This window comes from Vibrio sp. Y29_XK_CS5, from assembly GCF_024181835.1.
GTDB classification, from domain to species: Bacteria; Pseudomonadota; Gammaproteobacteria; order Enterobacterales; family Vibrionaceae; genus Vibrio; species Vibrio harveyi.
Genome location: NZ_JAMZAM010000002.1, coordinates 791,928 through 841,639, shown reverse-complemented (window position 1 = coordinate 841,639; position 49,712 = coordinate 791,928). Strand labels below are relative to the sequence as shown.

Sequence of the window (49,712 nt, the reverse complement as noted above, 5' to 3'; positions counted from 1 at the left end):
CTTCATCTGTTGACACAGTGTCGTTTACTGCCACTGGTGCGTCGTTAACTGGATTAACCGTCACCGCAACCGTTGCATCGTCACTTAGCTGACCGTCTGAGATGGTGTAGCTAATCGTTGCGTCGCCATTGAAGTTTTCGGCAGGCGTGAAGACCAGTTTGCCGTCAACAATCGCCACCGTACCTTGCTCTGCAGGTACCGAAGCATTGGTAATGGTTAATTGGTCATTCTCTGGATCGCTGTCGTTCGCCAATACATCGATAGTAACCGCGGTATCTTCATCTGTTGTAACAGTGTCGTTTACTGCCACTGGTGCGTCGTTGATCGGGTTTACCGTTACAGTAACCGTGGCTTCATCAGTTAGTGCGCCATCCGTTACTACATAAGTAACCGTCGCTTCACCGTTAAAGTCTTCTGCAGGTGTGAATATCAACTTACCATCAATAATCTCTACTGTGCCTTGTTCTGCCGGAACAGTTGCCGATTCAATACTTAGTGAATCACTATCTGCGTCTTGGTCGTTAGCCAATACATCGATAGAAACCGAAGCGTCTTCATCGGTCAAAACGCTGTCATCTTCAGCAACCGGAGGACGAGGGTTGATTGCTGGCGATGTATTATCTGAATTTGCTGCGTTCAAAATAAGATCCGCGAGCGATAGGTTTTGAGTTTCAGACAAACCTAGTGCTGCGATACCCGTCGTTTCAAACAAAGTGCTAGCAAGTATTTCTGCCCCTGTACGCTCAACAGTCCCACTTTCTTGCAAACTGGAGCCGGCATTCTCACCCGCAGCTGGGGCAAACTCTTCATTCAGTAATGTCGGGTCTTGCCCGTCTCTAAGAGCGTCAATAATTTGAGCAACATCTTGAGTGATGTCTTGCTCGTCTTCTTCTGTTGCAACTTTAACTTGAAGTTTTTGTGGTTCATCTTCGATGACTGCAACAATCAGTTCGCCCGGTAATGGTCGCTCATTCTCGGCAAGAACCTTCAATTGCCCATTCAAATCTATTACGACTAACTGCTCACCAACTGGAACTAAGGAAGTACGATCCATATAAACCTCTGACATAAAAATACTGTCAACATTTTGACCAATGATACTTATTAGCTATATATTGCCCGAATATATTCCGCAATAACAGCGCATTAACACTTAATTTCAACTTTTGAGTCACATATTACTTATAAAAGTGTATATAGGACCTGTTTGGGACTAGATCACAAACATACAGGCACCAATTCTGTTTAAACCATTGAAAACATGATCTTTATCCAGAAAATAATTAGAACAACAGCTCATAAAGTGTAAAACTAATTATCCAACATTAATTATAGCAACTAGTCACATAGTTGATTGTTAATAGCATTGTGCGTTAGATTATTGACGCCTATAGAGTTGTCCCTATTTATAAGAACAATTTCTCGCCTTCAGACATGACTAAATCTAGGAGAAACAAAGTGAAGTGGACTCGTGCCAACGCCATATGCTTTGGTGTGCTTGCCGTTAGCCCTGCTTTCGGACAAACACTTGAGCAAGCGGTTGAAAATACACTTATTAGCAACCCAGACATCAAAAGTGCGTTTAATGAATTCGTAAGTAAGCGGTATGTGAATGAAGCCTCGAGCGGTGCTTATCTTCCTTCTGTCGACCTAGATGCAGGTGTCGGATATGAAGGGATAAATCCAGCAGAGAGTAATCGTAAGTCTACTGATTTAACGCGAAAAGAAGCGACAATTACGCTAACCCAGCTTATTTGGGATGGTTCAGCGACGCTTAACGACATTGACCGTACTGCAGCGGATGCTGAATCCGTTCGTTACCAATTATTAGCAGATGCTCAAGATAAAGCATTAGAGGTAGCTAAAGTCTACCTGGATGCCGTTAAAGCCTATGAAGTACTGACGCTTTCTGAAAATAACCTGAAAGTGCATAAGAAAATCTATCAAGATATCAAGAAACGTGTAGATTCAGGTATTGGTTCAACAGCGGACTTAACGCAAGTAGAAGCTCGTTTAGCTAAAGCACACGGTAACTTGGTAGCTGCTCAGAACAATTTGTTTGATACGCACACGATCTTCACACGTCTTGTAGGTCAAGCTCCGCAAGGACTTATCTTCCCTCGCGCAGATCAAAACTTCATTCCTTACACAGTAGATGATGCGATTGATTTGGCATTTAATTCTCACCCAGTGATTAAGATTTCAAAAGCGGATGTTGATTCGGCTAAGTTCCAGTACAAACAGTCTAAAGGTAACTACTACCCAACAGTTTCTGTAGAAGCTTCGCAAACATGGCGTGATGATGCAGCTGGTGTCGAAGGAAACAGTGATGAAACAACAGCGATGCTGCGTATGCGTTACAACCTATACAATGGTGGCAGTGACTCTGCAAATGCCGAAAGTTTCGCCTACCAGTTGAACAAAGCAAAAGACTTACGTGAACGCGCATATCGAAATGTAGAAGAAGGTTTACGCCTTTCTTGGAGCGCACTGGATCTGACACAACAACAGAAACAATTTTTGTCCGATCACGTAGATTCAGCTTCTGAGACAGTTATTGCGTACGAAAAACAATACCGTATTGGTAAACGTACCCTACTTGACTTATTGAACACAGAAAACGAATTGTTTGAAGCTCGCAAAGACTACTTGGATGCGAAGTACGCAGAACAATACGCCAAATACCGTGTGATGAATGCGACTGGTCAACTATTGAATGCGCTTCGCGTTGATGTTCCGACTGAGTGGAATCAGAAGGTGGAGTACTAATTATGCAAGCAGTAAAGATTCTTTTCTCGTTGGGTCTTATCGTCGCAGCAAACCAAGCATTTGCGGAAGACGAGTATGAATACATGCAAACACCAAATGCTCAGCAAATTGCAGACCTACAAGATGACGATGATGATGGTGTGATTAACGCAAGGGACCTTTGTCCTGATACGCCAGCAACGTCAGAGATCGACAATGATGGTTGCGGTGAGTACATAAAGTCGTCTGAACAAATGCAAGTCCGTGTATTGTTCGCCAACGACTCTGATGAAATTAACCCTGTATTCCATCGCCAGATTCGCCAATTGTCTGAGTTTCTCAAAGAATACCCGACAACCTCTATCGAGCTACATGGCTATGCGAGTAAGGTAGGCGGCGCTTCTCATAACTTAGACCTATCAAAACGTCGAGCAAATAAAGTGCGCTCTGCGTTATTAGGTTACGGTATCAAACCAGATCGCGTTCGAATTGTTGGCTATGGCGATACTCACCTTGCTCAACAAGGAACAGACGAAGTGAGCCACGCACTTAACCGTCGTGTAACGGCCTCTGTTGTAGGCTACAAAGGTGAAATTAAAAAAGAGTGGACAATATTTACCACCCTTCCAGAGAACACACTTTAAGGAGCTTCGGCTCCTTTTGTTTTTCAACCTTGTTAAACCGTATTATGCTTTTGGAATCGGCACTTTAGTGTTAACCTACTCGCGTCATAACAATGAGAGTTTTGAAATGAGCAAACTTACATCAGATATCCAAGCAAACCTTGACCTTTTCGTTGCTGAAACTAAAGAAAACCAACTAGTTTGGGGTTTACGCAATGAAGAAGGTTGGCTATCTTGCGATTCAACTGAATTCGAAAACAGCGAAGTCATGCCTTTCTGGTCATCTAAAGAAGATGCGCAGGCACACAACGTTGAAGAATGGGCAGATTTCGAAGTACTAGAAATCCCACTAGATATCTTTGTTGAAGATTGGCTACTAACTCTTGCAGAAGACGGCGTTCTTGTTGGCACAAACTGGAATGCACAGCTAGAAGGTAAAGAGGTTGAACCTCAAGATCTAGCGAAACTATACGTAGGCTAATTCCCTAGGACCTCAGCACCGTGCTGGGGTCTTCTTTTCTATTACTTACCTTTTCGATGTAAAGCTCGACCGAGCGCATAGTTTTCATCACCCCACTATCTATACCCTTCGGCTTTTGTCACAATGACTCACTCCCAATTGGTATATCATACTGAACAAACAACATAGCAATAACATAAGGTTACATCACTATGCGTACGCTGCTTACTTTGCTTGCGTCTCTCCTATTAGGCAGTCAAGCAAACGCAAGTGACACTCAAAGCATCACTCAATGGCATTCTGTTTATCTAGCTACAATGAAAACAAATTCCAAATCTGCGCTCCACATGCTTCAAGACAGATACCACACTGCCGACTCTAATAGTGAGAAGCTATACGTCAGTGGTTTGATTTACGAATACATGTCGAATATCAACCAGCCTTACTTTGGTAGCAGTCAGTTTCTGGAAAATCACTTTGCAAAGTTGGAATCAAAGTACATTCAAGCACTGTTAGAACGCAAACAGGGTGACTACGACGCTGCAGTAAACTTGTTCACCTCATTACTGCAAAGTGCTAAACAGCGCGCAGATATAGAAACAAAAGCGTTAATGAACTACCAGCTTTGCTACACCCTCAATCAACAGGGTCAGTACCACAAGGCTAACTTTTTCTGCTCATCGCTTAATAACCACTTAACTGACGACCACAAAGAGAGTATTCCTGCAGATCTTGCGCTGCGTGTAATCGCAAACAACTTCGACTTCCGTGGCGAATACGATATCGCACTTAGCTTGTACCGCCGACTCATTAATGAAATGCCAGCGCAAAGCGATCCCACAGGTGTTTACAACGATGTAGGTAATTTGCTGAGTGAACTAGGTCAATTCGAACAATCTGAACAGTACCTAATTCAAGCACTACTTGCTCGACAATTAGAAGCCACACCTCTTGAAGTTGCTCAAGTGGAACATAGCTTGGCATCCATGTATTACAAATCTAAAGATTACGAGAAGTCCATCAGTCACTATAAGAATGCGCTAACACTACTCGAAGAACTGAATTACCCATACGGCAAGGGACTAACTTATCTTGGGCTTGGTTCTGCCTACGTCGATTCTGGTGACTTAAAAAGCGCCGTTCCCCATATTAAAAACGCTTTAGAGTTGGGCAAAGAGTACGAAAACGAACGCTTACAAACTGAAAGTCACTTGGCGGCAGGCTTCGCTTACCTAAAACACCGCATGTTGAAAGAAGCACTAGAACACGCGAATGCCGCGTTAGAGTTGGCAAACAAGAACTCAACGACCGCGTTGCAATCAAAATCTCAATTGTTACTCTCGCAAATCTTCCAACAACAGAATGAGTATGAAACAGCTCTATCCCACTACCGCGAGTACGCAACGTTGGAGTTAGCAAACCGAGATGCCAACAATGTAAAAGCAATCGAAGCGCTAGACCTAACGAAAAGTGAATATGAATATGAGTTGCAACTCGTAAAAATTGACAACGAACGTAACTTAAAACTGCTTGAGCTTAAAAAGCTTGCCGAGCAACAGCGAGCGTACAACTTTGTAGTATTTGTGTTACTCGCTGTTTTGTTGGTCGCACTCTTTGCTCTACGAAAAATAAAGATGGAATCTCGTTTAGACAAGTTAACAGGCTCCCTGAATCGGAGTTCAATCATCGAGAAAATCCGTTCTCAATCGATCAGTGCGCCAGATGATATGCGCTACGTACTTGCACTAATCGACCTAGACAACTTTAAACTGATTAACGATAAATACGGGCATCCAGTAGGCGACTTAGTCCTAACTCAAGTCTGTAAGTCACTTCAATCTAAACTAAATAAAGGAGAATATTTGGGACGTATTGGAGGAGAAGAGTTTATCTTGTTACTAAAGAATGTGGATGAAATTGATGTGCCATTTCGTGTTCAAAGCCTTCACAAAACCATCTCAGAAAAGCAGATAAAAACAGACGACGGTCATTCGGTCAATGTCACAGCAAGCTTGGCCTATCTCTCTACATCAAAACCACTTAGTAATTATGATGAGCTGTATTCGATATTAGACCAAGCTTTGTATCAATCAAAAAGAAATGGGCATGATGCCGTGATTGATGCTTATAACGAGCCTATTGATCTTCCGCTTTCTGCTTTTGAATCAACGACTGCATAACAGTGTCTTTGTTATTAAGGTAATCATCTAAGCCCGCTTTGCGCAGATCGCAAGACGGGCAATCACCACAGCCATCACCAATGATGCCGTTGTAGCAAGTTAAAGTACTTTCACGGACCAGTTGCAACGCATCGTACTGATCTGCCAACGCCCATGTTTCCGCTTTATTTAGCCACATCAGCGGTGTTTTGATGTCGAACTGACGATCCATGCCTTTTACTAAAGCACTGTTCATCGCTTTCACAAAGTCATCACGACAATCAGGGTAACCACTAAAGTCGGTTTCACACACGCCAGTAATTACGGTTTCAGCACCAATTTGGTATGCATAAATGCCAGCTAGCGTTAGGAACAAAATATTACGGCCCGGAACGAATGAATTCGGCAAACCGTTCTCTTGAAGTTCATGAGAAACTGGAATGTCATCGCGAGTCAAAGAGCTGATTGCTAGTTCGTTCAGAAGACCTACATCCATGACTTTATGAGCAGCAACACCAAGATCTTTTGCTACTTTTTCCGCAACTTCGATCTCTAACTTATGACGTTGACCATAATCAAATGTGATTGCATGTACTTCATCAAACTCTTTTAACGCTTGAACCAGACATGTTGTAGAGTCCTGTCCACCACTGAAAACAACAACTGCTTTTTTCATCTTTTTCTCCGAGCTTAAGCAATACTTAAGTATTTATGAGTTTGAACTGACAAGCGCCAGTTACGTGCCACGCAAGTATCAATGCAAAGCTGTGTTGCTCTTGGCTTTTGGCTAATTGGTTGCAGAGCGATGATGGTTTTTGAGTCTATATCGGCCATCGTAAGCAAGTAATCAAGATGATCGATATCTTTTTGTGTGCCAACAGGATGCTTAATTTCATTTGCGCGCTCCAACGCACTTTTAAGTACAGGCAATTTACCTTTCATCGCAACTTTAGGTGACACGGTCACCCAAGTATTTTCTGAAGTAACGACTTCTGAAGTGCCGCTGGTTTCAATTTGGCACTGGCAACCCATATCTTCAAATGCTGCGGTTAAATCACGCAAATCATAAATGCAGGGTTCACCGCCAGTGATCACAATGTGCTGAGCATTGAAGCCTTGCTTTTTGTATTCTGCTACGATGTCTTGTGCTGAAGCGAAACACCATGTTGGGGAGTCCTCTGTTTTCACCAAGATATCGCCAATCTGGCGTTGGTCTTTCTCTTCTGCGTACCAAGTTTGCTTTGTATCGCACCAAGAGCATCCTACCGGACATTCTTGCAAACGCACGAAAACTGCTGGCACACCAGTGAAAACCCCTTCCCCTTGGATGGTTTCAAACATCTCATTTAGCTTATACAACGTAGAACTCACTCAACTCATAATACTTCGAGGCGAAGACCTTAATGGAGAGGCGCACTCAGGTCAATTTAAACCAAAAATAAATTGTTAAAATAGGTCTTTTTGTAGTTTCATACACGAGTTCCCAATTTTTAAGGTAAGTAAAGATGTACAAACTGATCGCCCTAGATATGGACGGTACGTTGCTAAACAGCGACAAAGTAATTTCAGAAGAGAACAAGCAAGCCATCACTAAGGCTCGTGAAGCAGGTGTGACCGTTGTACTTGCATCAGGTCGCCCTCTTGAGGGTATGCAAGACAAATTGGATGAGTTGAACATCAACTCTGATAAAGACTTTGTACTCTATTACAACGGTTCTATGGTGAAGAACATTGGCACCAATGAAATCATCCACCAGCAAATCATCGATGGTAAAGCAGCAAAAAAAATCGCTCGCAAAGCAAAAGAACTTGGGGCGTACGTTCATGCATTCAGTCAAGAACACGGTTTAATTACTGAAGAAAACAACCCATACACTGATATCGAGGCAAAAATTAATGGTCTTGATGTCACTGAAATGAACTTCGAGTCACTTTCTGATGATCACGCCATCATCAAAGCGATGATGGTTGCAGAGCCAAGCAAACTTACCGAAGTGATAGCAGCACTGCCGTCAGATCTAAGAGAAGAATTCACCGTAGTACAAAGCGCACCGTTCTTCTTAGAGTTTTTGAATCCATCAAGTAATAAAGGCATCGGTGTTTCAGCAATCGCAGAATACTTAGGCATCAAAGCTGAAGAAGTGATTTGTATGGGCGATGCCGAGAACGACCATCACATGCTTCAATATGCGGGTCTTGGTATTGCAATGGCAAACGCGATGGAAGAGACAAAAGAAATCGCAGACTACATCGCTGAGAGCAACGATGAACACGGCGTAGCAAAGTCTATTGAGAAATTCGTTTTGAACGCTTAACAAATCTGAAGTAAACGCCAATAAAAAACCTCGCTATTAAGCGAGGTTTTTTATTACTCTGCGTGCTTGTTTTTACAGGTTAGTTTTCTCGCTAACACAATAAATGTCAGCATCAATAGAGGGTAATGGAAGGTGCTAAACACCAAAGACCAAAATCCGCTAAATGAAACCGTTGTGCTCAAGTAAAGATACAATTGCTCAACCAGCAATAACGCCAGAATCACAAACAACATCTGTTGACGGTCAAAACGTATTTCTGACTCTTTGAAGGTCATCACCAGCGCTGACGCAGTAATCAGAATCGCTAACCAGCTAGTAAATACGGGCAACGGCCAAATGACAGAAATCACTGCGGTAATCGCAGTCATCGTAAACCAAACACTTTTTGAACTCAGTAACTTGTCTACGTCCACATCGGGGTTGCCTTCGAGTCGGAGCACATGCCATGCAACCAAAGACCCCAACAAAGCACCAATCAACATATCTAGGATAAATGCAGTACCAAGGAAGAACTTACAAGCCAGTACGGTCAAAGTCACAAGGGCAACAAGCAATGTGATTCGGTTTAGACCAAAGGTATTTGTTCTTTGGAACATAAACGTCATCACACAAAACCATACCGCTACAGGCAAACTTGGAAAACTAAAGCCAAAGCTTTGAGTTAACTCTGCCATTGGTACATATACATGCGGTCTTGGTAGTGAGAACCCCTGTTGAGCCACGAGAGTCATCAACGAAGTTGCGGTAACAGCAAAGAACAGCCGATATACAAAACGACTATCGAAACGCATCATCACGAATGGAAACAAGAACAACAAAAATGTTGGATTGCTCAAACTCGTAATTAGGTCTGCGATTTCACACGCCGTATTACGACTACTCGATGAAAACGAACCTACCCAACTCTGTAGATCCATCATCCAAGACAACTCCAGTTGACGGAAATTGGGCGCTGACTCAATTAACTGTTCAACATAAACGACAGGTTGTTCAGTCGCTCTAGTGTAAAACTCGCCTACATCTTTCCACTGCTCAGGATAACGGTACAAAGAGGCTGACATGTTACTCGGGCTCACTAGCATCGCAGAAGCGACTTCAACGCCATAATGAGGAGCAAACCAGATAGGTAACTCATTACCATCAATTTTATTGGTCATCGAAAACGCAATTACGTCTGAATCCGATACACAATCAAAGAAAACAGCAGTATCTGTTCTACCTAACTCTTCACCAACAGTAACAACCAAACCGGTTTCTTCCCACGTTTCTCTCTGCGCAGCAAGTTTAGGCGATTCACCTTGAATAATGGTGCCACCAGGAAGGGAAATTTTATTCGTTAATATCTCGTGGATTAATACTAATTTGTTATCTGCGCGAACAACACAAAGCGCCCCTTTCACATCTTCTGGAAGAGGATTCGCGGCAGACAAAGGAGAAACAAACAGTGAAATGGAATACAGGATGAGAAAAAACAACTGTCTCAGCACAAAATACAACCTTTAAAAGAGAGAAGAATCACACCGTCATGATGGCAGGATTACCAATATTTTTCGACATAAATTAAGTAACCAGTTGTACATTTAGCACACATGTCAAAAAACGCTTTGCGACACTCTTCAAAATAGTTCTGACAAAAATCAGACATAACTCGAAATATTGGCTGCGATTTTGCCAGTTATATTAAGTTAACGTCAGAGGAATTTACGTGGATTTTACGCCTTCTCAGAATTGAAACAAGAAAGAGAGCTTATTGTCGACAACAAATAAACTCTCTTTATGGTTCACTTATGCTTTTACAGCTTTAACCATGCATCTGTCCAAGCTGAGCCCACACCCGGCTCATAAGCACTTGGAGTTGAGCCACACCACAAACTGTTTGGCCAAGGCTTACATTGGTAACTTGCACCGTTATTCGTCACCACATCCCCTGCAGAATAATTCGTACCCGCTTGGTAAGCATCACCCGAAGTTGGCGGCGGTGTTGGCTCTGTTGGTGGATCTACAGGAGGATTGGTCCCAGAACAATCTGAGCTGCCTATTGACTGCCATACTCCCCATGGACCAGATTCTGAAGGGTTATCACCTTGCGTCCACCATTGGGCTTGCCATATTTGACCAGCCCACGACACGGTTTCTCCAGTGTTGTAAACCGCACTAACTTGCCATTCATTTTCACAACTACCAGATGGCGGTGTTGTTGAACTCACTGCCGATGCTATTACGACTGCTTGATATGAGGTGCTGGTTTTATCAATACCAAAGTTCAGCGTAACGCTCGCGTCACCTGCTTGAGAAGCGCCAAACTCAACGTCAACAACACATGAGCTTCTTGCACTAAGGGTCGATTGTGCACATTGGTCTCTGGTGATCATCGCAGATTTCGTGACACCAGAACTTTGCAGTTCCACACTTTCGACAGTAAACGCAACATTACCGATATTTTGAATACTGAAACTGTGTTGCTTCAGCTCGCCCACTTTAAAAGAACTCAAAGTCTGATTTGCGGTGTAACCAACAGAAACATTATCTGTCGGAGGCATTGTCGCACCTAAAACGCCATCAACAAAACTGCGCAACGCCGCAATGTCGCTATACACACCGTACTTACCCGGTCGGGCACAACCTATGCCCCAACTTACGATACCAAGTTGAGTCACAACGCCGTTATTATTCACAACGATGGGACCACCACTGTCTCCCTGACAAGAATCAATGCCACCTTGAGGTACTCCCGCACAAAACGAAACAGCCCCAACTGTTGTGTAGTTCCCATCAGCTTGACGGCACATTGCATCAGACACCAGAGGCACATCCACTTCTTGTAGAGCGGCTGGTGAACTGCCCCCCTCCGAAGTTCGGCCTAGTCCAGCGACAGTTAACCAATCACCGACGCCTGCATATTGCGAGACACTGCCTGATGCGATATCCACTTTCGTAACACCTTGAGGCTTTGAAGAGAGTTTTAACAGAGCGATATCATGAGACAAAGTAGAACGATTATAGGAAGGATGTACGTAGATTTGGCTGACATTAGAGCGAACACCATCAGTACCATTATAAATCACACCACCAATTTTGACGGCAATTTGATTAGGAGCATCGCCATCAACACAGTGAGCAGCCGTGAGAACATAGCCATCCCCAATATAGCTTGCTCCACAGAAAGAGCGGTTATTATTACGGCTGACGATTTGTGTGTAAAACTTCCAGTCATTTGGGGTTGCGGTAATGCCACCAACAATATCCGGTTGAATTTCGTCGTATTGCGTCTGCGTGACTTGATCTGCACTTGCCAACATTGGCAATAACGCCGTTGCAAGTAAGGTTTTTGATAGATTCAATGTTATTTTCCTCTTGTTTTATGAGGCACTATTCATGTGCCACTTACAAAACAAGCAAACAAAAACAACATCACCAATTTGGATGAGAATGAGTCGCCGCACATTGCGACGAGACTAATAGTAAATACTGACCATTAGACTCAACTTTTGCACCATCAGATTACATAAGTCACTAAGTTACCGTCTTAGCTACGCATTAATTAACGTTCAGATAACGACTTTCTTAACCAATGAATATGATGCCCAAAACCTTGGTTCTTATAGAGAGAAATCGCTGTCTGGTTAAAGTCCCAAACCTCAACAAACATCTGTTTCACTCCGTAATCAACGAATGTCGCCTCTATCTTTTTAATCAAAGCCTTCGCGGTACCTTGCTTACGATATTCGGGTAAGACGTATAGCTCATCAACGCTTCCCATCATGACAGGTTTACTAACCGTAGAAATAAGCTCGCAGAAATGCCCAGATACAAAGCCGACGATCTCACCCTCTACTCTAGCGACATACACCAAACATTCAGGATTATCGAGATAGCGAGCAATACTCTTTTCTTGTTCGATTTCTTCTGCGGTTTTAAACAGCTCTGGAGATTGGATGTGGTGCTCATCATGCAGTTCGAACATCAAATCATTGAGTTGTTCAAGATCGTCAAAAAGCGCTGGTTTGATTACAAAAGTAGACATAGGAAAAGAAGCCAAAAACATGAATCCATATAGTGTGTGTTTAAACATGCATTTAGGCAAGCAGGAATGCAAAAGCCTCTTGCCGACAAAGCAAGAGGCTTCGATATTTACGATTGGTCGCAGCTAATCTAAGATCGTGCTTAATTAAAATCGTACTTAACTAGCCACGTTTAAGCACTCGTTCGATTTCGCCTAAACTGGATGGATCATCAATGGTTGATGGCACCACGTATTGCTCACCATCGGCTATTTGACGAATGGTTCTTCGCAAAATTTTGCCTGAGCGTGTCTTTGGTAAACGATCGACAACCAGCGCATGTTTAAAGCAAGCCACAGCACCAATCTCGTTGCGCACTTTACCCACCAACTCCCCCTCTAGCGTTAGATCATCAATCTTCACACCATCTTTAAGAACCACGAAGCCAAGTGGTAGCTGTCCTTTTAACTCATCATGGATACCGACTACCGCGCATTCCGCAATCGCTGGGTGACCGCCCACGATTTCTTCCATTTCGCCAGTAGATAGACGGTGACCTGCAACGTTAATTACGTCATCAATTCGTCCCATGATAAACAGGTAGCCATCTTCATCTAGGTAACCGCCATCTCCCGATACGTAGTAACCCGGAAATTGACTTAGATAACCAGTTTCAAAGCGGTCGTGGTTGCGCCAGACAGTCGGTAGACAGCTTGGTGGTAATGGGCGCTTCAGAGCCACAAAACCTTGCTGATTTGCACCCACTGGCATTCCCATTTCGTTGAGAATCTCTACCTGATAGCCTGGAATTGGCTTGGTAGCAGAGCCTGCTTTTACCGGCATCACCTCAATACCAGTCGGATTGCCCGCGATAGCCCATCCAGTCTCGGTTTGCCACCAGTGGTCAATGACCGGCTTATCTGCTTTGCTTTCTACCCATTCTAGTGTTGGTGGGTCAAGACGTTCACCTGCCATGAAAATAGAATCAAGGTTCGACAAGTCGTATTGCTTAATGAACTCGCCTTCTGGGTCTTCTTTCTTAATTGCACGGAAAGCGGTTGGCGCGGAGAAAAGCACGTCTACTTTGTATTCGTCACAAACACGCCAGAATGCACCCGGGTCCGGTGTTCTCACTGGTTTGCCTTCAAATAGAATAGTGGTACAACCATGAATCAGCGGCGCGTACACAATATAGGAGTGACCAACAACCCAGCCCACATCCGATGCTGCCCAGAACACACCATCTTGAGGGATGTTATAAATTGACGTCATCGAATATTTCATCGCTACGGCATGGCCACCATTGTCACGCACCACGCCTTTTGGTTTCCCTGTTGTGCCAGAGGTATAGAGAATATAAAGAGGATCTGTCGCAAGCACAGGGACACACGCATGAGGCAAAGCTTGCGCGTATTCTTGCTGCCAATCTAAATCACGTTCAAGGTTAAGTTCGGCTTCGCACTGCGGGCGTTGAAGAACAAAGACTTTCTCAGGCTTCCAACGGCTGTCCATAATGGCTTTATCAACCATTGGTTTGTACGGGATCACCTTGTTAATTTCGATGCCACAAGACGCCGTCATGATGACTTTGGGTTCCGCATCTTCAATTCGAACGGCAAGCTCATTCGGGGCAAAACCGCCAAACACCACCGAGTGAATCGCACCCAATCGAGCACAAGCCAGCATCGCCATCGCCGCTTCTGGGATCATCGGCATGTAGACGACCACACGATCGCCTTTGGTTACGCCTTGATTAGAAAGCATGCCCGCGATTTTTGCCACTTGGTCGCGCAGAGCTTGATAGCTGTAAGTTTGTTTTTGACCCGTCACTGGCGAATCATAAATCAGTGCGGTTTTATCCCCCCTTCCTTGCTCGCAATGATAATCCAAGGCGAGCCATGATGTGTTCAATACGCCATCAGGAAACCAACGTTCAATCCCATGTTCGTCAGCTTGCAAGATGGTATTTGGCGCTTCAAACCAATCGATGTTTTCAGCTTGAGCACGCCAAAAGTTTTCCGGTTCATTTTGTGCCCAAAGGTATTCTTTTTGATATGCAGACATATTGCTTCCTCCAGTATGTCCTGACATTGCTTTTTAATACCAATCGCATTAATTAGATGTTCAGAAGATTGCGTAGGTAAAACTGCTTAGAACAAGGCAAAGATTGCAGCTAGCTAGTTGCTCTACCTACACCTTCTTTTACTAAGAAATAGGTTTAACGAAGTTATCAGCGGTTTTAACAAGCAAGAATCATCAAATAATTGATGTGGTTGGTATAAGTATCACTACCATGCAATTGTGTTATTCAAAGACATTGGAGGGAACACGCACACAGCCCTCCATCAGTATTCTCGCGCTGCGGCTCATAATGGCTTTCTCAACCACCCAACCTTGTTCTGTTTGTTTGGCTTTTGCCCCCACCTTAAGCATTCCTGATGGATGCCCAAACGTCACAGATTCTTTCTCTCCGCCACCAGCCGCTAGGTTCACCAAAGTACCCGGGACGCATGCCGCCGAGGCAATGGCGACCGCTGCGGTTCCCATCATGGCGTGGTGAAGTTTGCCCATAGATAAAGCTCGGACGAGAATATCGACCTCACCTGCCTCTACGGCTTTACCACTCGACGATAAATAGGATTTAGGCTGAGAAACAAACGCAACCTTAGGCGTGTGTTGACGTGTTTGAGCCTCTTCGAGCGAATTAATAAGACCCATTTTTAGCGCGCCATGAGCACGAATGGACTCAAACCTCGCAAGAGCAGATTCATCGTTATTGATGTCATCTTGAAGCTCGGTCCCTTGGTAGCCGAGCGCTTCTGCGTCTACGAAGATCGTCGGTATGCCTGCGTTAATAAAGGTGGCGTTGAACGTCCCAACATCTGGCACGACCAAATCGTCTACTAGATTGCCGCTTGGAAACATGCTGCCTTCACCATCAGCAGGGTCGACAAAATCAACTTGAATTTCTGCCGCTGGGAACGTCACACCATCGAGCTCAAACGCCCCTGTTTCTTGAACGAAACCATTTACGATTGGCACATGAATCAATATGGTTTTGCCAATATTCACCTGCCATACACGAACGGTAACGATGCCGTTTTCGGGAATATGTTCTTCGTCGATCAACCCTGCATGAATGGCGAAAGGTCCGACTGCAGCAGAAAGGTTGCCACAGTTACCACTCCAATCGACAAACGGCTTATCTATCGATACTTGCCCGAACAGGTAATCAACGTCGTGATCAGCTCGCTCACTGCGCGACACAATCACAGTTTTACTAGTGCTGGAAGTCGCGCCGCCCATGCCATCAATTTGTTTGGCATACGGATCCGGACTGCCAATCACACGAAGTAGCAGCTTGTCTCTTGCTTCGCCTACGACTTGCGCTGGCTGTGGCAAATCTTCAAGGTTGAAGAACACACCTTTGCTCGTACCGCCGCGCATGTAAGTCGCTGGGACTTTGATTTGGCTTTGCACCTTGCTATCCATATCTTGCTCCGTTATTGCGCTATCTATTGCGAGAGGAAATCTTGAGCAAAGCGCTGTAACACGCCGCCCGCTTTGTAAACGTGAACTTCATCTTCGGTGTCGAGTCGACAAGTCACTGGCACATCAACCTTGTCGCCATTTGCACGGGTAATCACCAATGCCAAATCAGCACCTGGAGTGATATCGCCGATAACGTCATACAACTCAGTGCCATCCAATTCGAGCGTCTTTCGGTTCACGCCATCTTTAAATTGCAGAGGAAGTACGCCCATGCCAACTAAATTGGTACGGTGGATACGCTCAAAACCTTCAGCGACAATAGCTTCTACACCCGCCAAGCGAACGCCTTTCGCCGCCCAATCTCGCGAAGATCCTTGACCATAATCCGCACCTGCGACCACGATAAGTGGCTGCTTGCGATTCATGTAAGTCTCAATCGCCTCCCACATGCGTGTCACTTTGCCTTCAGGTTCGACTCTCGCTAACGATCCTTGCACGACTTCGTCATTTTCCTTGACCATTTCGTTGAACAATTTCGGGTTAGCGAAAGTAGCGCGCTGCGCGGTTAAGTGATCACCTCGGTGAGTCGCGTATGAGTTAAAGTCTTCTTCTGGCACGCCCATCTTCGCGAGGTATTCGCCTGCAGCGCTGCTTGCCAAAATTGCGTTCGATGGTGACAAATGGTCGGTCGTAATGTTGTCGCCTAAAACGGCGAGAGGACGCATTGAAGACAGAGTTCGCTCACCCGCCAGTGCTCCCTCCCAGTAGGGAGGTCTTCGGATATACGTACTCATCGGACGCCAATCGTAGAGCGGATTCGGGTTACGAACCTCATCATTCAGTTTGAACATTTGAATGTAGACTTGATTAAATTGCTCTGGCTTAACGTACTCACCCACCACAGCATCAATTTCTTCATCCGTTGGCCACAAGTCATTGAGATAAATCGGCTTGCCGTCTTTGTCTGTGCCTAAAGAGTCACGTTCGATATCAAAACGAATCGTCCCAGCTAACGCGTAAGCAACGACCAAAGGTGGCGATGCTAAAAATGCTTGTTTTGCGTATGGATGAATTCGACCATCAAAGTTGCGGTTCCCAGAAAGTACCGCCGTTGAATACAGATCTCGGTCGATGATTTCTTGTTGGATTTTCGGGTCAAGTGCGCCGCTCATGCCGTTACAGGTTGTACACGCATAGGCGACGATACCAAAACCAAGCTTCTCCAATTCAGGGAGTAAGCCAGATTCTTCAAGGTAGAGTCGAGCAACTTTAGAACCCGGAGCAAATGAAGACTTCACCCAAGGTTTGCGCACCAATCCAAGCGCATTCGCTTTCTTAGCGACCAGACCCGCTGCGACAACGTTTCTTGGGTTACTGGTGTTGGTACAAGAAGTAATCGCCGCGATGATAACCGCGCCATCTGGAAGCTCGCCTTCTTTCTCTTGCCACTCACCAGAAACACCACGCTCAGCAAGCTCTGAGGTAGGTAAACGACGATGAGGATTAGATGGACCTGCCAAATTACGCCCGACTTGGGACAAATCGAACTCAAGTACGCGTTCGTAAACGGCAGTGTCTAAATCATCTGCCCACAGACCGGTTTGCTTGGCGTACTTCTCAACCAAGTCGACCTGTTGATCATCGCGACCTGTCAGTTTGAGGTAATTAATAGTCTGCTCATCAATGTAGAACATCCCAGCGGTTGCGCCGTATTCTGGCGTCATGTTTGAGATGGTTGCGCGGTCGCCAATGGTTAGGTCTCGCGCCCCTTCACCAAAGAATTCGAGATAAGATGAAACCACGCGTTCATTTCGCAGAAACTCGGTAATCGCTAGTACGATATCCGTGGCGGTAATACCCGGTTGACGCTTGCCAGTAAGCTTCACGCCAACAATGTCTGGTAGACGCATCATCGACGGGCGACCAAGCATAACCGTCTCCGCCTCTAAACCGCCGACACCAATCGCAATAACGCCAAGTGAATCAACGTGAGGAGTGTGACTATCCGTACCGACACAGGTATCGGGATAGGCAATGCCTTGCTTGGCTTGCACAACCGGAGACATCTTCTCCAAGTTGATTTGGTGCATGATGCCGTTACCCGCAGGAATAACACTGACGTTCTCAAACGCCGTTTTACACCATTCAATAAAATGGAATCGGTCTTCGTTTCTGCGCTCTTCTATCGCGCGGTTTTTCTCAAACGCCTCTGGGTCAAAGCCTGCGTGTTCAACTGCCAGTGAATGGTCAACGATCAATTGCGTTTCAACCACAGGGTTTACTTTCGCTGGGTCACCGCCTTGCTCGGCAATTGCATCACGCAGACCAGCGAGGTCGACTAATGCGGTTTGTCCAAGAATGTCATGACAGACCACACGCGCCGGATACCAAGGAAAATCGAGGTCACGCTTGCGTTCAATCAACTGTTTTAGGCTATCAGTGAGCGTATTCGGGTCGCAGCGGCGAACCAACTGCTCGGCTAAAACGCGTGAGGTGTATGGGAGCTTTTCATAGGCTCCAGGGGAAATATCGTTGACCGCTTCTCGGGTATCAAAATAATCGAGTTGGGTTCCCGGGAGCGGCTTACGATATTGAGTATTTATATTTGTGGTGATGCTCATGGGCTTGCTTCCGCTTTAGTGTACATCTTATGCCTGAACGCACCGCGATACTGTTTTTGAAATGGATTCGCGGTGAAAGAGACGCCCCTTGTGAATGCCATCAAGACAAAACTCACAAAGAGGCGTCACGCGCTAGCGTTGTTCGATTGGCACCCAGTCTTGATGATCCGGTCCGGTATAATCCGCACTTGGGCGAATGATTCGGTTGTTCGCGCGTTGTTCATACACGTGCGCCGCCCAACCTGTCAGTCGGCTCATCACAAAGATTGGCGTAAACAATTTGGTTGGAATATCCATGAAGTGGTAAGCCGAAGCATGGAAGAAGTCGGCATTACAGAACAGACCTTTCTCGCGCTTCATTACGGATTCCACACGCTCAGAAACCGCGTAAAGATGTGTGTCACCCACCTCTTTCGATAACGCTTCTGACCAACGCTTGATCAGTGCATTACGAGGGTCACTTTCACGATAAATCGCATGACCAAAGCCCATGATTTTGTCTTTGTTCTCTAGCATCTGAAGAATGTTTGCTTCTGCTTCATCTGGCGTTTGCCAATCTTGAATCATCTCCATCGCCGCTTCGTTTGCACCGCCATGAAGTGGACCACGCAACGTACCGATAGCAGCCGTAATACAAGAATGAAGATCAGAAAGCGTCGAGGCACACACACGCGCTGCAAATGTTGAGGCATTAAACTCATGCTCTGCATAAAGAATCAAAGAACAGTGCATCACCTTTTTGTGCGTTTCGCTTGGTGCTTTATCAGTAAGCAGTTTTAGGAAGTAGCCGCCAATGCAGTCTTCGCTGTTATCGTGTGTTTTAATTCGTACGCCATCGTGGCTGAAGCGATACCAGTAACAAATGATGGCAGGGAAAAGCGCCAGCATTCGCTCAGTAGCATGGAGCTGTTGCTCAAAGTCCATTTCTTGCTCTAAGTTACCCAGCATAGAGCAACCTGTGCGCATGACATCCATCGGATGAGCATCAGCAGGAATCAGCTCTAACGCTTGCTTAAGCTCCGCTGGTAAGCCACGCAAGCTCAATAGATGTGTCTTGTAGGCGTCTAGCTCTTGTTGACTAGGTAAGTGACCGCGTAACAGCAAATGCGCTACTTCTTCAAATTGAGCATGATTTGCCAAGTCCGTAATATCGTAACCACGATACGTTAGACCTGTCCCCGTTTTACCGACAGTGCATAAAGCTGTGCTTCCAGCGCTTTGACCGCGTAGACCTGCGCCACCTATCTCAGCTTTCTTTTCTACAGAATGAGGCATTGTTGAACTCCTTTTCTATCTGACTTGGCTCTCTTAATGGGCTCTTTTGAATCAGACAATTTTCACGTTATTGGATTAGAGATTCCGTTTATCTATCTTTTTCTTGGGCTTCCATTTGTTTCTTTATTGACCTTATTTACCTTCGGAGAACAGCTTGTCTAACTTATTCTCGTAGTCGTGGTAATTAAGGTGCTCATACAGCTCTTTTCGTGTCTGCATTGAATCAAGCAACGCTTCTTGGTTGCCAACTTCAAGCAAGTGTTTGTAAACCATCTCGGCAGCTTTGTTCATCGCACGGAATGCGCTCAATGGGTACAAAACCATGTCCACTTTGGATTGGGCTAACTCTTCACAGCCGTATAGTGGCGTTTGTCCAAACTCAGTAATGTTGGCAAGAATAGGCACGTGCTTCCCTGTTGCTTGTTCTAGCGCTGTTGAGAACTGCTGATATTGGTCTAGCTGATTCATGGCTTCTGGGAAGATCATGTCTGCGCCCGCTTCCACACATGCAATCGCTCGTTCAATCGCGCTATCCATGCCTTCCACCGCTAACGCATCAGTACGAGCCATAATGACAAAGCTCTCGTCATTACGCGCATCCACTGCCGCTTTCACTCGGTCGACCATTTCTTGTTGGCTAACAATCGCTTTGTTTGGACGATGACCACAGCGCTTCTGTGCCACTTGGTCTTCCATATGCACTGCCGCCGCACCCGCTTTTTCCATCGCCTTGATAGTGCGTGCGATGTTAAACGCACCACCAAAACCGGTATCGATATCAACCAGTAACGGCAAATCACACGCGTTGGTGATGCGGTCTACATCCACCAAAACATCGTTCAATGTTGTAATACCAAGATCTGGCAAACCGTAAGACGCATTGGCGATGCCGCCACCCGACAAATAGATAGCTTGGTGACCCAAGTTTTTCGCCATCATGGCGCAGTATGGGTTAATGGTGCCGACGATCTGCAGCGGATTGTTTTGCTCAATGGCGAGTCTGAACTTCGCCCCCGGAGATAAGCTCATGACAATTTCCTTCTAGTCTTGTTCTCTATCTTTACTTTCAGAATGTAGAATCTGTAATTCGATAAGTTTTCGGCTGCCTGAGATGTGCCTTCTCATCAGCATTTCTGCCAACTCTTCATCACGGTTTCGAATCGCTTGCAGAATGAATTTGTGCTCGTTGAGTGCTTCATTAGGGCGAGATTGCGCACGTGGTGATTGGTAACGATACATGCGCAACAAGTGATACAGCTCGTCGCAAAGCAGAGAGATAAGCTTGCTGTTTCGGCTCGCTTGAATGATTCGATAATGGAAGTCGAAGTCACCATGCTGGTGGAAGTAAGACGATCCTTCGACTTCATCAATATGTTTGGAATGTGTCGACAATAGCATTTCCAAACTCAGTAGCTCTTCTTGAGTGATATAGCGAGCTGCTAGCCTTGCCGCCATGCCCTCTAATGCCTCGCGGACCGAATACAATTCGATGAGTTTTTCTGGAGAGAAAGTGATAACACGAGCGCCAACATGCGGAATGCGCTCAATCAACCCAAGCCCTTCAAGACGCATCATGGCTTCACGTAGAGGACCTCTACTCACTTGATATTTCTTGGCTAATTCAGGCTCTGAGATTTTACTGCCCGGTTCAATTTCACCACTCACAATCGCTTCCACTAACGATTCGGTCAGCGATTCAGATTTAGTGTGCTCCTTCTCAGAGACAATCACTTTATGACGAGTTTTCAATTCTGTATTCATATTCAAGGCACTCGTATTTAGAAACCAAAGTGTCAACAATTTGTTAACTTGAATATAAAATAGACGATCAGATTGTCGACAATCAAGCAAATTGTCGACAATTTAGACTAAGGTATAGTGTTATTGAGTGATTTATGAGTGGAAAAACATTCAGTTCGATAAGAGCAAGCTGAAATTGTCGACAATAAAAACCCAATAAATTCAGCAAGTAAAAAGAATAAGAGAGCACAACAGCTCCCTACTTGGGTTTAATTTGCTAACGAACGGTCGGATTTGCCTAGTTGGCTAGCTTGTAGGTTAAGTCTTTTTCATCCAACAAACCGGATTCAACGAGATTTCTCTCCAACATCATATCTTGCAGTTGTTTGAGCGAGTTGATGTTACCGTAACTACGACGGATCTGGTCAAATGCTTCTTCCAGTTGCGGTAGGTTTTGTGCATTCATCTGGTCAGTCGTGGCTTCAGAAGCCGCCAAGAACCACTCTACATCCTTGGTGATCTCTTGCACTTGAATCAGGCTTTCACGCAATTTCGCTTGGTAATGCTCGACCTCTTTGATGGCAGAAAAGAACTCCGTCCATGCTTGCATGTTGTCGATAGCAGATGTGGAAGACATGGTAGTTTTGTTGAGCTTCACACGGGACTCATTGATCGCCTCTTTCAGCTTGAATAAACGCAAACTGAGTTCATCAGAACGCTTTGGCAGTAACTTAACTTCGTACTTCACCAGTTTACGAATCGCATGAATGTGTTCATCACGCTTACGCGCCGAAAGCGCCAGGAACTCATGATCGACTTTTCCTACCGAGTTAGTTTTAAGTTGCTTGCGAGCAGATTCAATTTTTTTATTAAGAAGAGATTTTACGCCTTTCTTTGAGCCTTCTTCCCACGCTTTGCGAGAAGCGGCTTTTAACGCTGCGCCACCTGCGACTTCCAACAGGGCTGCCCCCTCTTTCGAGCCGGGAAATGGAATCATCCCGATACCAGTCCTTACCCCTTTTTGCGCAATATCCATCGCGACCATTTTCTTGTCACGTTTTACCCAGTTCTTGGCAGATTGGTATTTATTACCGAATTTTCTCGCCCAACTTTTGTGATATGACTTACTGTCCTTTTCTACATTTTGCAAAAATTCTTTCGCCATCTTTTTTGCATTTTGACTCGCCATAAAGAACTCCTTTTCTTTTAATAAATCGAATAGCGAATAAGATCTAATACTGCTATTTTTTGAGTAATTTGATTAATAATAGTATTTATATTTCAAATTTTTATTATTGAAAAGTTCAAGCATAAGGATATGCAATGGCTGATAAATACAGCAGTTCGGCTAGTTTGATGTCTGCAAAAGACTCAAGTAATCAAGAACATATCATAAGTAATGCAACAATAAAGCAAGCCTTATCAGAGCCCTTTGAAATCAAAGCAATGCTGGTGTCCAGTGGCTTTGACATACAAGATCAACTAGGTCAGTTCCTTACTATAAACCGTTATTTCAACGAATCTGGCAGCAATACACTCAATCGTTCCTACAATGGAGTTGTGACATTGATCCAACATTTAGGAATGGATTCTAATTTGCAGAATCACCAATACGAAATAACGCTTAAACCTTGGTTTTGGTTATTAAAACACACACATTCTTTCCGGGTTTATCAAAATCAATCCACACAAGAAATCGTCAGTGATATTTTCGATAACGCTGGTTTCAAGGGTAACTATAAAATATCCAGCATGCCTTCGACCAAGCGTGAATATTGTTTGCAATATAACGAATCGGATTTTGACTTCGTTTCTCGCCTGCTCGCTGAAGAAGGCGTTCATTATTATTTTGAGCATGCAAGTGGTTCACACACCATGATTTTGCAAGATGCTCAAACCCCATTTGATAAAGCCAGCACAGCGAAATTTGATATGAAGGAAACGCCGACAGGCTCACTTCCTTTGCTTGAAGATTGGTGCCCAACCGTTGCCTTTCATGGCGCGAGTGTTGAACTTTCAAGCTACGATTATTCGCAGACAAAACTCATCACCAGCGGCAGTAAAACCTCCAGTAATACCATTGCCAACAACACTAAACTTGCCAACACGCGTTACCCGACTTTGGGTATCAGCGGTGATATGACAGATCTCTCTAGCAATCTTGCCAAACGTCGAATCGAGTATATTGAGCAGGATTACCAAAGCGTTATTGCTAGCGCAAAACATGATCTCTTCGAGCTCGGTACTTACTTCTCGCTTTCAAGCCATCTAGACAAAGAGCAACTTGGTGACTTTTCGGTCGTCTGTATGGAAGTGGAATACACCGAAAATGCAGAGAGCAGCACCAGACTAAAAGTGATCCCAAAAGATACCCCTCACTACCCTCAACCTCGCTCAAAACAAGCAGTGCAGGGCTTACAAAGCGCAGTCGTTGCCGGATCAACCGCGGGTGATATTAATCAGGACGAACAAGGTCGTGTGCGTATTCAGTTCCAATGGGATACGGACGCAAGCGGTGACAAAACCAGTTGCTATGTTCGTGTTGCACAGATGCTTGCGGGAAGTGGTTACGGTGCTCAATTTGTGCCACGAGCCGGACAAGAAGTACTGGTCTCTTTCATCGATGGTGATCCAGATAGACCAATCATCACGGGCAGCGTCTACAACAGCAAAAATGCCCCGCCATACGCAGAAGCCAATACAACAAAGTCTGGCATCAAAACCCAGCTTTCTGGACAGAGTAACGAGCTCTACTTCGATGACAAAAAAGACAATGAATTACTTTACCTTCATGCAGCCAAAGACCTGACACAAGAAGTTGAAAACAACCAAACCGAAACCATCAAGGGTGAATTAAGCCAAACAGTCACCAAAGCGGTATCCGTGTCGACAGAAGACAACTACTCGCTGAGCGTTACCAAAGCACTGAGCGAAAAAGCCAAGTCGATTTCGATTGAAGCTGACGATTCTATCGAGCTCAAAGTTGGCTCAAGCAAAATAACCCTGTCCTCATCATCCATTGCCATTGAAGCAACCAATATCGACGTCAAAGCGAGCAGCGCACTGAATTTGGAAGGGACCAATGTCACCAGCAAAGCCACTTCGGCCAACAAAGTTTCGGGCACCACGACCGCTCTTGAAGCAACCAGTTCAAACAATATTTCTGGCTTGAGTATTTCCATCAAAGCGGACACCACGCTTTCTGCTGAAGGCTCTTTGAGTGCCGAGTTCAAATCGGGTCTCAAAGCGACATTTGATGGCGGTGTAATGGGTGAAGTAAAAGGCGCAATTGTAAAGGTTAACTAATGAAATATAAGAAGATTCCATACCAAACGGCAGAGCAAATACTACCGAGATTCAAAGCCAGTGACGAGGCTAAAGCGCTACTCAACGAAGAAACCAGCATCAACGATGCAATTCAATCACTCACAGACAAAGAGCTCTACAACGATCTCGTTCAGTTTTTGACGCACGCTCTACCCGTCCGGGAGGCAATCTGGTGGGGAGCGTTGTGTTTAAATCAACGCAATGAGGAATGGTCACCCCTTCAAAAACAAAGTGTCGAAACTTGCATGGCTTGGGTGCGGTCACCCTCCGAAGAATTGCGCCGCAAAGCCGAACATCTTTCTCATCGATTGGAACTGAATTGTGGGCCATCTTGGCTTGCTCAAGCGGTATTTTGGAATGGTTCGGGCAGCATCGTTGCACCAGATATTCCACCCGTTATGCCTGATCCTTTTCTGTATGCCAAAGCGACTGCAGGTGCAATTAATCACGCAGCCGCTTTGCCTCAATGGGACAAGACGAAACCTTACTATCAAACCGCAATCACAATGGCTTTGGATATCGCTGCAGGCGGTCAAGGCACTTCAGATAGCCAATCACAAACCGCTGAGCAAGGAGAACTACGATGACATTACCTGCTGCTCGTATCACTGACATGCATGTATGCCCAATGCAGACACCAGCAACCCCACCAATTCCTCATGTGGGTGGTCCGGTCACCGGCCCCGGGGCACCTACTGTGTTGATCGGTAGCTTACCGGCCGCGACAGTAAGTGACGTTTGCGTGTGCGTTGGAACCCCAGATTCTATCGCGATGGGAAGCACGACCGTGCTATTAAGCAATAAGCCTGCCGCCCGAATGGGAGACACCACTTCTCATGGCGGCAGTATTGTTGCCGGTATGCCCACAGTACTTATAGGAGGATAAAACCTCTTTATAAATCAGGATATTATATTGATAGAAGCATTCATCCGACCAATTTTTTGGATCGACATCTTAGTTTTTATTAAATAGTTAATTTTTATCGGCTATTTAGGAAAATCCTCACTAGACTGAAGTTTACAAACTATGAAACCAGAGGAACGGAATTATCTCTGGCTTAATAAAACAATAATTCATGGATTGAATATGGTTGACATTGATAGTCTTTTGGCACCGATCACAGATGGATCGCCGAGTGGCGTCTATCTAAAACTCGATAGAAGTGCCTATCGAGCACTGAGAAACAGTTATAACGCGGCGCAATCGTCATTTCGCCAGTTGGTGGAAACGCCCGAAGCATCCAGTGATGAATCCTTACTTGAGAGTAATGATGAAAACTGGACGCAACTGCGTACCGCGACATTTCACGCTCTCACCCAGTCAAGCAAAGACTTGGAGTTACTAGGTTGGTATATCACCAGTCAGTTGTTCACCGACGCACCCTATCGAAACCTTGCCGACGCAACGCAAGTTCTTCTAAGCACCGTGGAGCAGTTTTGGGACTCTCTCAATCCATTCCTTCCTGAAGACAAACTAAAAAGCGCTGAAGAGTCTGGCATAGCGAGAGAACGTGCTGAGTTCCGTATGAAGCCTTTGCTACAGCTTGTTGGCGAAACTCATGATACAACTGCCGTGTATATGCCTTTGCAGTTAATCGGCTTGATTGATGACATCACTTTTGCAGATTACCTACGTACAGAGCGCAACGGTTCGCTTGGCGAAATCAAAACTAAAGCGCAAAACCTTTTCAGCGCAGACACGCAAGACATCTTAATGGATCTGGCGCAAACGTATCAGAATCTTGATGCTACAGAACAAGCCATCGCGAAGCATTGCCAACCAATTAACGCCACGCCAGTAAGTTTCAAATTCATCAAAGAAAACATCGCTGAACTTATAAATGCGATTCGTTACCTCACCGAAGATAATTTTTCCAAGTGGCCGTTAGACGAAAAATTTAGGCTGTTAAAAGATGAACCACAAGCCGCTGAGATAGAACTACCAAGCGTAAGTGCTGTTGAGCCGACTGATAACATATTGGAATCAGTTGCTCAAACAACGGGTCAAGCGAGTAAAGAAACGAGCCAAACGTCTTCTACTCAGCAAATCGATTCTGTGCCCCCCACTTCGACCACACAGACTCACCCCCTTATCCAAGCGCCTTCCGTTAGCATCGATGCTCAAGTACAAAATCGCGACCACGCCTTTCATGAACTTAGAAAGCTCGCCGACTACTTCAAACAAACCGAGCCACACAGCCCTGTTCCGTTCTTGCTAGAGCGCGCAATTCGTTGGGGTTATCTGAGCTTACCAGAACTACTCCAAGAAATGACTGGTGGCAACAACCAAGTGCTCGACCATATCAATCAACTCACCGGAATGGACAACTTAGAACAAACCATTCTGAAGAAAATTCCTGAACCACAATCAGTGCCAGAGTCGGTTCCGACCGTACCACCTGCGACTGAGGTTCAAACTGCCTCTAATGAGGAGTCTCAAAGTGCAACGTCAATTGAACCTACAACGTCAGAGCAAAGCGACACTCCTAATACAACCAACCAACCAGAAGTAAAAACTACTCAATCGTCGAGCGGTATTACCGATTTCGAGTGGTGAAGCAAAAAATGCTAATAAGCAAAGGAGAACCAAATGGCTTCTATTTACATGAGAATTGATGGCACTACACCAAAAGGTGCTGCAACGGTAGATAAGATCGGTGGCAAGGATGGATTTTTTGCTATTGATACAGTGAACTGGAGTGCCGTTCGTGGCGTTGGTATCGACGTCGGTAACGCGAACAACGCAGACCAAGGCATGGTCGCGCTAGGTGAAGTGAACATCACTCGTGGCTGTGATGGTGCAACGCCTTACCTAACAACGTTCCTATACGCACCAGGTGGTGAAGGTAAAACTATCGAGATCGTGATGACTAAGCCAAACCGTGAAGGTTCTGGTGCAGATCCATACCTAATCCTTACACTAAGCGCAGCACGTATGTCGAGCTACAACATGGGCGCGTCGGATGGTCATCTACCAAATGAATCATTCAGCCTGACATACACCGAGATTTCGAAAGCGTACTACATCGAAGGCGAAGGCGGCAAAATCGAGAAAGGTCCTGAAGTGGGCTTTGACGCGACGACAGCGAAAGTTACTTCGACAGCTTCTTAATGGAATAAGGAGATACCATTATGGCACTGAACTCCCAACACAAGCGAGTTAGCAAAAACCGTGTAAGTATTACTTACGATGTCGAGACGAATGGCGCAGTAGAAACCAAAGAACTCCCTTTTGTGGTGGGAGTCGTCGGTGATTATTCGGGTCACAAGCAAGACAAAGAAGACGTGGAAGATCGCACCTTCTATAACGTCGACAAAGACAACTTCGATACTGTGATGAAGCGTGTTGGTCCTGAGTTATCACTCAAAGTGGACAACGTTTTGGTTGATGACGACAGCCAAATCGAAGCGAGTCTGAAATTCTCATCAATGAAAGATTTCGAGCCTGAAGCCATCGTTGAGCAAGTTGAACCGCTCAAGAAGCTTGTTGAAACTCGTAACCAACTCAAAGTACTGCTTTCAAAAGCGGACCGTTCTCGTGATCTAGAGAAACTACTCAAGGAAGTGCTGCAAAGCGCAGACACTATCAACGCCCTTTCCGATGAGCTAGGCATCCAGAAAGAAGGAGCAGAATAATGACGACGGAAGTTGAAAACCAACCACAAGCAGAAGCGGCTGAAGCTTCGTTGAGCTTTCTGGATCGTGCAATCGAAGCGACCACACAAACGCCAGCGGACACAACAAAAGAACTGTTCTCAGTGTTAGCAGAGCAAGCGCTAAGCGGCACAGTTACATGGGACAAGAACGTCACCAAAACGATTGAAAACGCCATCGTAGAGATCGACAAAAAGCTTTCTAAACAGCTATCGAAAGTCATGCAAGAAAATGATTTCCAAAAGCTAGAAGGTTCATGGCGTGGTCTGCAAAAACTGGTTAAAGAGAGCGACCTAGGACGCTCACTGAAAATCAAAATGGTCGACTACACCAAAGACGAGCTGCTTGATCAGTTTGAAGATGCCCCAGCCATCGACCGTAGTCCATTGTTCAACGCGGTATACCAAGGCGAATACGGCACAGCAGGTGGTGAACCATACGGTACCTTCATCGGCGACTACGAGTTCAGCGCAAAAGATGAAGACGTCGCCCTACTACGTTACATGGGTGAAGTAGCCGCTGCGTGTCACGCTCCGTTCGTTGCCGCAGCAAACGCAGAAATGTTTGAGTTCAATGACTTCACTACCTTCGAAGAAGGCAAACCTGTCGCGGCTGGTTTTGACTCTCCGGCTTATGCTGCATGGAACTCGTTCCGTGAAAGTGACGATGCGCGCTACGTAACTCTAACATTACCTCGTACACTCGCTCGTCTTCCTTACGGGGAAAAAGGTCTTGGCACCAAACTGTTTAGCTACGAAGAGTTAAACACTGACCAAGATGGCAACCCGAATCCATCAAGCAATGATGAGTTGGTTTGGTCAAATGCCGCTTACGAGTTGGGTCTGAAAATGACGCAAGCGTTCACTGCGTACGGCTGGTGTACAGCAATTCGCGGTCTGGATAACGGTGGTAAAGTAGAAAACCTACCAAACCTAACGTACAAGACCGAAGCTGGCGACTTGGTTCAGCAATGTCCAACAGAAGTGAACCTAACCGACGAACGCGAGAAAGAGTTAAGTGACCTAGGCTTCTTGCCACTGGTTCACTACAAGAACTCAAACTACGGCGTGTTCATCGGTGGTCAAACAACACAGCAACCGAAGACCTACACAGATCCAGATGCAACAGCAAACGCAGCAATTTCCGCGCGTCTTCCTTACATCATGGCAAGTGGTCGCATCGCTCACTACTTGAAAGTCATGGGTCGCGACAAGCTAGGTTCAAACCTAGAAGCGCCAGACATTCAACGTGAACTTCAACTGTGGATCGATCAATACACCAACGCTGGTGCAATTGGTAACGATCAACGAGCGAAAACGCCGTTAGCGGAATCTCGCATTGAAGTGGTTGAACAACCGGGTAAACCGGGCGCGTATTCAGCCGTTGCTCACCTAAGACCTTGGCTACAACTTGAAGAACTGACTACGTCGGTTCGCATGGTAGCGAAGATCCCAGGTTAAGCATGATAAAGCTTGGTCGAAGTAGGATGCTTCGACCAGGCCAATTCGATTTAGGTCACAAGGATAGTATGAGTAAGATTTATCACTCAGGTTGGCAGACCCAATTTACACAGCTAGACGATAAAGACAGCGACTTTTTACAAGAGGCGCTCTCTTTACTGTCTCAAGTGTCTCGCTCCGCGCTAGACAATCCCGATGCTCTTATCACACATGTTTCGCGCTTGATTGCAGAGATTGACAATAAGCTCTCGAAACAGATGGATACGTTACTGCATCATCCAGAATTTGAGGCACTGCAAACCAATTGGCTAGGGCTTCAAGGCTTAGCCACCCTGCCCGTTAATTACCAACGCACTCAACTCAAGCTACTCAATATGAGTTGGGAAGAAGTGTCTTCCGACGTCAATCAAGCCTACAGCACCAAAACGTCTGAGCTGTACAACAAGATCGGCAACCAAGAGTTAAACACCTTGGGCGGACACCCATTCGGTTGCTTGTTATTCACACAGCCAGTAGCAGCAGATATGGATTTCGAATCTGACTACGATGATTTATTCACCGTAGAACTATTGAGCCGCTTGGGTGAAGCGACGTTATGCCCAATGCTATTTGCTCCTAATCGCGATTTCTTTGTCGAATCCGGCGCAGACTGGCTGTCTGATATCAACCGAATCGAGAAGATCCTCGCCAGCCCTGATTACCAATCGTGGCAGTCTTTACGCAGTAAGTCCTCTGCGCGTTTTGTCGGTTTAGTGATGCCAGAAATGTGCATGCGTACACGTTATCAAAACGCCAAAGTGGGATTCATCTACAACGAGAAGCAAAACGGACTTTGGGGCAATGCGGGCTTTGCGTTTGTATCCACCATTATACGAGAGCATCAACGGGTGAGTTGGTTTGGCTTCTTGAAATCTCGTTGGAACGACAACAACCAAGGTGCCGTGGTCAATCAAAGCCAAAGCGATAGCCATTTTCTGATTCAACCACAAACCAAAGTGACCTTGTTTGGGCAACTGTCGACCTTCTACAGTCGAAGCGGTTTTATCCCTCTAACTAAGAGCCCTTTGAGCGATAAGTTTTACTTCAATGGTAACAATTCGATTTGGCACAACAGCGAGTCTGATAACGAGAAAGTCCTCACTCAAATCCAAACATCATTGATGTCTTGCCGTATTGCACATTATCTCAAAGTACAAGTACGCGAAATGATCGGTAGCTTCAAAACAGCTGCTGAGTGCGAGTTGTTCCTCTCCCAATGGGTTGAAAAATTCTCTAGTAACGTTGCGTACGCCAACGAAGAAACCCTATCAAAATACCCATTGAGTTTTGCAAAGATCAGCGTGTGCGACTCTGACCATCATCCGGGCAATTTCGTCTGTACATTGCGTATCGTCCCGCAGTATCAATACGACCATTTCAGTGGCGAAGTGGTGCTGACAACAGAATTGGATGAGGTGGCGTAATGAGTTTTTGGCGTACCTTTGTGCAAACAGCCCCTACGACTCGTCGAGATGATATCGAGGACATCAAGTATCACCTGACTCGTCTGTTCGATTCGGAGGCGTCACTGATGAGCATTGACGATCGGTTAACCGAAGTGCAGCGCTCTAACTATCGTTTTGGCATCGAGGATGTGCACCTGTTGAGTGCTAGTCTCGACCACCAGCAATTAGCCCTCAAACTAGAAAACTACATTCGACATTTCGAGCCACGCCTTAGCCAAGTCATGGTTGAACTTGTTGAGCGTAAAGCGGGAGAAAACACCATCGCTTTCAATATCGTCGCCAAAGCCAAAACGACACAGGGCGAAAAAGAGCTGATTTTTGATTCCAAGATTTCATTGAGCGACATGACCACCGATATGAAGGAGGATTTGTATGAGTGATCCTCTACTGCGTTATTACGAGCAAGAACTGACTTTTGTTCGCCGTGCTCTCGGTCAATTTGGTTCTGAACATCCAGAACACGCACAACGCCTAAACATCCATCAGGGACAAATCGAAGATCCGAGTTTGGCTCGCTTATTGGATGGCGTGGCACTATTGAATGCCAACGTCGAAAAACGTCTATCTGAGCAAATCCCTGAAGTTGTCGAAGGATTACTTGGCGTACTCTACCCAAGTTACATTCAAACGGTACCAAGTGTGGCGTATCTAGAAATGAGCACAGACGCGCCTTCCACAGACAGCACGACGCTTCCCAAAGGCACACGCTTTTCTTCCGAATCGCAAGGCAAAACATGTTTGTTCACCACAACGGATGAACTCAAAACGACACCATTTGCACTGATTGACACCAAGGCAAGCAGCGCGCCTTTTGACTTCAATCGCCCACAAGGCAGTGAACAAACTACCGCCGTTATTCAGCTCACCCTGTCTACTGGCGATGATGATGTGCACTTCAGTCAATTAGCGTTAGAGGATCTCGACTTCTTCGTTCAAGGTTTCGAGAACAATGCGGATTCCTTGGTTGAACTTCTGCTCAGTGAAGCGCGCGCAATATCGATTTCCGACATAAATGGCGAGAATCACGCTGTCTTAGCTGCCAATCAGCTAAAGAGCCGAATCAGCGATAAGCAGTTTCAGTTTCTGCCACAAAAAGGCAATCAATTTTCTGGCTATCATTTGATGAACGAATTTTTCTTCTTCAAAGAGAAACGTCAGTTCTTCCGTCTTAAAGGCTTTGGTGAAGCCTGTCAGCAACATGATTGCTCCACTGTGATATTAAACCTGTTCATGCACTCTTTGCCGATGGAGTTTATCCGTCTTTTCGATAACCAAGTGTTTAAGCTCAATGTCGTGCCTGCGGTGAACTTATTCGAACAAACAGGCGAACCAACCAGCTATGACCAACGCAGCCTGACCATTCCCGTTAATGCCGATGCCCATACCGATAATGAAATTCAAGTGGTCGACATTTTGGATGTGTTTGAGATTACGTCGAGCGGTCAAAAACTGCTGACACCACTGTTTAAAGACAGTTACCAAAGCGACCCACATTGTGATTACTGGCAAAGCCGAAAAGATTCCACAGGTGAACTGCGATTGGCGATCAGCCTAAATGCCAACCAAGAACTCGAATTCAACAAACTCTATGGCACTCGCCTTCTTTGTACCAATGGCAAACAAGCATGCACCATCAACGGTGAGATGACTTGTTTAGAGCCGATCGATTTACCCGGCGATTTTCATTCTCTCTACCCGCCGTCGGCTCCGATAGAACGCGAATCTGACGCCAATATGCACTGGCAATTTATCGGACTACTGAACAGTAACTTCTCGTCTCTGCTGCACTCAGAAGACCCTACTCAGCAGCTTAAGCAAATGCTGCAATTGTGTAGCCGCAACCAGTTGGTGAGCGATGAAATTCAGATGATTCAGTCAGTAAAAGTGCGCTCACAAGTTTCATCAATGCGTATTCTAGGCAAGAACGTCTTCTCTCCGGGCACAGAGATTGAAATCACTCTCGATACGTCTGGTAACTATCTGACTTTCACCGATGTGTTGAATCGCTTCTTCCAACAGTTCTGTAGTTTTGATCGCTACATTCAGCTCACAATTCGTCTTTATGGCAAAGATGGCATTGCGAGGCGTTATCCAAAAATCCACGGGAGCCAGCGCTCGATGTAGCGTGGAAGATAGATGATGTCGATGTCACTGATTAACGATTTAAAAGCGAACCCACATGAGTACGACTTTGCTCAAGCAATGCGATTGCTGATGCAAATGGCAAAACAGTCTGGGCATAAGCTGAAGTTAGAGCTCAAAGCGGAAGCCATGCCTCATGGTGATGCCGACGATATTCAATACTTTTCGTTCAGTGACCACAGCGCCAAAGTTCGTATTGCTCAGCAAGCACTATCTGGCGCACAAGGTGTTATCCCCAACTACATCTATGAGGAATTGTTGTTTGCACTGCATAACGACGATCACGCACTCAAGGACTTTTTAGACGTATTCAATCAACGCCATTTTGAACTTGCCGCGCAGCTAGAACTCGCTCCTCACCTCTTGGTTCAGAAAGAGCTGGCGAAAGAAAAAACCGATTTACTCAAACAACTGGCGAACCTGAAACACGAACACGGCGCGCTGTTCCAATATTCGCTGCTATTCGCTCAAGGACATCGTAACTTAGAAACGTTAGAGCAGATCCTTAACGACTACTTCCCTTACCAAATCGATGTGTCGACTAAGAGCCATGAACGTCGCCAGTTACCCGCGAGTTCTCTTACCCGTTTAGGACAGAAAGACGACTACAACAGCGGGATCGGGCAAGGTTTCCTCATTGGCAAAACATGTATGACTTACAACCAACATTTGGTGGTGAGTATCCAGCCTGCCAACCGCAAAGAGCTGCATCAAATTCATAGAGATATTCAGTTGGCGAGCCACATGCGCCAGCTCATTCAACATTATTTACGAGACGCCACGCCGATTTCTATTTATCTCAACGTTAAGCGTGCGTATCTCGAAAAGCCAAGGCTGTCTGCTCAACCAGATAAAGCCGCGAAATTGGGTGAAGTGGATTGCCTCGCCCCAGAACGTAAACCTACAGAGCGGATTCGGATTCTTCTGAAGTAGCTAGGTAGACACCGCGACGACAAAGAAGGTTATCGCGCTAAAGACAAGGATAAGGTTATGACACAAGTAACGCTGACAAATTTAGTCGCCAAGTTATCGCCAGAATTAAAACGCGCATTGGAAGCCTCTGCGGGTGCAGCCATGAACCAAGGCGTTGCTACCATCGAGCCGGAACATTGGTTGCTCACGCTATTGAATCAGCAAGACACACATTTAAAAACTCTGATTGAGAGTCAGAAGATCAACCAAGATCAACTTGCCAGTGAGCTAGCAAATCGCATCGAACGCCTACCAAAAGTGCAAGACAGCCAACCAACGCTTAGCCATGCACTGACTGAACTACTCAAAGATGCTTGGATGATTGCCTCCGTTAACTATGGACATGGTGAAATCATCAGTCTGCATCTCGTTCAAGCGCTGCTACAACAGAACGTCATGGGCGTATCGAGCAACAATCTCGAATCACTACAGAACGTGTCGACCGAGTCCCTGCAAGGTTTAATCAACAAAACGCCGGTGAAGAGAGCAACGCAACAAAGCACAGGTGAAGCAAGTTCAGCAGCAAATACAGCAAGCGCGGACGACGCATTAAGCAAGTACACCATCAACCTTACTCAACAAGCGATTGAAGGCAATATCGATCCGATTTCTGGGCGTAATTCTGAAGTAAGAAAAGCCATCGACATTCTTTGTCGTAAACGCCAGAACAACCCTATTTTCGTTGGTGAGCCGGGCGTAGGTAAAACCGCTGTCGTCGAAGGTTTAGCGCTGAGAATCGCAGCAGATGAAGTACCAAGTGCGCTGCAAGGCGTCCAACTCCATTCGCTTGATTTAGGTTTGTTACAAGCAGGCGCCAGCGTAAAAGGCGAATTTGAAAATCGCCTGAAAGACGTCATCAATGAAGTTAAAAACAGCGATGTGCCAATCATTGTATTTATTGATGAAGCACATACGCTGATCGGCGCTGGCGGTGCAGCAGGACAAAATGATGCTGCCAACTTATTGAAACCGGCTCTTGCACGTGGTGAGTTCAAAACCATTGCCGCAACAACATGGGCAGAGTACAAAAAGTACTTCGAGAAAGATCCTGCTTTGACTCGCCGTTTCCAAGTCGTCACGGTAGAAGAGCCAAATGCAGAAGATGCCAAACAGATGCTGCGAGGCATTGCTGCTTCATTGCAAAAGCACCACGGCGCATTTATCACTGAATCCGCGATCGATGCCGCAGTCAACCTATCCATTCGCTACTTACCTTCTCGCCAATTGCCAGATAAAGCGATCAGCTTGCTCGACACGGCTAGTGCGCGTATTGCATTAACTCAAGGTGCAAAACCAGAAGTGATTGAAGCGTTGGAGCAAACCATTCGTTATCAACAAAACGAGCAGTCTGCTTTGGAGAAAGAGTTTGATTTGTTTGGCACAGGCGCAGAAGAGATCGCCGAATTGAAGCAAGAAATAACCACCAATCAATCTCAATTAGCGGACTACCAAACGCGTTGGGAGCAAGAGATTACCTTGGTTGATGAGATTAAAGCGCTTCAACAAAGCATCACAGAAAGCGAAACACCAGCCGAAGCTGAGCAAAGCCAGTTGAATGCCCTTCTAGACCAATTGCACGAGCTTCAAGGTGAAGAGCCGTTAGTTAATGCAATGGTAGATGATTCGACCATCGCTCAAGTCATTTCCGGTTGGACAGGCATTCCAATCGGCAACATGATGAGTGACGAAATAGCTCGCCTATTGTCACTGGAATCAGAACTGGATAAACGCGTTATCGGTCAAAACGTGGCGAAGCAAGAACTGGCAAAAGCGATTCGAATCTCGCGCGCTGGCTTAACTGATAATCGCAAACCAATCGGTGTGTTCTTGATGTGTGGTCCAAGTGGTGTCGGTAAAACTGAAACCGCCATGGCGCTCGCTGAGCAACTTTACGGAGGCAGCAACGATCTCACGGTTATCAACATGACCGAGTTTAAAGAAGAACACAAAATCTCAATGTTACTTGGCTCGCCTGCCGGCTATGTTGGCTTTGGTGAAGGTGGCGTGTTAACCGAGGCGATTCGCCGCAATCCCTACTCTGTCTTGCTTTTGGATGAGATGGAAAAAGCGCATCCGGGCGTTCATGACCTCTTCTATCAAATCTTCGATAAAGGACACATCAAAGACAGCGAAGGTCGCACGGTGGATTTCAAAAACACCTTAATCATCATGACTTCTAACGCCGCAGACCAAGCGATTTGTGATGTGTGTGATGAAAATGCCGAACGCATCAGCAACGATGAGCTGCTCGAAGCAATTCGTCCCGATCTACAACGTTACTTCAAGCCTGCGTTCTTAGGGCGTACCACCATCGTGCCTTATTACCCACTCAACGATGATGAGCTGGCGAAGATCACCGAAATCGCGCTAAACCGCATTCGCAAAAAACTGGCAGAGCAGTATCAAGCGAGCTTTACGTGGGATGCAGGTTTTGTGGATTTGGTTGTCAGCAAAAACACCGACCCTACGACAGGTGGTCGTGCGGTTGAGCAAATCATTAACCGCTCTTTAATGCCGAAGTTGGCAGAAGAATGCATCGCACGCCTGAGCACACAACAACCGATTAGCCAAGTGACGGTGACCGCTGCGTCCACGCCACAGGGCTTTGAACTGGATATTCAGTAGTAACGAATCATGATGTTTAGAAGCGTACATTCACCCCATCTCGTCACCACCTCGATTCTTGTTCAAGAGGCGGCGGTCAGCTGTGGGGCGAGCTTTTTTCGCAAAATAACCAAGCTGGTTTCATCGCTGTTTATTTTGCTTGGTGCCCTATTCTCGTTTGAAGCTTGGGCGCAAGTTTGGATTGGTCCCGACCGATTGCTACTTGCAACTCACAAATGGGCACCGTACCAAACTCACCAGAATCAAAACATGGATGGGTTTGCGCTCAACCGCGTCAAATGCGCGCTTGGCGAAATGGGACAACCTTACCAACTGACCATGACAGAATGGTCTGACGCACAGCTTCACGTGCACAGTGGTCAACAGCACGGTTTTTTCGTCTCGCCGAAAACCAGAGAACACGACAGCTATGCAACGTTGTCTGCTCCTATTACGGAGCAAAAATTGCGTTGGTATTTTGGTCCGGGCGTAGAGCCTAAGCTTGATGATTTGTCAAAGTTGAACCTTAAGTTCTCGGCAGAATTTGGCTCAAGCACATGGTTTTGGCTGAAACGTAATGGATACAACGTCGTTAAGCAGCCACGAGATGCTAAGGTTTTACTAAGGCTTTTAAAACAAAGAGAAATTGACGTCGCACTGGAAGATGAACGGGTGTTTCACACGGAAATAAGCCAAGCCTCTCTTCCAAGCGATTACTTCTATTCTCAAGTATTCGAAACCAAGCCAATGGGCGTGTATTTCTCTAACCGCTTTTTGGACAAATATTCTGGTTTCTTAACCGCTTTCAACACAGCGTTGGCTAAATGCGAGGGATAACAAGTGGCGATCAGCATACATTTGATTTCTGTACCCTCTGAGGAGGTGGTGACTTCAAGAGTCATCTATCTGCCCGAGTCTGGCGGGCAGTTTGGGCGTTCTGCTTCTTGTGAAGTGGCATTGCCCGATCAATCAAAACGCATCTCGCGTATTCACGGACAAATTCGTCTCACTGAAACAGGTTATTTGGTGAAGAGCACTGGTAAGAACCCGGCTCGCCTCAACGATAAGGCCATGGTGAGAGACAAAGATTACCCACTCAACGATGGCGACATTTTAAAGATCGAAAGCTATTCGATGTTGGTATCAACACTCACGTCGAGCAAAGCGCCTGCCGAAGAGCAACCTGATGACCTCTTTGCGACCAAGTTCGACCTGCAACTGGAGGACAATGTCGATTTTCTCGATGAAGGTGGCATCGTCGAACCCGTGAAATCGGAAGTCCATTACTCTCACCAAAATGTAATGAGCGATGACCCCTTCTCCTCTGACCCGTTTGAAGACATCGACGATGACGAACTGGCGGACCACTTTGAAGTGGATGAAGTGTCGAAACAGCAGCAAGCAATGGAGCGTTCTAAGGAGATTGAGTATCTTCCGGGCGATCATCATCCAACGTCAGAGCTGGAAGCCTCCATCGAAAAGCTGATTACGATTACCGAGAAGAATCAACAATACCTTCGCAACCCACCGCTTGCACATGATGCTTTGTTTGATGCGTTGGACAAAACACTCGATCAGTTCCTCAACGAATTCGCGCCGAACCAACTAGAGAATCAATTTAGCGAATTTGTGTCTGGCGGACTGTTCAGCAGCAAAGACAAAAAGTATTGGAAAATCTATCGCAAGCACTTCCAACATCGACAGGACAACGGTGATTTTCGTCGCCAGTTCAAAGCGATGTTTATGGAAAACATGCAAAAGCAAAGCGAGGAAAGCTGATGAAGATTTGGCTTAGTTTACTCGCTTTCGCTTTGGTGGGATGTTCATCTGACCCAACACCGGTTGTGACACAATATCAATTGGCGGTGAGCGCCGAGAAGACGATTAACCCAAGTGTTAACAACAGTACCAATCCCGTAGTAGTACGCTTGTATCAACTAACCGATGCCCAACAGTTTAAGCAATTGCCGTTTATCGATTTGTACAACGATGACGTAAGCCTATTAGGCGCAAACTTGGTGTCGAAACAAGTGCTGCCCGTGGTAATGCCAGACAGCAATAGCAAACAAACCTTAGACATCAACAAGACCACTCAATACATCGGCGTATTGGTGGAATTTGCCGAATATGATGCAAGCACGGCGACGGTAGTGACAACCACGCCTCAGGAAGAAGAACAATATATCCAGTTAAAGATCAGCGGTAACAAGGCAGCATTGCAAACCGTGACACCAGATTCGCCTTGGTGGGATGTCTTTTAACTCGATTCAGTAGATAGGGAAATCACGTGGACGCATATAAAAAAGTCGTTTGGCAAGAAGGTATGTTCATTGCCCCACAACACTTTCAACAACAAGACAGATACACACAAAACTACGTCAGACAAAACGTCGAAACGCTTGCTGGTTATGCCCCTTACTATGGTGTGACCGACTTGGTGATCAATCACGATCTACTTAAAATTGGCAAGCTTTCCGTCTCTTCTAGCGCGGGTTTGTTCCCAGATGGCACGCATTTCGAACTGAAACGCGAAGTCGCCAGAGATGTACCGCACGGTACGATTGAGAAAATGGCTTACTTAGCGCTGCCTGTTTCTCTGCAAGGCAATAATGATTACGCCAATGATGAATCGGAACAAAGCCGCTATCTCACACGCACTATCAATGTGTTTGATACTTCAACCTCTGAGAATGCCAGCGTTGAGGTAGACGTCGCACAGCTCAATATAGCGATAAAACTCGAAGGCGAAGACACTTCGGGCTTTACCCTGATTCCTTTCGCCAAGGTGTTGGAATGCAGCGAAACGGGCGAAGTGATGCTAGACCGTTCCTTTATTCCTGCGTGTTTGCACTATGGTGCATCACAGCTATTGGTTGAACGTTTGAAAGAGATTCATGCCCTCACGTCCAACCGTGCCACAAGCTTGCTCAAACGTATTCAAGCCGGACAAGGACAAAAGAGTCCACAGTCGATGATGCAAGACTACCTGTGGCTGCAAACACTCAACACTTGGCTTCCGTGGTTTGATTTGTCTTTGTCGAACCCAAAGTTTCAAACCCATCAGCTTTATTTGGAGCTACGCAAGTTTGAAGCGCAAGTCATGGCATCCACACCTGCGATTCCAGAGCTGTGTCAGCCGTTAGATTTCCATCGTCTGTATGATTGCTTTAATCCGCTTTTTTCGAATCTGCGCAATATGCTCACGCTGGTTCAACAAGACTCGGTGATTGAGTTTTCATTCGATACTTCGTTGTTTGAACGACGCCGCTTGCTTCGCACGTTGGTCAAAGATGGTCACAACCTGTCCGATCGCCGATTCGTTCTCAGTGTCCGTTCCAATATCAGCAGCACCGAGCTTAATGAGTTGTTCCCTGCGGCAGCGAAACTCAGCAGCAATAACAAGATTGTCGAGATCGTGCGTAATGCCCTTTCTGGCGTGCAACTTACGCCGCTTCCTGTTGCACCAAGCGAACTAAAGCCGATGCAAGGCACAGCGTATTTTGAAGTGGATACGTCAGACCGCAATTGGTTAGAAATGATTGAAAACCGCGATGCACTGGCGCTGCACGTCGATACGCGTGTTGGCGACCTAGAAGTGATGCTGTACGCACTGAGGTAGTAAGTTATGAACTATTTGGATGAAGATACCTTAGTTTGGGACAGCAGCGAAAACGACTTCGTGAGTAAAGACACCGACATGCCAGACGTAAAATGGCATTCGGTCAACGCTGCGCAAGCCAATATTGGGTTCTTACATCATTTCGACAAAGCCGAGAATCAGCTGATCAACATCAGTTCTGAGTTATTGGCTGTCACGCTCAAGATCAACACCTTGCCGGAGCCCGAAGACATCACCACGCTCAGACATCAACTGGTGGCTTCTATTAATGAGATCAAAACCAAAGGCGCAGAGCTGACCTACCCAGTCGCCGTGATCGACAAGCTCTGTTTCCTGTATGCCGTGGTTTTGGATGAGTTGATTGTCTACACCGATTGGGGTGAAAAACGCGGATGGGAGAACAAAACCTTACTCAGTGAACTGTTTGGTATGCGCAACGGTGGTGAGCTTTTCTTTACTGTGGCAGAGAAAGCAGCGCGCCAACCGCACAAGCTGATCGACTTATTAGAAGTGGTTTATCTGTTTCTCAATATCGGGTTTAAAGGTCAGTACCGCGAAACGGGCAGCGAACAGCTAAAGAGTTTTACCTACCGCTTAGAGCAGATTTTAAGTCAGTACCGACAAGCCGGTGGAATCTATTGTCATACTAAGGTTTCGGTGCCTAAAACACGTAAACCAACGCGCAAGAAACGTTACCTTGTCACCACATTATTTTTCCTAACTATCATTGGTTTGAGCGTTGCTCTGACCTATTTCTGGTACAACAAAACCAAACCACAGCGGGCACGAGATTTTGTACAGCTTGGTGAGTACAGCCAACGCTATATTGAATCTGGTCGTGCGGAAGACATCGTTTATGTCAGCACTGACGACGATTTAAAAGGCAATAAAGTCGCGGTAAACACCACTCAACCACCTCGTCCAGTCCCGAGCCAACCAAAAGCCGTGACGCCACAAGCGAAAACTTCAACGCCAGAGACGACGAGCGCTCTAGTCACGAGCCCTGCAGCGGACACTGATTGGCTGGTGCAACTTGCGACCTTCTCTAACCTTAAAAACGCCGAGAAGTTTATCTCCCAGCTGCCGACATCCAACTATCAACCTGTCGCGGATAACATCAATTCATACGTTCGCGTCATCGTTCGATGTGATAACGCAGACCAAGCTAAAATCATCAATAACTGGTATCGAGAGAATGCCAACGTCAACGGCTTAGTGGTGCATAACAAAAACAAACAAAGCGAGGTTGAGTCACGATGACGCAAGACAACCCAAACACACCAACAAGAAAAAAGGCAATCATTTGGAGCTCAGTTACCCTTCTGCTTCTGGCAATCTTAGGCGGCTTACTGACTTGGTTTGTTGCGTATCCTGATTTCTTTTGGACAGGCGTCATCACGACGACCATTGTGGCACTGCTCTCTGCTGGGCTTTGTTTTTGGTTAATCAATCGCAAGGTGAAAAAGAGTCTTGAGCAGGACCAAGAACGTGCACTAATCATCAAGCGCTCTAAGTTACTTGCTTTCCACTTCAAGAAAATGCTCGGCGTACAAAAACGTAAAAAGCGCTTAACCAGCCGTTACGATCAGCCGATTTATCTGTTACTCAGTGATAGTCCAAGCAAAGACAAAAGCATCATCACGCAGATGGGTTACGAAGCTTATAAAGTGGATGATTTTGGCAACGACATTGAGTTTCCAATTCTGTTTTGGCTTAGTGAACACTCAATTCTGATTTCCGTCAGCATGGGCGACGATCAGCAACCGCTTTACTTAAAAACACTATGCCAGTGCCTCAATAAATGGCGTCCGAGACAAGCAATTAACGGCTTGTTGCTCACCACAGAAATAGAACAATTAGTTGGCAATAGTGAAACCCTTTCACAAAAAGCCGACCAATTGAAGTCGCAAATCAAAGCATTCAATCGTTCATTTGGTTTGAACTTACCTGTCTACAATGTCCTAACCAACATGGGGCAAGTGAGCGATTTCTGTCAGTTCTTTTCTGCGTTTGATGAAGCGAGACGCAATGAAGTATTCGGCGCCACCAGCCCAGTGCAAAAACATGGTGGCATTGATGCCGATTGGTTCAATGACGAATACGACCACCTCATCGGTCAGTTAATCTCGAACATGAGCAATGCGTTGGGAGCGCAGCTTAACCAAGATTTCCGCAATGCCATTTGTGGTGCGCCTTACCAATTTGGTCTGCTCAAACAGAATTTGTGGCACTTCCTACAGCGTTTGCATCGAGGTGACCAATACACAGATGGGCTCAACTTTCGCGGCTTCTACTTTACCCACAGTGGCAGTGATTTCGCACAGCATGATTTACTGGCGAACGTGGTCAATCAATCCCTCGGCAATGAGCAATATCAGCAACACCAACAAATGCCCGTTCAACAAACCTTGTTTGCTCAGCATTTGATGTCTCATGTCGTGTTAAATGAAAACACTTTAGTCGGGGTTAACCGCCATAAAGAGAATTGGTTGTGGTTCAGCCAAACCGCCTACACCCTAATTTGGCTCGGTCTACTGGTTGGCACACTGACGATTCTTAAGCTCGACTTCGATTATCAAACCAATCGTGAAGCCAAAGCCGATGGCATGTTAGAGCGTTACAAAGAAGCGATCGCAGCACAGCCATACAGTAAAGAAGATTTGGTGGGCAATATTCCAAACCTGTACACCATGCATCGTATTTACGCGCTATATCAGGAGCCTGAACCTTGGTATACATTGCCATTCCTACCGAATGCGACCATCAAGCCAGAAGTTGAAGCGGCTTACACCAAAGAACTGCAACAAGTGTTGATCCCTTCTATGGCGCACACCATTGAGAGCGACTTGTATGTGTATGTGAACTTGGAAGATCAAGCCAGAACGCTCGAATTGCTGAACGACTATCGACTGTTGTTTGATAAAAATCGCACCAACATTGAAGAGCTCAAAAGCTACTTCCTAGCAAACTTAGAGCATCAAGGCGAAGCGGACAAGACTAACGTTGCTCAGCTTAAAGTGCTGCTCGACGATGTGTTTAACCAGCACTTAGTGGCGACAACTGCCAATCAAGAGCTTGAAGGGTTGGCGAAGCAAGTCATCAATCAATCCAATATCGAGACGCTACTCTACCAACACATTTTGAACGATCATGCGTACGAGAAGCGCATTGATGTGCGTAAAGAACTTGGTTCCAACTTCAATCAGATATACCAATTCAAACCTGGCTACGTTGGCTATTTGGTTCCTTACTTGTACACACCGACTGGCTTTAACGAGCTGGATCTTTCGGTGGAATCACCTCTTCTTATCGAAGCGTTATCCGCTTATGAAGGCATCGCAGGGCAAGCACCAAGCGCGCTAGAGATGCATAGAATCAGCCACGATTTGAAGCGCATGTATCAGAACGATTACATCAATTACTGGCGCGATTTTATTAACAGCATCGAGGTGAAAACGATTTCCGGTTCTGAGCAGTTAAATGCCAGCTTGAACGTGCTCAACAATGCCTCAAACAATCCAATGTCTAAGCTGTTTACCACCATCAGCAACTACACTTCGGTTCTTCTACCTGAGCCAAAAGATGCGAAGAAGAAGACCGATGAAGAGATTGCCGATGCAGCGCAAGACAACGAAAAGAAGGAATCCGCTCGTCAAATCACACTGACGTTTAATGATTTCCACAAACAAGTGACGCCAGACGATCAGGGTAAGAAACCAATAGATTCCGTTCTGGAAGGTTTTGCGAACACGGCCAAATGGCTCGATCAGTTTTACAAATCCAACACGCCAGACAAAGTGGCTTACGAAACGTTATCTGCAGGTTTAAAGGCGCAAAACCCGGTCGCACAGTTGGCGTCATTGACCGATTCCCAGCCACCACTATCCGGTGAAGTGATTGACTATGTGACAGTGCAAACCAATGAGTTGGTGATGAACTTAGCTCACCAATATCTTAATAGTATGTGGAACAGCGAAGTCTACCAGCCTTATGAAAACACCATCGCGGCTTTCTACCCGTTTAAGAAAAGTGCCAACAGCGATGCTAGCACCGCGGATGTTGCTGCCTTCTTTAAAACCGATGGCACATTGGACACCTTCTATCAAACCATGTTGAAAGGCTTCTCAACAGAGCAACGTGCGCCGTTTATGTCCGGCTTACTGCCAAATACTGGCTTTGCGTTAGATCCTGCAATTTGGCTGATGTTTGATAAAGCCAAAGACATTCGCTCTGCCCTGTTTTTAGCTGACCCGAAAAACGTCGCGATTCAATTCCAGATGAAACCAACAGAGATGAGCTCAGCACTGACTGAGTTTTCCATTCGGGCTGAAAAACCGATTTTCACCTATCAACACGGTCCGATGCTGTGGACTCAACAAAGCTGGAAAGGCGATTCTGTCGCGCAAGATGCACTAACAGTGCGTCTACAAAAACAAGCAACACCGATTGCCAATGAGCAGTTTAAAGGCAGTTGGGCATGGTTCCGCTTGATTGAGCCACGCGTCACTTCAACCTCTTCGCAAAGTACTCAACTTGAGTTTGATTACAATGGCGAGAAGGTTCGCTTAACGATTAAAACTCAAGGTCAGAACAATCCGTTCGTACCGAACTTCTTTGCGGGCTTTGTGTTACCGGCGAGCATTTAGTGATGAATACGTTCGCCAATCAAACCCTGTTTAGAGCCTGTGGCGTTACTTATGTAGCGCCTCTGAGCGAAAACGTTTTTCAGTGCGAGCACAAACTTTATGGCACTGTGGTCATAAAGGTAGCACGAAGCTTGGCTGAGAAACGAGCTTTGATGGCGGAAGCGGACTTTCTATCCAAGTACGCGTCGGATTACTGGGCGAACTTTCATGGTTACGGCTCGCAAAACCACGCCGACTGGTTAATGAGCCAATATCTGGCAGGCAAAACGCTTAATACGATAGAACCTGATTTATTACCTCAAGACATAATAACCAAGCTTGAATTCGCTTTGCTAAACCTCCACAAAACGGGTTATCTGCATGGCGATATCAAGCCACACAACATCGTCGTGACGCCAAACAACCAAGTTCGGCTTATCGACTTTGGCAGTGTGATTCGAGTTGATGCTAAATACCGAGAGCATTCACATACAACCGTTAGCCGAGCCTATAGTGCGACACGCCCTTCTCTGCGTATCGGTCAGGCAAGCAAGAATGATGATTTTTATGCCTTGGCAATGACCTTGCTCAGCTGTCACGATCAACATCCCTTTGCTGGTCTCTCGTTACAAGAAGCGGCAGAACTGCTACCTGCCCCTAATAACGTTGATTTACCAACGCGCTACCAAGTTCTGATACAAAAAGAGTGGCAACGAATGCGCCACTCTTTGAAGTTGTAGAGATGCAACGCTCTAAGCTCTCTGGCTTACGCGTCTGATGATTTCGACTTCAGATACTTCTCAATATCCACCTCATCAACCTGTTCGGCTGGCATAAACTTGTTGGCGTAATCACGGTAAACCCCGCTTTCTAAGAACAACAAGAACAAATCCATATCCAAGTGTTCGTCTAGTGCCATTTTGTACATGATGTCGACCGCAACACTTACTGGCTTGGCTTTCTTGTATGGTCGATCCCCTGCGGTTAACGCTTCAAAAATATCCGCAATCACCAAGATGCGTTCTGGGGTCGATAAATCTTCTGCACTCAACCGGCGCGGATAGCCAGTGCCTTTCAGCGTCTCATGGTGAGTCGAAGCGTAACGCGGCACGTTGCTTAACTCCGGAGGGAATGGCAGTGCCCCCAGCATTTTGATGCCACTGATCATGTGCTCGTTAATTTTGAAGCGGTCTTCTGGCGTTAACGTTCCGCGGGAAATGGTCAGGTTGTACACTTCACCCAAGTTATATTGATGCTCTGGCACTTGCACCTTAATGCCATGCTCTGGTGCAAATTCCATTGGGCGAACGCGTTCAATAATATGGTCAGGCTTATCCGCTAACAGGCTTTCAACCACGGGTAGCGTCACGTCAGATTTTGGCTTAATCATTTCTTCAAATGGAGAAAGACCAAGATGATCATCATAGTGACGCAACCAAGTTTGCTGGGCGATTTGTTTTATTCGCTCAATCTTATCGTCACCCATGAACTCACTACCCACGTTGGCGTTGGCAACAAATCGGAAGTCTTCATCCAACTGCGCAACTCGTTGGTCGAACTTGGCTTGCGCCTCTTCTTTTGACAGTTCACCAGTAGATATCGACTTCCACATTTCCACTTCAGCATCTCGCCTTAGAACTTCGAAACGAGTGCGAATTTCATTGATGCGGTTATAGTTGGCTTCTAACTTAGTGCCTTTATCAACGATGTGTTCTGGCGTGGTGATCTTGCCACAGTCATGTAACCAAGCCGCGATACGGAATTCACGTCGTTCATCGTCATTGTTGAATTTAAAATCTTTGAACTTACCGGTGTCGCACTTCTCTACTGCCTCTGCCAACATCAAGCCAATTTCTGGAACACGATTACAGTGCCCCGCAGTATAAGGAGACTTGTCATCGATCGCTTGCGCAATAAGGCGAATAAAGGCTTCAACAAACTCTTCTTGCTGTTGCTCGTGATGCTGAATCTCTTGCGTCATTTCGGTAACTGAGTCAGACAAGTCAGAAACTTCTTTGATACGCGTTTCTACCGGAGCTAATTGGTCAAATTCACGATTTTTGATTTTGATGGTTTCTTTTCGAAGCGCCAGAATCGGATGCACAATAGGTGATCCAACCTTCCATGCTAATGGAAACAAGATAACCATCACGATAGAGGTAAACGCAATAGCCTTGGATAATCGACTGGTGACAGCATCAGTAACGACTTGCTCGGAAACTAACACCGCAAAGTAGTCACTTGTTCCACGAGTAGATTGCAACTTAGTGATATAGAGAAATCGATGCTCTCCCTCAATGGTCACTTTGTTCATCGTGTCGTGTTTGTCTTTTTGGGTTGCTAGCTCATAGACTTCTGGATAAGGCGCAAAACTCCCCCTCCATTGATGAGGTTTGAGCCACTTCTCTTGCAACGCTACTTTTTGTTCTGGTGAAATTGCCGCGATCGCTTGGTTGATAAGCTCAACCACGTCTTTGTCTTTCTCCTTCATAAACAGAGAAAACTCCAAAGGTGGCGCGTCGAGCAACCCGACATGAATATTGGTCAGCTTCACCAACCGCTTCATCTCAACCATGGTTAGGTAACTGTCTACAAGGTATTCAATATCCCCCATGTGCAGCGCTCGTTTTGCTAAATCGAGATTAGGTTGTTCAACAATATTGAGTGTCGGATAACGTTCGAGTAACCAATCCTTCATTCCAAAGCCAGCGACGACGCCCACTTTTTGGTTCGTGAGTTCAGTTAGAGAAACGGGCATCGGAATATCGATTTTGGCTGCAATAGCCAGTTGTCCGTAAAATATCGGATGGCTCTTGAGACCAAATTCAGAGGGAGCACCAAGCACGGGCTGAAGTATATCTATTTCGCCATTGCGATACTTCTTCACCAATTCTGCAGAACTGAAGCCATTTACGAACTCCACTGCCATGCCCGTTTTCTCAGCGATGAGTTTTAAAACATCGATAGCATAGCCACCAGGCTCACCACTCTCGGTATAATCGTATGGCCCCCAATCATTCTGGTTGGACACAACAAACTCTTTATCATTCAATAATGCTTGCTGTTCTTTTGTTAAAGTTAACGGTGGCGATGTCGGAATTTCAACCTCTTGAAATACGTTGATGCTTGAAGCGATCACTTCACCTCGATTGTTAAAAATGAACGACTCTACGCCATCATCTTTTTTCATTCCGAGTTCAGTCGCTGTGATTTTCTCACTCAGAGACGAGAGCACGGTATCGACACCGATCACTGCGCCTTTATTACTGCGAACAGAATAGGATTGACCGGTGATTTTTAAATGCTGAAATAAGTAGGGATCGGTCTTGTAGACACTGTTTTTTGAGGCATTGTCGAACCAAGGTCTCCGAGATGGATAGAAGTTACTAGTTTGTTTTGTAGTACGAACCAGCTCAAGCGACTCTGAATAAAATAAGGAATATCTTGTTCGCTCTTCGCCTTCTCCTAGAATTTTGATAACCGCCCAACGTTCATCCGGCGCCGCTCCTATTTTTCCTCTAACAATTGAAGAAGATTCCAAGTTAACGACTTGAAAGAAGAACTCTTCCTGATTCGCAAAGTAAATACTGTAAAAGACAGGGTTATCAATCAAGGTTTGGGTAAATACGTGCTGAATTTCATCTTCACTAAATTGTGTATCACTGTAATCAGCTACACTCCGCAGTATCCCTGCACTACTTGTTGCACTCGCATCAATTTGATGGATATGGCTACTGACGTCTTTAGCCGTCATGGTTAAGCGCGTCAAAATATGTTCCTCTGACATCTGCTTACCAAAGTAGTATTGCATACCAACCCCGAGTAACGCAGTCACTGCAGTAGCAAATATGAAGAGACTTCCGACGGTGAACTTAATCGAAAACTTACGAGGAGAACCTGATTTAGTTTTCACGCGATAACGCCCTCCAATGGCATTGACGACAAGAAAATTCGCTACCTATGTTGGCAACTTGAGGCATATTAATATCAAGTCTAGTACATATTTTTCATAGACTTGCACAAGGAGCGACCAAAAGGTTATTAATCGGCAAGTACCACTATCGCAACCACAGTCTCAGTTCTTTCATAGGTTTCGACTGTTGAAATAATCGGTCATCTCAAATTTATCCTAAGCACCTAGCTCGCTAACATTACGCTTCTTTTGTATGCCCCCTCTATCTGTAAGAAATATCTATGAAGCAAAAAGGATTCTCCTTAACCGAAGTTACTGTAGCGCTTATTCTCTTAGCCATAATAAGTTTGTTTTCAGCACCACAAATCATGCAGAAGCAACGTCAAGATCGACTCAACAGCTTGGAATCTTTTATCGAAAAATTTCATGACATCAACCAGGAGATGATGACACACGC

39 protein-coding genes (1 of these 39 only partly in view) are annotated in these 49,712 nt (G+C 45.8%); 25 read left to right on the top strand and 14 right to left on the bottom strand.

What is annotated here, in order from left to right; translation table 11 throughout:
- Nucleotides 1-1,054 (bottom strand): Ig-like domain-containing protein (locus NL647_RS13940; protein ID WP_253650298.1); only part of this gene is annotated, 1,054 nt, incomplete at its 3' end.
- Between the two features lie 404 nt (nt 1,055-1,458).
- On the opposite strand from NL647_RS13940, the gene NL647_RS13935 reads away from it, so the two are divergent.
- The 4 genes from NL647_RS13935 (at nt 1,459) to NL647_RS13920 (ending at nt 6,011) form a co-directional block, all read left to right on the top strand.
- Complete coding sequence (locus NL647_RS13935) at nt 1,459-2,769, top strand: TolC family outer membrane protein (protein ID WP_009696936.1); 1,311 nt, start codon at nt 1,459-1,461, stop codon at nt 2,767-2,769.
- Nucleotides 2,770-2,771: 2 nt separating this feature from the next.
- Complete coding sequence (locus NL647_RS13930) at nt 2,772-3,392, top strand: OmpA family protein (RefSeq protein WP_005451972.1); 621 nt, start codon at nt 2,772-2,774, stop codon at nt 3,390-3,392.
- Nucleotides 3,393-3,498: 106 nt separating this feature from the next.
- Complete coding sequence (locus tag NL647_RS13925; protein WP_005451971.1) at nt 3,499-3,852, top strand: DUF2750 domain-containing protein; 354 nt, start codon at nt 3,499-3,501, stop codon at nt 3,850-3,852.
- Between the two features lie 191 nt (nt 3,853-4,043).
- On the top strand, nt 4,044-6,011 hold the full coding sequence (locus NL647_RS13920; protein ID WP_253650297.1) for a diguanylate cyclase: 1,968 nt from the start codon (nt 4,044-4,046) through the stop codon (nt 6,009-6,011).
- Here the strand turns inward: NL647_RS13920 and queC are convergent.
- Both queC and queE read right to left on the bottom strand, forming a co-directional pair.
- A complete protein-coding gene (queC, locus tag NL647_RS13915) occupies nt 5,968-6,666 on the bottom strand; it encodes a 7-cyano-7-deazaguanine synthase QueC (RefSeq protein WP_029789726.1) in 699 nt (232 codons plus the stop codon). The genes NL647_RS13920 and queC overlap by 44 nt on opposite strands.
- 14 nt (nt 6,667-6,680) lie before the next feature.
- Entirely contained in the window at nt 6,681-7,331 is a 651-nt protein-coding gene (gene queE, locus NL647_RS13910) for a 7-carboxy-7-deazaguanine synthase QueE (protein ID WP_253650296.1), read from the bottom strand.
- Between the two features lie 164 nt (nt 7,332-7,495).
- Here queE and NL647_RS13905 point away from each other — a divergent pair, with 164 nt between their 5' ends.
- On the top strand, nt 7,496-8,305 hold the full coding sequence (locus NL647_RS13905) for a Cof-type HAD-IIB family hydrolase (RefSeq protein ID WP_009696940.1): 810 nt from the start codon (nt 7,496-7,498) through the stop codon (nt 8,303-8,305).
- A 53-nt stretch (nt 8,306-8,358) separates the two neighbouring features.
- Here NL647_RS13905 and NL647_RS13900 read toward each other — a convergent pair whose 3' ends face one another.
- The 10 genes from NL647_RS13900 to NL647_RS13855 form a co-directional block, all read right to left on the bottom strand.
- Entirely contained in the window at nt 8,359-9,792 is a 1,434-nt protein-coding gene (locus tag NL647_RS13900) for a bifunctional NUDIX hydrolase/phosphatase PAP2 family protein (protein WP_050937475.1), read from the bottom strand.
- 306 nt (nt 9,793-10,098) lie between these two features.
- Nucleotides 10,099-11,646, bottom strand: a complete 1,548-nt coding sequence (locus tag NL647_RS13895) for a trypsin-like serine protease (RefSeq protein WP_253650295.1) — start codon at nt 11,644-11,646, stop codon at nt 10,099-10,101.
- A 200-nt stretch (nt 11,647-11,846) separates the two neighbouring features.
- Nucleotides 11,847-12,329 carry a GNAT family N-acetyltransferase gene (locus NL647_RS13890; RefSeq protein WP_253650294.1) on the bottom strand — a complete coding sequence of 161 codons (483 nt, stop codon included), beginning with the start codon at nt 12,327-12,329 and terminating at the stop codon, nt 11,847-11,849.
- 160 nt (nt 12,330-12,489) lie between these two features.
- A complete protein-coding gene (locus tag NL647_RS13885; protein ID WP_253650293.1) occupies nt 12,490-14,370 on the bottom strand; it encodes a propionyl-CoA synthetase in 1,881 nt (626 codons plus the stop codon).
- A gap of 240 nt (nt 14,371-14,610) precedes the next feature.
- On the bottom strand, nt 14,611-15,798 hold the full coding sequence (gene prpF / locus NL647_RS13880; protein WP_253650292.1) for a 2-methylaconitate cis-trans isomerase PrpF: 1,188 nt from the start codon (nt 15,796-15,798) through the stop codon (nt 14,611-14,613).
- Between the two features lie 23 nt (nt 15,799-15,821).
- Complete coding sequence (gene acnD, locus NL647_RS13875; RefSeq protein WP_253650291.1) at nt 15,822-18,419, bottom strand: Fe/S-dependent 2-methylisocitrate dehydratase AcnD; 2,598 nt, start codon at nt 18,417-18,419, stop codon at nt 15,822-15,824.
- A gap of 132 nt (nt 18,420-18,551) precedes the next feature.
- Entirely contained in the window at nt 18,552-19,694 is a 1,143-nt protein-coding gene (gene prpC / locus NL647_RS13870) for a 2-methylcitrate synthase (RefSeq protein ID WP_053052408.1), read from the bottom strand.
- A gap of 132 nt (nt 19,695-19,826) precedes the next feature.
- Nucleotides 19,827-20,723: a methylisocitrate lyase gene (prpB, locus tag NL647_RS13865; protein WP_045401602.1), complete on the bottom strand. Its 897-nt coding sequence runs from the start codon at nt 20,721-20,723 to the stop codon at nt 19,827-19,829.
- A gap of 12 nt (nt 20,724-20,735) precedes the next feature.
- Nucleotides 20,736-21,455, bottom strand: coding sequence for a GntR family transcriptional regulator (locus NL647_RS13860; RefSeq protein ID WP_009696948.1), 720 nt, complete (start codon nt 21,453-21,455; stop codon nt 20,736-20,738).
- Nucleotides 21,456-21,732: 277 nt separating this feature from the next.
- Nucleotides 21,733-22,623 carry a hypothetical protein gene (locus NL647_RS13855; RefSeq protein WP_253650290.1) on the bottom strand — a complete coding sequence of 297 codons (891 nt, stop codon included), beginning with the start codon at nt 22,621-22,623 and terminating at the stop codon, nt 21,733-21,735.
- A 134-nt stretch (nt 22,624-22,757) separates the two neighbouring features.
- Here NL647_RS13855 and NL647_RS13850 point away from each other — a divergent pair, with 134 nt between their 5' ends.
- The 19 genes from NL647_RS13850 (at nt 22,758) to NL647_RS13760 (ending at nt 46,082) form a co-directional block, all read left to right on the top strand.
- Nucleotides 22,758-24,740, top strand: coding sequence for a type VI secretion system Vgr family protein (locus tag NL647_RS13850; protein WP_253650289.1), 1,983 nt, complete (start codon nt 22,758-22,760; stop codon nt 24,738-24,740).
- A complete protein-coding gene (locus NL647_RS13845; protein ID WP_253650288.1) occupies nt 24,740-25,348 on the top strand; it encodes a hypothetical protein in 609 nt (202 codons plus the stop codon). The genes NL647_RS13850 and NL647_RS13845 overlap by 1 nt, the downstream gene beginning before the upstream one ends.
- Nucleotides 25,345-25,647: a PAAR domain-containing protein gene (locus NL647_RS13840; protein WP_005426629.1), complete on the top strand. Its 303-nt coding sequence runs from the start codon at nt 25,345-25,347 to the stop codon at nt 25,645-25,647. The genes NL647_RS13845 and NL647_RS13840 overlap by 4 nt, the downstream gene beginning before the upstream one ends.
- Before the next feature lie 201 nt (nt 25,648-25,848).
- Complete coding sequence (locus NL647_RS13835) at nt 25,849-27,318, top strand: ImpA family type VI secretion system protein (protein WP_253650287.1); 1,470 nt, start codon at nt 25,849-25,851, stop codon at nt 27,316-27,318.
- 33 nt (nt 27,319-27,351) lie between these two features.
- Nucleotides 27,352-27,873, top strand: coding sequence for a type VI secretion system tube protein Hcp (locus NL647_RS13830; protein WP_005443647.1), 522 nt, complete (start codon nt 27,352-27,354; stop codon nt 27,871-27,873).
- 20 nt (nt 27,874-27,893) lie between these two features.
- Nucleotides 27,894-28,397: a type VI secretion system contractile sheath small subunit gene (tssB, locus tag NL647_RS13825; protein WP_005443648.1), complete on the top strand. Its 504-nt coding sequence runs from the start codon at nt 27,894-27,896 to the stop codon at nt 28,395-28,397.
- Complete coding sequence (gene tssC, locus NL647_RS13820) at nt 28,397-29,875, top strand: type VI secretion system contractile sheath large subunit (RefSeq protein WP_005451931.1); 1,479 nt, start codon at nt 28,397-28,399, stop codon at nt 29,873-29,875. Before tssB ends, tssC begins: the two co-directional genes overlap by 1 nt.
- Nucleotides 29,876-29,943: 68 nt before the next feature.
- A complete protein-coding gene (locus NL647_RS13815; protein ID WP_253650286.1) occupies nt 29,944-31,338 on the top strand; it encodes a type VI secretion system contractile sheath large subunit in 1,395 nt (464 codons plus the stop codon).
- Nucleotides 31,338-31,760 carry a type VI secretion system baseplate subunit TssE gene (gene tssE, locus NL647_RS13810; protein WP_132698859.1) on the top strand — a complete coding sequence of 141 codons (423 nt, stop codon included), beginning with the start codon at nt 31,338-31,340 and terminating at the stop codon, nt 31,758-31,760. The genes NL647_RS13815 and tssE overlap by 1 nt, the downstream gene beginning before the upstream one ends.
- Entirely contained in the window at nt 31,753-33,504 is a 1,752-nt protein-coding gene (gene tssF, locus NL647_RS13805; RefSeq protein WP_122067561.1) for a type VI secretion system baseplate subunit TssF, read from the top strand. The genes tssE and tssF overlap by 8 nt, the downstream gene beginning before the upstream one ends.
- 12 nt (nt 33,505-33,516) lie before the next feature.
- Complete coding sequence (locus NL647_RS13800; RefSeq protein ID WP_253650285.1) at nt 33,517-34,455, top strand: type VI secretion system baseplate subunit TssG; 939 nt, start codon at nt 33,517-33,519, stop codon at nt 34,453-34,455.
- Nucleotides 34,456-34,512: 57 nt separating this feature from the next.
- Nucleotides 34,513-37,119 (top strand): type VI secretion system ATPase TssH, encoded by a 2,607-nt coding sequence (tssH, locus tag NL647_RS13795; protein WP_253650284.1) that lies wholly within the window; start codon nt 34,513-34,515, stop codon nt 37,117-37,119.
- A gap of 12 nt (nt 37,120-37,131) precedes the next feature.
- The gene (locus tag NL647_RS13790; RefSeq protein WP_017819432.1) at nt 37,132-37,935 is read left to right on the top strand and encodes an ABC transporter substrate-binding protein; all 804 of its coding nucleotides are present in this window, start codon (nt 37,132-37,134) and stop codon (nt 37,933-37,935) included.
- Nucleotides 37,936-37,938: 3 nt separating this feature from the next.
- Nucleotides 37,939-38,877: a type VI secretion system-associated FHA domain protein gene (locus NL647_RS13785; RefSeq protein ID WP_253650283.1), complete on the top strand. Its 939-nt coding sequence runs from the start codon at nt 37,939-37,941 to the stop codon at nt 38,875-38,877.
- Nucleotides 38,877-39,359: a type VI secretion system lipoprotein TssJ gene (gene tssJ, locus NL647_RS13780; protein ID WP_005451918.1), complete on the top strand. Its 483-nt coding sequence runs from the start codon at nt 38,877-38,879 to the stop codon at nt 39,357-39,359. Before NL647_RS13785 ends, tssJ begins: the two co-directional genes overlap by 1 nt.
- Nucleotides 39,360-39,385: 26 nt before the next feature.
- Nucleotides 39,386-40,717, top strand: coding sequence for a type VI secretion system baseplate subunit TssK (gene tssK / locus NL647_RS13775; protein ID WP_253650282.1), 1,332 nt, complete (start codon nt 39,386-39,388; stop codon nt 40,715-40,717).
- Nucleotides 40,718-40,723: 6 nt separating this feature from the next.
- A complete protein-coding gene (gene icmH / locus NL647_RS13770) occupies nt 40,724-41,977 on the top strand; it encodes a type IVB secretion system protein IcmH/DotU (RefSeq protein ID WP_253650281.1) in 1,254 nt (417 codons plus the stop codon).
- Nucleotides 41,974-45,363 carry a type VI secretion system membrane subunit TssM gene (gene tssM, locus NL647_RS13765; RefSeq protein WP_253650280.1) on the top strand — a complete coding sequence of 1,130 codons (3,390 nt, stop codon included), beginning with the start codon at nt 41,974-41,976 and terminating at the stop codon, nt 45,361-45,363. Before icmH ends, tssM begins: the two co-directional genes overlap by 4 nt.
- A 2-nt stretch (nt 45,364-45,365) precedes the next feature.
- Entirely contained in the window at nt 45,366-46,082 is a 717-nt protein-coding gene (locus NL647_RS13760; protein WP_253650305.1) for a protein kinase, read from the top strand.
- A 26-nt stretch (nt 46,083-46,108) separates the two neighbouring features.
- Here NL647_RS13760 and NL647_RS13755 read toward each other — a convergent pair whose 3' ends face one another.
- Nucleotides 46,109-49,255, bottom strand: coding sequence for an HD domain-containing phosphohydrolase (locus tag NL647_RS13755; protein WP_253650279.1), 3,147 nt, complete (start codon nt 49,253-49,255; stop codon nt 46,109-46,111).
- 281 nt (nt 49,256-49,536) lie between these two features.
- On the opposite strand from NL647_RS13755, the gene NL647_RS13750 reads away from it, so the two are divergent.
- Nucleotides 49,537-49,712, top strand: partial view of a type II secretion system protein gene (locus NL647_RS13750; protein WP_253650278.1) — the 5' end (the start) only. The gene runs 310 nt beyond the window's last position; the window shows 176 of its 486 coding nt (coding positions 1-176); its start codon is at nt 49,537-49,539; its stop codon lies off the right edge, out of view.

Bases quoted from the DNA above. Each gene is read 5' to 3' on its own strand.
- NL647_RS13930 (WP_005451972.1), top strand. From the start codon at position 2,772: ATGCAAGCAGTAAAGATTCTTTTCTCGTTGGGTCTTATCGTCGCAGCA.
- NL647_RS13925 (WP_005451971.1), top strand. From the start codon at position 3,499: ATGAGCAAACTTACATCAGATATCCAAGCAAACCTTGACCTTTTCGTT.
- NL647_RS13920 (WP_253650297.1), top strand. From the start codon at position 4,044: ATGCGTACGCTGCTTACTTTGCTTGCGTCTCTCCTATTAGGCAGTCAA.
- queC (WP_029789726.1), bottom strand. From the start codon at position 6,666: ATGAAAAAAGCAGTTGTTGTTTTCAGTGGTGGACAGGACTCTACAACA.
- queE (WP_253650296.1), bottom strand. From the start codon at position 7,331: ATGTTTGAAACCATCCAAGGGGAAGGGGTTTTCACTGGTGTGCCAGCA.
- NL647_RS13905 (WP_009696940.1), top strand. From the start codon at position 7,496: ATGTACAAACTGATCGCCCTAGATATGGACGGTACGTTGCTAAACAGC.
- NL647_RS13890 (WP_253650294.1), bottom strand. From the start codon at position 12,329: ATGTCTACTTTTGTAATCAAACCAGCGCTTTTTGACGATCTTGAACAA.
- NL647_RS13885 (WP_253650293.1), bottom strand. From the start codon at position 14,370: ATGTCTGCATATCAAAAAGAATACCTTTGGGCACAAAATGAACCGGAA.
- prpF (WP_253650292.1), bottom strand. From the start codon at position 15,798: ATGGATAGCAAGGTGCAAAGCCAAATCAAAGTCCCAGCGACTTACATG.
- acnD (WP_253650291.1), bottom strand. From the start codon at position 18,419: ATGAGCATCACCACAAATATAAATACTCAATATCGTAAGCCGCTCCCG.
- prpC (WP_053052408.1), bottom strand. From the start codon at position 19,694: ATGCCTCATTCTGTAGAAAAGAAAGCTGAGATAGGTGGCGCAGGTCTA.
- prpB (WP_045401602.1), bottom strand. From the start codon at position 20,723: ATGAGCTTATCTCCGGGGGCGAAGTTCAGACTCGCCATTGAGCAAAAC.
- NL647_RS13860 (WP_009696948.1), bottom strand. From the start codon at position 21,455: ATGAATACAGAATTGAAAACTCGTCATAAAGTGATTGTCTCTGAGAAG.
- NL647_RS13855 (WP_253650290.1), bottom strand. From the start codon at position 22,623: ATGGCGAGTCAAAATGCAAAAAAGATGGCGAAAGAATTTTTGCAAAAT.
- NL647_RS13850 (WP_253650289.1), top strand. From the start codon at position 22,758: ATGGCTGATAAATACAGCAGTTCGGCTAGTTTGATGTCTGCAAAAGAC.
- NL647_RS13845 (WP_253650288.1), top strand. From the start codon at position 24,740: ATGAAATATAAGAAGATTCCATACCAAACGGCAGAGCAAATACTACCG.
- NL647_RS13840 (WP_005426629.1), top strand. From the start codon at position 25,345: ATGACATTACCTGCTGCTCGTATCACTGACATGCATGTATGCCCAATG.
- NL647_RS13835 (WP_253650287.1), top strand. From the start codon at position 25,849: ATGGTTGACATTGATAGTCTTTTGGCACCGATCACAGATGGATCGCCG.
- NL647_RS13830 (WP_005443647.1), top strand. From the start codon at position 27,352: ATGGCTTCTATTTACATGAGAATTGATGGCACTACACCAAAAGGTGCT.
- tssB (WP_005443648.1), top strand. From the start codon at position 27,894: ATGGCACTGAACTCCCAACACAAGCGAGTTAGCAAAAACCGTGTAAGT.
- tssC (WP_005451931.1), top strand. From the start codon at position 28,397: ATGACGACGGAAGTTGAAAACCAACCACAAGCAGAAGCGGCTGAAGCT.
- NL647_RS13815 (WP_253650286.1), top strand. From the start codon at position 29,944: ATGAGTAAGATTTATCACTCAGGTTGGCAGACCCAATTTACACAGCTA.
- tssE (WP_132698859.1), top strand. From the start codon at position 31,338: ATGAGTTTTTGGCGTACCTTTGTGCAAACAGCCCCTACGACTCGTCGA.
- tssF (WP_122067561.1), top strand. From the start codon at position 31,753: ATGAGTGATCCTCTACTGCGTTATTACGAGCAAGAACTGACTTTTGTT.
- NL647_RS13800 (WP_253650285.1), top strand. From the start codon at position 33,517: ATGATGTCGATGTCACTGATTAACGATTTAAAAGCGAACCCACATGAG.
- tssH (WP_253650284.1), top strand. From the start codon at position 34,513: ATGACACAAGTAACGCTGACAAATTTAGTCGCCAAGTTATCGCCAGAA.
- NL647_RS13790 (WP_017819432.1), top strand. From the start codon at position 37,132: ATGTTTAGAAGCGTACATTCACCCCATCTCGTCACCACCTCGATTCTT.
- tssJ (WP_005451918.1), top strand. From the start codon at position 38,877: ATGAAGATTTGGCTTAGTTTACTCGCTTTCGCTTTGGTGGGATGTTCA.
- icmH (WP_253650281.1), top strand. From the start codon at position 40,724: ATGAACTATTTGGATGAAGATACCTTAGTTTGGGACAGCAGCGAAAAC.
- tssM (WP_253650280.1), top strand. From the start codon at position 41,974: ATGACGCAAGACAACCCAAACACACCAACAAGAAAAAAGGCAATCATT.
- NL647_RS13760 (WP_253650305.1), top strand. From the start codon at position 45,366: ATGAATACGTTCGCCAATCAAACCCTGTTTAGAGCCTGTGGCGTTACT.